Annotated in this window: 61 protein-coding genes and 1 riboswitch (1 of these 62 running past the window's edge); of the genes, 3 read left to right on the top strand and 58 right to left on the bottom strand. The window is 49.9% G+C overall.

What is annotated here, in order from left to right:
* From BLQ36_RS08455 to BLQ36_RS08260, 40 genes are all read right to left on the bottom strand, one after another.
* Nucleotides 1–307 carry the start of a DHH family phosphoesterase gene (locus tag BLQ36_RS08455; RefSeq protein WP_074515186.1) on the bottom strand. 644 nt of this gene lie to the left of the window's left edge, so only the first 307 of its 951 coding nucleotides appear in the window; the start codon lies at nt 305–307; the stop codon falls past the left edge of the window.
* A 6-nt stretch (nt 308–313) separates the two neighbouring features.
* Nucleotides 314–691, bottom strand: a complete 378-nt coding sequence (gene rbfA / locus BLQ36_RS08450) for a 30S ribosome-binding factor RbfA (protein WP_074515185.1) — start codon at nt 689–691, stop codon at nt 314–316.
* Nucleotides 692–725: 34 nt separating this feature from the next.
* Entirely contained in the window at nt 726–3110 is a 2385-nt protein-coding gene (infB, locus tag BLQ36_RS08445) for a translation initiation factor IF-2 (protein WP_074515184.1), read from the bottom strand.
* 19 nt (nt 3111–3129) lie between these two features.
* The gene (locus BLQ36_RS08440) at nt 3130–3450 is read right to left on the bottom strand and encodes a L7Ae/L30e/S12e/Gadd45 family ribosomal protein (RefSeq protein ID WP_033169243.1); all 321 of its coding nucleotides are present in this window, start codon (nt 3448–3450) and stop codon (nt 3130–3132) included.
* 2 nt (nt 3451–3452) lie between these two features.
* Entirely contained in the window at nt 3453–3746 is a 294-nt protein-coding gene (rnpM, locus tag BLQ36_RS08435) for an RNase P modulator RnpM (RefSeq protein ID WP_412582800.1), read from the bottom strand.
* Nucleotides 3743–4879, bottom strand: a complete 1137-nt coding sequence (gene nusA, locus BLQ36_RS08430; protein ID WP_074515183.1) for a transcription termination factor NusA — start codon at nt 4877–4879, stop codon at nt 3743–3745. The genes rnpM and nusA overlap by 4 nt, the downstream gene beginning before the upstream one ends.
* 41 nt (nt 4880–4920) lie before the next feature.
* Nucleotides 4921–5376, bottom strand: coding sequence for a ribosome maturation factor RimP (rimP, locus tag BLQ36_RS08425; RefSeq protein WP_033169241.1), 456 nt, complete (start codon nt 5374–5376; stop codon nt 4921–4923).
* A gap of 133 nt (nt 5377–5509) precedes the next feature.
* Entirely contained in the window at nt 5510–5890 is a 381-nt protein-coding gene (locus BLQ36_RS08420) for a hypothetical protein (protein WP_074515182.1), read from the bottom strand.
* A gap of 67 nt (nt 5891–5957) precedes the next feature.
* Nucleotides 5958–6410 (bottom strand): hypothetical protein, encoded by a 453-nt coding sequence (locus BLQ36_RS08415; protein ID WP_143558719.1) that lies wholly within the window; start codon nt 6408–6410, stop codon nt 5958–5960.
* A gap of 205 nt (nt 6411–6615) precedes the next feature.
* Entirely contained in the window at nt 6616–7629 is a 1014-nt protein-coding gene (locus BLQ36_RS08410) for a methyl-accepting chemotaxis protein (protein ID WP_074515180.1), read from the bottom strand.
* 10 nt (nt 7630–7639) lie between these two features.
* Complete coding sequence (locus BLQ36_RS08405; RefSeq protein WP_074515179.1) at nt 7640–8752, bottom strand: FIST signal transduction protein; 1113 nt, start codon at nt 8750–8752, stop codon at nt 7640–7642.
* A 155-nt stretch (nt 8753–8907) separates the two neighbouring features.
* On the bottom strand, nt 8908–11214 hold the full coding sequence (pcrA, locus tag BLQ36_RS08400) for a DNA helicase PcrA (RefSeq protein WP_074515178.1): 2307 nt from the start codon (nt 11212–11214) through the stop codon (nt 8908–8910).
* A gap of 86 nt (nt 11215–11300) precedes the next feature.
* A complete protein-coding gene (locus BLQ36_RS08395; RefSeq protein WP_074515177.1) occupies nt 11301–12947 on the bottom strand; it encodes a putative manganese-dependent inorganic diphosphatase in 1647 nt (548 codons plus the stop codon).
* A gap of 243 nt (nt 12948–13190) precedes the next feature.
* Nucleotides 13191–14066 carry an N-carbamoylputrescine amidase gene (aguB, locus tag BLQ36_RS08390; RefSeq protein WP_074515176.1) on the bottom strand — a complete coding sequence of 292 codons (876 nt, stop codon included), beginning with the start codon at nt 14064–14066 and terminating at the stop codon, nt 13191–13193.
* A gap of 19 nt (nt 14067–14085) precedes the next feature.
* Nucleotides 14086–15195, bottom strand: coding sequence for an agmatine deiminase (aguA, locus tag BLQ36_RS08385; protein ID WP_074515175.1), 1110 nt, complete (start codon nt 15193–15195; stop codon nt 14086–14088).
* A 1-nt stretch (nt 15196) separates the two neighbouring features.
* Nucleotides 15197–16372: a carboxynorspermidine decarboxylase gene (gene nspC / locus BLQ36_RS08380; protein ID WP_218970076.1), complete on the bottom strand. Its 1176-nt coding sequence runs from the start codon at nt 16370–16372 to the stop codon at nt 15197–15199.
* Nucleotides 16373–16386: 14 nt separating this feature from the next.
* Complete coding sequence (locus tag BLQ36_RS08375) at nt 16387–17646, bottom strand: saccharopine dehydrogenase family protein (protein ID WP_074515174.1); 1260 nt, start codon at nt 17644–17646, stop codon at nt 16387–16389.
* Nucleotides 17643–18503 (bottom strand): polyamine aminopropyltransferase, encoded by an 861-nt coding sequence (speE, locus tag BLQ36_RS08370; protein ID WP_074515173.1) that lies wholly within the window; start codon nt 18501–18503, stop codon nt 17643–17645. Before speE ends, BLQ36_RS08375 begins: the two co-directional genes overlap by 4 nt.
* A gap of 66 nt (nt 18504–18569) precedes the next feature.
* Entirely contained in the window at nt 18570–20024 is a 1455-nt protein-coding gene (locus tag BLQ36_RS08365) for an aminotransferase class I/II-fold pyridoxal phosphate-dependent enzyme (protein ID WP_143558717.1), read from the bottom strand.
* A 139-nt stretch (nt 20025–20163) separates the two neighbouring features.
* Nucleotides 20164–21420 (bottom strand): imidazolonepropionase, encoded by a 1257-nt coding sequence (hutI, locus tag BLQ36_RS08360; protein WP_074515172.1) that lies wholly within the window; start codon nt 21418–21420, stop codon nt 20164–20166.
* 5 nt (nt 21421–21425) lie between these two features.
* Nucleotides 21426–23447 (bottom strand): urocanate hydratase, encoded by a 2022-nt coding sequence (locus BLQ36_RS08355; RefSeq protein WP_074515171.1) that lies wholly within the window; start codon nt 23445–23447, stop codon nt 21426–21428.
* 13 nt (nt 23448–23460) lie between these two features.
* Nucleotides 23461–24786 carry an amidohydrolase family protein gene (locus tag BLQ36_RS08350; RefSeq protein WP_074515170.1) on the bottom strand — a complete coding sequence of 442 codons (1326 nt, stop codon included), beginning with the start codon at nt 24784–24786 and terminating at the stop codon, nt 23461–23463.
* Nucleotides 24776–26047 carry a hydantoinase/carbamoylase family amidase gene (locus BLQ36_RS08345; RefSeq protein ID WP_074515169.1) on the bottom strand — a complete coding sequence of 424 codons (1272 nt, stop codon included), beginning with the start codon at nt 26045–26047 and terminating at the stop codon, nt 24776–24778. The genes BLQ36_RS08350 and BLQ36_RS08345 overlap by 11 nt, the downstream gene beginning before the upstream one ends.
* A 22-nt stretch (nt 26048–26069) precedes the next feature.
* Nucleotides 26070–26834: an amino acid ABC transporter ATP-binding protein gene (locus BLQ36_RS08340; RefSeq protein ID WP_074515168.1), complete on the bottom strand. Its 765-nt coding sequence runs from the start codon at nt 26832–26834 to the stop codon at nt 26070–26072.
* Nucleotides 26835–26845: 11 nt separating this feature from the next.
* A complete protein-coding gene (locus BLQ36_RS08335) occupies nt 26846–27487 on the bottom strand; it encodes an amino acid ABC transporter permease (RefSeq protein WP_074515167.1) in 642 nt (213 codons plus the stop codon).
* 24 nt (nt 27488–27511) lie between these two features.
* A complete protein-coding gene (locus tag BLQ36_RS08330) occupies nt 27512–28321 on the bottom strand; it encodes an amino acid ABC transporter substrate-binding protein (protein ID WP_074515166.1) in 810 nt (269 codons plus the stop codon).
* A gap of 24 nt (nt 28322–28345) precedes the next feature.
* Complete coding sequence (hutH, locus tag BLQ36_RS08325; RefSeq protein WP_074515165.1) at nt 28346–29872, bottom strand: histidine ammonia-lyase; 1527 nt, start codon at nt 29870–29872, stop codon at nt 28346–28348.
* Between the two features lie 240 nt (nt 29873–30112).
* Nucleotides 30113–30982, bottom strand: a complete 870-nt coding sequence (locus BLQ36_RS08320) for a MurR/RpiR family transcriptional regulator (protein WP_074515164.1) — start codon at nt 30980–30982, stop codon at nt 30113–30115.
* Between the two features lie 42 nt (nt 30983–31024).
* On the bottom strand, nt 31025–31711 hold the full coding sequence (locus BLQ36_RS08315) for an energy-coupling factor ABC transporter ATP-binding protein (protein WP_074515163.1): 687 nt from the start codon (nt 31709–31711) through the stop codon (nt 31025–31027).
* A complete protein-coding gene (locus tag BLQ36_RS08310) occupies nt 31708–32508 on the bottom strand; it encodes an energy-coupling factor transporter transmembrane component T (RefSeq protein WP_074515162.1) in 801 nt (266 codons plus the stop codon). Before BLQ36_RS08310 ends, BLQ36_RS08315 begins: the two co-directional genes overlap by 4 nt.
* A 22-nt stretch (nt 32509–32530) precedes the next feature.
* Nucleotides 32531–33538: a cobalt transporter CbiM gene (gene cbiM / locus BLQ36_RS08305; RefSeq protein ID WP_074515161.1), complete on the bottom strand. Its 1008-nt coding sequence runs from the start codon at nt 33536–33538 to the stop codon at nt 32531–32533.
* Between the two features lie 223 nt (nt 33539–33761).
* Nucleotides 33762–34376, bottom strand: a complete 615-nt coding sequence (locus tag BLQ36_RS08300) for a flavin reductase (protein ID WP_074515160.1) — start codon at nt 34374–34376, stop codon at nt 33762–33764.
* A gap of 26 nt (nt 34377–34402) precedes the next feature.
* On the bottom strand, nt 34403–34975 hold the full coding sequence (locus BLQ36_RS08295) for a nitroreductase family protein (protein WP_074515159.1): 573 nt from the start codon (nt 34973–34975) through the stop codon (nt 34403–34405).
* 97 nt (nt 34976–35072) lie between these two features.
* Nucleotides 35073–36284: an OFA family MFS transporter gene (locus tag BLQ36_RS08290; RefSeq protein ID WP_074515158.1), complete on the bottom strand. Its 1212-nt coding sequence runs from the start codon at nt 36282–36284 to the stop codon at nt 35073–35075.
* A 75-nt stretch (nt 36285–36359) separates the two neighbouring features.
* A riboswitch (ZMP/ZTP riboswitch) is annotated at nt 36360–36441 on the bottom strand.
* 81 nt (nt 36442–36522) lie between these two features.
* The gene (gene queC, locus BLQ36_RS08285) at nt 36523–37206 is read right to left on the bottom strand and encodes a 7-cyano-7-deazaguanine synthase QueC (RefSeq protein ID WP_074515157.1); all 684 of its coding nucleotides are present in this window, start codon (nt 37204–37206) and stop codon (nt 36523–36525) included.
* 91 nt (nt 37207–37297) lie between these two features.
* Nucleotides 37298–37711: a peptide deformylase gene (locus BLQ36_RS08280; RefSeq protein ID WP_033169223.1), complete on the bottom strand. Its 414-nt coding sequence runs from the start codon at nt 37709–37711 to the stop codon at nt 37298–37300.
* An 18-nt stretch (nt 37712–37729) separates the two neighbouring features.
* Nucleotides 37730–39082, bottom strand: a complete 1353-nt coding sequence (locus tag BLQ36_RS08275) for an MATE family efflux transporter (RefSeq protein WP_074515156.1) — start codon at nt 39080–39082, stop codon at nt 37730–37732.
* Nucleotides 39083–39096: 14 nt separating this feature from the next.
* Nucleotides 39097–39747 (bottom strand): potassium channel family protein, encoded by a 651-nt coding sequence (locus tag BLQ36_RS08270; RefSeq protein WP_074515155.1) that lies wholly within the window; start codon nt 39745–39747, stop codon nt 39097–39099.
* A 15-nt stretch (nt 39748–39762) separates the two neighbouring features.
* On the bottom strand, nt 39763–41094 hold the full coding sequence (locus BLQ36_RS08265) for a TrkH family potassium uptake protein (protein WP_074515154.1): 1332 nt from the start codon (nt 41092–41094) through the stop codon (nt 39763–39765).
* A gap of 47 nt (nt 41095–41141) precedes the next feature.
* Nucleotides 41142–42359 carry an MFS transporter gene (locus BLQ36_RS08260; RefSeq protein ID WP_074515153.1) on the bottom strand — a complete coding sequence of 406 codons (1218 nt, stop codon included), beginning with the start codon at nt 42357–42359 and terminating at the stop codon, nt 41142–41144.
* An 87-nt stretch (nt 42360–42446) separates the two neighbouring features.
* On the opposite strand from BLQ36_RS08260, the gene BLQ36_RS08255 reads away from it, so the two are divergent.
* Nucleotides 42447–43262, top strand: a complete 816-nt coding sequence (locus BLQ36_RS08255; RefSeq protein WP_074515152.1) for a tRNA 2-thiocytidine biosynthesis TtcA family protein — start codon at nt 42447–42449, stop codon at nt 43260–43262.
* A 10-nt stretch (nt 43263–43272) separates the two neighbouring features.
* Here BLQ36_RS08255 and BLQ36_RS08250 read toward each other — a convergent pair whose 3' ends face one another.
* The 4 genes from BLQ36_RS08250 to BLQ36_RS13660 all read right to left on the bottom strand — a co-directional run bounded on the left by BLQ36_RS08250 (nt 43273) and on the right by BLQ36_RS13660 (nt 46666).
* Nucleotides 43273–44505, bottom strand: coding sequence for a type II secretion system F family protein (locus BLQ36_RS08250; protein WP_074515151.1), 1233 nt, complete (start codon nt 44503–44505; stop codon nt 43273–43275).
* A gap of 4 nt (nt 44506–44509) precedes the next feature.
* Nucleotides 44510–45553: a PilT/PilU family type 4a pilus ATPase gene (locus tag BLQ36_RS08245; protein ID WP_074515150.1), complete on the bottom strand. Its 1044-nt coding sequence runs from the start codon at nt 45551–45553 to the stop codon at nt 44510–44512.
* Nucleotides 45554–45555: 2 nt separating this feature from the next.
* Nucleotides 45556–46236, bottom strand: coding sequence for a GIY-YIG nuclease family protein (locus tag BLQ36_RS08240; protein WP_074515149.1), 681 nt, complete (start codon nt 46234–46236; stop codon nt 45556–45558).
* Nucleotides 46237–46393: 157 nt separating this feature from the next.
* On the bottom strand, nt 46394–46666 hold the full coding sequence (locus tag BLQ36_RS13660; protein WP_180364851.1) for an IS3 family transposase: 273 nt from the start codon (nt 46664–46666) through the stop codon (nt 46394–46396).
* Here BLQ36_RS13660 and BLQ36_RS13435 point away from each other — a divergent pair.
* Nucleotides 46643–46807, top strand: coding sequence for a hypothetical protein (locus BLQ36_RS13435; protein WP_180364849.1), 165 nt, complete (start codon nt 46643–46645; stop codon nt 46805–46807). The genes BLQ36_RS13660 and BLQ36_RS13435 overlap by 24 nt on opposite strands.
* 72 nt (nt 46808–46879) lie before the next feature.
* On the opposite strand, the gene BLQ36_RS08230 is transcribed toward BLQ36_RS13435, so the two are convergent.
* From BLQ36_RS08230 to BLQ36_RS08195, 9 genes are all read right to left on the bottom strand, one after another.
* Nucleotides 46880–47113 (bottom strand): transposase, encoded by a 234-nt coding sequence (locus tag BLQ36_RS08230; RefSeq protein WP_218970073.1) that lies wholly within the window; start codon nt 47111–47113, stop codon nt 46880–46882.
* Nucleotides 47114–47259: 146 nt separating this feature from the next.
* On the bottom strand, nt 47260–47631 hold the full coding sequence (locus BLQ36_RS08225; protein ID WP_074515147.1) for an HNH endonuclease signature motif containing protein: 372 nt from the start codon (nt 47629–47631) through the stop codon (nt 47260–47262).
* Complete coding sequence (locus BLQ36_RS08220) at nt 47621–48796, bottom strand: AIPR family protein (protein ID WP_074515146.1); 1176 nt, start codon at nt 48794–48796, stop codon at nt 47621–47623. Before BLQ36_RS08220 ends, BLQ36_RS08225 begins: the two co-directional genes overlap by 11 nt.
* A gap of 41 nt (nt 48797–48837) precedes the next feature.
* Nucleotides 48838–49455 carry a DNA methyltransferase gene (locus BLQ36_RS08215; protein ID WP_081342284.1) on the bottom strand — a complete coding sequence of 206 codons (618 nt, stop codon included), beginning with the start codon at nt 49453–49455 and terminating at the stop codon, nt 48838–48840.
* Nucleotides 49448–49810 (bottom strand): DpnD/PcfM family protein, encoded by a 363-nt coding sequence (locus BLQ36_RS08210; protein ID WP_074515145.1) that lies wholly within the window; start codon nt 49808–49810, stop codon nt 49448–49450. Before BLQ36_RS08210 ends, BLQ36_RS08215 begins: the two co-directional genes overlap by 8 nt.
* A gap of 28 nt (nt 49811–49838) precedes the next feature.
* Nucleotides 49839–50615, bottom strand: coding sequence for a DpnI domain-containing protein (locus BLQ36_RS08205; RefSeq protein WP_074515144.1), 777 nt, complete (start codon nt 50613–50615; stop codon nt 49839–49841).
* 19 nt (nt 50616–50634) lie between these two features.
* The gene (locus BLQ36_RS08200; protein WP_074515143.1) at nt 50635–51582 is read right to left on the bottom strand and encodes a DNA adenine methylase; all 948 of its coding nucleotides are present in this window, start codon (nt 51580–51582) and stop codon (nt 50635–50637) included.
* Nucleotides 51583–51724: 142 nt separating this feature from the next.
* On the bottom strand, nt 51725–51886 hold the full coding sequence (locus BLQ36_RS13430; RefSeq protein WP_180364850.1) for a hypothetical protein: 162 nt from the start codon (nt 51884–51886) through the stop codon (nt 51725–51727).
* Between the two features lie 274 nt (nt 51887–52160).
* The gene (locus tag BLQ36_RS08195) at nt 52161–52763 is read right to left on the bottom strand and encodes a hypothetical protein (protein WP_074515142.1); all 603 of its coding nucleotides are present in this window, start codon (nt 52761–52763) and stop codon (nt 52161–52163) included.
* Nucleotides 52764–52883: 120 nt separating this feature from the next.
* On the opposite strand from BLQ36_RS08195, the gene BLQ36_RS13425 reads away from it, so the two are divergent.
* On the top strand, nt 52884–53567 hold the full coding sequence (locus BLQ36_RS13425; RefSeq protein ID WP_074515141.1) for a hypothetical protein: 684 nt from the start codon (nt 52884–52886) through the stop codon (nt 53565–53567).
* Between the two features lie 62 nt (nt 53568–53629).
* Here BLQ36_RS13425 and BLQ36_RS08185 read toward each other — a convergent pair whose 3' ends face one another.
* From BLQ36_RS08185 to BLQ36_RS08165, 5 genes are all read right to left on the bottom strand, one after another.
* The gene (locus tag BLQ36_RS08185) at nt 53630–53911 is read right to left on the bottom strand and encodes a DUF1294 domain-containing protein (RefSeq protein WP_074515140.1); all 282 of its coding nucleotides are present in this window, start codon (nt 53909–53911) and stop codon (nt 53630–53632) included.
* 35 nt (nt 53912–53946) lie between these two features.
* Nucleotides 53947–55194 carry a GspE/PulE family protein gene (locus BLQ36_RS08180; protein ID WP_074515139.1) on the bottom strand — a complete coding sequence of 416 codons (1248 nt, stop codon included), beginning with the start codon at nt 55192–55194 and terminating at the stop codon, nt 53947–53949.
* Between the two features lie 256 nt (nt 55195–55450).
* On the bottom strand, nt 55451–55762 hold the full coding sequence (locus BLQ36_RS08175) for an RHS repeat domain-containing protein (RefSeq protein ID WP_074515138.1): 312 nt from the start codon (nt 55760–55762) through the stop codon (nt 55451–55453).
* Between the two features lie 71 nt (nt 55763–55833).
* Nucleotides 55834–56298: an SMI1/KNR4 family protein gene (locus tag BLQ36_RS08170; RefSeq protein ID WP_074515137.1), complete on the bottom strand. Its 465-nt coding sequence runs from the start codon at nt 56296–56298 to the stop codon at nt 55834–55836.
* 20 nt (nt 56299–56318) lie between these two features.
* Nucleotides 56319–57671: RHS repeat domain-containing protein (locus BLQ36_RS08165; RefSeq protein ID WP_318260956.1), on the bottom strand; the 1353-nt coding region annotated here is incomplete at its 5' end.

Below are 57671 nucleotides of genomic sequence, written 5' to 3'. Positions count from 1 at the left end.
GCGCCTTGACCACTTCGCTGACACTGCCAATGCGGTCAAGACTTACATCCAGCGCCACCAAAAGGTCGGCGGCGATAATCTTTCCTTCTTCCGGTTTCCCTATATGCTCATATCCCGGCAATACATCAAATATTGCCGGGATATCATCATCGATGAGAACCTGGGCCTCTTTGCCAAGCTCCTGCAGAAAATGCATCAGTCCCAGGGACGAGCCGATGGCGTCGCCATCAGGATTCGTATGAGCCGTGATGATAATCTTCTGCGCAGCTGACAACTTGGCCGCAGTTTCCCTCAATGAAATTTTCATATACTGTTATTGCTCCTCAGTCGGATTCGCTTTTTCTTCCTCTTCTGCCTTGATTTTAATCAGCAGTTCCTGGATATGAGCACTGTAATCCAGCGACTTATCCAAGGCGAAGGAAAGCTCCGGCGTGAAGCGCAGGCGGATGCGTTTGCCGATTTCCCGGCGAATGAACCCAAGACTGCTGGTAAGTCCAGCCCAACAATCCTTTACCTGCTGCTCGCTGCCCATGAGGCTCACGTAGATTTTTGCTTCCCGGAGATCCCCCGTACACTCGACGGAAGTAACCGTCACAAACCCAATGCGCGGGTCTTTTAACTCCTGCAGGATAATCTGGCTGATTTCCTGTTTCATGAGCTCCTGAACTTTTTCTACTCGAAGCTGACTCATCGGCACACGCCCCCTTTATTGTTACTCGTAATGATCAATCTTCCATCTCTTTCTGAGCTTCAGCCTGTGCCTTGCGTTTTTCAGCAGCTGCCTTGTTGGCCTCGGCGATAGACGTAGCAATTTCCTCCATCGTGTAAGCCTCGATGATGTCGCCTTCCTTGAAGTCACGGAAATCGACAATCGAGATACCGCACTCATAGCCCTCACGGACTTCCTTGACCTCATCCTTAAAGCGGCGCAGCGAATCGATTTCGCCATCGAAGACTTCGATGTTGTCGCGGATGATGCGGATCTTGGAGTTGTTGCAGATCTTGCCTTCGAGGACGTAGGAACCAGCAACGAGAGCCTTCGAGAACTTCATGACCTGACGGATTTCGACGCGGCCCTGGACGACCTCTTTGTACTTCGGCTTGAGCATGCCGCTCATAGCGTCCTTCACATCGTTGAGGGCATCGTAGATGACGCGGTAGGTGCGAATGTCCACATCCTCGTTGTCAGCCACCTTGCGGGCATTGGCATCCGGACGGACGTTGAAGGCAATGATGATGGCGTTAGCAGCCGAAGCCAGCATGACATCAGACTCGTTAACGGCACCGACACCGGAGTGAACGATGGAGACGCGAACCTCGTCGTTCTTGTTGAGCTTCAGGAGCGAACCGCAGAGGGCCTCGACGGAACCCTGAACGTCGGCCTTGACCACGATATTGAGGTCTTTGATTTCGCCTTCCTGAATCTGCTGGAACAGAGCATCCAGGGATACCTTCTTGCTCTTCATGAGCTGGTTGCGCTCGCGCTCAACCCGGGCCTCGGCAATGCTGCGGGCCTGTTTCTCCTCGAGAACGGCCAGGATATCGCCGGCAGCCGGAACATCGTTAAGACCAAGGATCTCAACTGGTACCGACGGGCCAGCTTTCTTGACGTTGTTGCCACGGTCATCAATCATGGCACGAACCTTACCATAAGTCGTGCCGCAAACGATGGAATCACCGATGCGCAGCGTACCGCTCTGAACCAGAACCGTTGCTACCGTACCACGGCCCTTATCGAGTTTTGCCTCGATGATGACGCCGCGAGCCTCACGGTTCGGGTTAGCCTTAAGCTCTTCCACTTCTGCTACCAGCAGGACGTTTTCCAGCAGGTCATCGATACCCATCTGTTTCTTGGCCGAAACCGGAACCATGATGGTATCCCCGCCGTATTCCTCCGGTACGAGGCCATGCTCCATGAGTTCCTGTTTGACGTGATCCGGATTAGCGCCCGGTTTATCAATCTTGTTGATGGCCACGATGATAGGAACCTCAGCAGATTTGGCATGGTTGATCGCCTCGATGGTCTGCGGCATAACACCGTCGTCTGCAGCGACTACGAGGATAGCGATATCCGTAATCTGCGCACCACGGGCACGCATAGCCGTGAAGGCCTCATGACCCGGCGTATCGAGGAAGACAATCTTCTTGCCCGAGCAGTTGACCTGATAAGCACCGATGTGCTGGGTAATACCGCCAGCCTCGTGGGTCTGCACGTGCGTATTGCGAATGCAGTCGAGGAGCGACGTCTTACCGTGGTCAACGTGACCCATAACCGTTACTACCGGCGGACGAAGTTTCAGGGATTTCGGATCGTCCTCAATCTCAGGGATTTCCGTCGGGTCTACATCTGGCGGCAATTCCTCACAGGTAACGCCAAACTCCGAAGCAACAAGAGCTGCCGTATCGAAGTCGATTTCCTGGTTGATGGTAGCCATTACGCCCATCATAAAGAGCTTCTTGACGACTTCAGCTGCCGTGTAGCTCATCTTCGATGCCAGGTCTTTTACCGCGATGCTTTCCGGCAGTTTAATGTGCTTCGGACGAGCAATCTCGACCTTCGGTGCCTGCTGCTGATTGCCTCCACGGCGATTGTTACGGCCATTGCGGCGGTTGTTGCGATCGTTGCGGTTGTTGCCGCCACGGTTATTGCGCTCATTGCGCTCATTGCGGTTGTTGCGTTCGTTGCGCTCACTGCGGTTATTGCCACCGCGATTATTGCGCTCGTTACGGTCGTTGCGGTCATTGCGGCCGCCATTGTGATTGCCACCATGATTCTGGCTGCTTTCCGTCCGGCGTTCCCCATTGTTATGGGCGCCATTGCCGCCATTATTATGGTTATGGTTGTGGCTGTTGTTATGGGAATTGTTCTGCTTTTCCCCATGATTTGCCTGCTTTGGCTGCTCTTTCTTTACTGGTGCAGCTTTCGGCTGGCTCTTGGCAGCTGGTGCCGCTTTCTTGTCGAAATGGGCTTTAATTGCATTACGTTCTTCGTCACCAACACTGCTAAGATGATTTGCCACTTTATAATTACCTTTCTTCAAGATATCCAGTACAACTTTGCTCTCCGTATGGAACTCTTTTGCCAATTCAAAAACTCTGTATTTGGACATCGATCCACCCCCGATTATATCATAGCGATTCCTCCATAAGCTGGTGCAGTTTCTTGGCAAAGCCCGCATCGGTCAGCGCAGCAGCTGCCCGGTATTCTTTCCCGAGGCAGGTGCCCAGCAACTCGCGGTTAAGCCCTTCTGCATAAGGAACCTCATATCTATTTGCTAAACCTATATAGGTCTTTTTCGATTCATCAGCTGCATCAGCGGCAATCAAAAGATAGACTGCCTGTTTTTTCTTCATCGCCTGCTCCACAGCAAAGGCTCCGGAAACAATCCGACGCGCCCGCTGGGCCATGCTCAAAAGATTGGTAATGCGCTGTTCTTTGGTAAATGCCATAGTTATTCCTCTGTCCGAACCGCTTGAAGAACCTCAAGCTGATGCTGGAGTTCTTCATAGACGGCAGGATCAATAGCATTCTTGAAGGAACGCTCGAGGCCATGATTTTTGCGTGCGGCCTCAAAGCATTCCTGCTTTGGACAGATATACGCACCGCGGCCGGCTTTCTTGCCCGTGGTATCCACGGAATACTCGCCTTCCGGGCTGCGTACAATACGAATAAGTTCCTTTTTCGGATGACTTTCCTGGCAGCCCAGGCACATCCGCTGCGGAATTTTCCTCGTTTTCAAAATCATTCACCCTCTGCCGTGAAAGACTCGTCGCTCTCGACCTCAACTTCATTCATGTTCGCATCGAGCTGTTCATCAGCAGCCTGCGACTCACTCTTGATATCGATTTTCCAACCGGTAAGTTTGGCAGCCAGACGAGCATTCTGACCTTCCTTGCCAATGGCAAGCGACAGCTGATAGTCCGGAACCACCACGCGGGAAACTTTTTCCTCTTCGTTGACAGCAACGGAAACGACCTTAGCTGGACTCAGGGCATTGGCGATGAACTTAGCCGGGTCTTCACTCCATTTGACGATATCGATTTTCTCGCTGCCGAGTTCATCCACGATGGCCTGAACGCGCATGCCGCGGTGGCCAACGCAGGAACCAACTGGATCCACATCTTCGTCCTTGGACCAAACCGCAATCTTCGAGCGATTGCCCGGTTCACGGGCCACCGACTTGATTTCTACGATGCCTTCCTGAATCTCCGGAACCTCCAGCTCAAAGAGGCGCTTTAACAGGCCTGGATGCGTACGGGATACGACAATCTGCGGGCCTTTGTTGGTCTTTTTGACTTCTACGATATAGGCCTTGATGCGGTCGCCATGTTCATAGCTTTCCGTCGGAATCTGCTCAGCCGGCGTAAGTACGGCTTCCGTCTTGCCCAGGTCAATGAAGACGTTGCGGTTTTCAATGCGCTGAACCAAGCCCGTCAGGATATCGCTCTCACGGCTCTGGAATTCCTCATAGATAATGCCGCGCTCAGCTTCACGAATGCGCTGAACCACTACCTGTTTTGCCGTCTGGGCAGCAATGCGGCCAAAGTTTGCCGGCGTTACCTCGATTTCGATAACGTCGCCTACTTCGTAATCCGGACGAATCGTACGAGCCTGGGCCAGCGAAATCTCCGTAATATCGTCTTCCGTGTCCTCCACAACCGTCTTGATAGCGTATACGTGATAATGACCCGTCTCGCGAGAAAGCGTTACACGGACATTCTGTGCCGAACTGAAATTGCGCTTGTACGCAGAAATCAAAGCTGCCTCGATAGCTTCAAACAGCACCTCTTCATCGATGCCCTTCTCTTTACCGAGCTCACGCAGAGTCTCCAGAAACTCCTGTCCATTATCCTTCGCTTTCGTTGTTTTTCTTGCCAAAATTTTATCCTCCCAATTATAAAAGGCCTTTGGTAACAGCCTTAAAAATCAATGTGCAGGCGAATCTGCGCCGCCTTCGAAAGTTCTACCACCGTAGAATCGTCCAGCGTAATGGCTTTGCCATCAAAGCCGGTCAGGACCCCAGTCAATTCCTTTTTGCCATCCATTGGCGCATAAAGGGAGACATCAACCTTCTTGCCCTGCTCGCGCTCATAGTCGCGCGGCTTACGCAGTACGCGGTCAATTCCCGGTGATGATACCTCCAGGATATAGCTGTCTGGAATCGTGTTCTTCTCATCCAGAACGGCTTCCAGCTTCTCGCTGAGTTCCTGACAATCCTCGATATCAATACCACCGTCTTTATCGATGTAGACGCGCAGATACCAATCCGTATGCTCTTTGACGTACTCCACATCTACGAGTTCCACCACATCCTGTCCGGCCAGGAGTTCAGCTGCCATAGCCTCTACTGCCTCTTCGATATTCTTTGCTGCCATACATCCACCTCCCCATATAATCTGTTTCCATACATACGATTAAAGAGTGGGTTTGCACCCACTCTTTAACATAAGATAACTTAAATTAACTTTTAATAGTATAACACGCACCGACCCTTGTGTAAAGGGCTTTTTATGCTTTGCGCGAAAGCTTTTCGCCACCATCAATGGAAATATGGGGTTCTACATAGGTATTGTTTTCCCAATAACCGCCTTCCCACTGAATGAACAGGTCATGCTCGCCATTGGCTTCGAGGATGACATAATGTCCCGAGCCCGGGTTCGTATTCGTAACACCGTAGGCCCGTACGATCCGGCAGCTGTTGATGACACCTGGCTGGATATTCACCACAAAATGACCATCTTTGTCATACCATTTCCCCGTGAAGGACTGTTCTGCCGTTGCCGCGCTGGCTGTAGAAACCAGACCCCAATCCGGTGCCACATTCGACACCGCACCAAAAGAAAGTACAGATACTGCCATTGCTGCCGCTACACAAAAACGTTTCATCATACTATATACCTCCTAATGTTGATATATATGATATTCGCGGGACTTAGGCAATATCCTTCTTTTTTCTTTAGCCCATTGCTACAACATAGCGGCTTTGAATCGCTTCCATCATCTTTTCGTAGCAGGCAAAGAGATTTTCGAGAACTGTCAGGCTCTCATCGTACTCGCGGCGGCCAAACATATTGCGGATTTCCTGCCGAGCGGCGATGTTGTCATCATCATAGATATCCAGCAGCAGTTTCATGCTGACACGATGACCAGAACTCCGGTCGCTGCTCAATTTGTTAAGCAACAAGGTATACAGGACTTTGAGCCGTTCGGTAAAATCATGAAGTCCCTTGGCCGGATAACGCTTGAAATGAATCGAAATGATTTGACCGGTCAATAACTTGAGTTCTTCCCACTTGTCATCATCGAATACCCAATCGTCACGCAGCCGCAGGTCTTTTTCGATAAATGCGTAAGCACGCATTCGCTCGGTCCAAGATGTCGACAACAGCCATCGATAAAACCTTTCCACAAAAACCCCTCACTTTCTTAGTGCTCCTCTGCAGAATCCTTATCGATTCCAGTTCCACCTGAATTGGTTGCTGTCTTCTAGTTCTCTAGACCTATTATACTGTATTTTTTTAATATTCGCAATATGGTCAGTGATGTATACACAGGACGCACAACGCCCCCTTTTCCGACGAAAAGAGGGCGCTGCTGCTATTATGCAATTGTCATCAGTGACGTTCCTTTACCAGGATTTTGACCTGTCGCAGGAAATCAATCATGTTGCAGGCAATGACGTTTTTCTCACTCATGAGCTCTTTAAGGCCATGGATATTCTGGCGCATGGAAGTGACCAGCCCGCCTACCGAGTTGGCGCCATCCGCCACGGAAGCCATCATGCCGCTGGTCTTATGGATACCAGCAGCAATGCGGCGGCTATAGTCGCCGACGCTTTCCGTGCTTTTGGTTACATCCTCAAAGTTGGCCTGTACCTGGCCCACAAAGGAGGCATTTTCTGCCGTCTTCTGGCGGGTCTGTTCAATGGCTTGATTCAGTTCTGCAATGGACTGATAGAGAGAATTGATATTCGTATCGATACCTTCTACCAGACCCTTCGTGGAGGCCGCCAACTCGCGAATGTTTTCCGCGACGACACTAAAGCCACGGCCGGCCTCACCAGCGCGGGCCGCCTCGATGGAAGCATTTAAGGACAAAAGGTTGGTACGGGTAGCAATCCCCTCAATGCCCTCGGACATCTTTTTAATGTTGGTGAATTTTTCCTCCAGCTGTTGGAATACCGTCGTAATATCATCCAACTTGCCTTCGATTTCCTCCATTTTGCCAGCCAGCGAGCCAACACTATTGCCCGCATCGCTGACGACGGACTGAGACTTCTCCATGATGGTAGAGATATTCTGGGCATAGTCCTCCAGCTTGTTAAAGTGATCATTAAGGGAAGCAAAATCCTCGTTTACCTGCCCGATGCCCGTATAGGTTTCGTTCATCTTGTGGACGTATTCTGCGATGCCAGCTTCGGCCTGGGTGAGTTCATTCATGCGCTCATCCAGGTAATCAATGCCATAAGCAATCTGCTCATCGACCCGTGCATTCCCAGCCGCTGCCGGCCCGGCATTTCTTGCCACAGTGGCTGCCACCTTAGGGGCTGTCACCGGCTGCGGTTTCTTTTCCACTGCTCGCTGATTGTACAGCGGCTCTTTGCTTTTTCCAAAATTAAAGAATCCCATGATATGCTCCTTACTCAAAAACCGCGGCAATCATCGTCTGATTGAAATGCTGCTCATAGATTTGCTCGCCATAGCCACCCCAGCCAACGTAATCGCCTAGAGCAGTGCCCATGCTGCGGAAGAATTCATCCGCATAGCCTTCACTTTCAAAAAGCAGGGTGCGGGCCAGGCAGTTAACCATAATCGACAGGGACGGACGTGGCACCTCCCGCTGGATTTTCTGTATGGTTTCCCGATTAACCTGACGATAGTCGTCAGGCTGCAACATGACAATTTGGTCGTTCTCATAGATTCGCGCATGGTATTTCATCGTCCGACGATCCGTATCCAAGTCATCGTTGGCGATGATATACATATCCTTGCCAATAATGCGCCCCACCGGATTGCTGTCTAGGAAGCTGCGATCCAGCTGGGATACCGACAGGTCATGCATCTTAGCCTCCATTTCCGACGCAGGACAGCCATCGTAGGCCATGACCTTGCGATGAAAGGCATCCACCGCCGTAGCCGTCAGCGGTTCACAGATTGGCTTGTAGATATTTTCGCGATAGAGATGGATACTGCCGCCAAGATTGCGGAGCAGCACGAATACGCTGGCCTTGTCATAGACTTTGCCGTTTAGCGATACCAGCGTCTTTTCCGCCAGCCCCCTATCCCCAGCAGTTCCGCCAAAGACTGGGATATTTTCCTTGCGCAGTACCGAATTTAGTACCGCCAGCACCGACTCCTCACAGGAAATCAAGCCATTGGTAGCCGTCAGACAGATCGTATCATCGGCGCGGTGCATACCAAGCCTCCGCACTGCCTCCTGCACCCGGCCCACGTATTTGAGGGGGCAGCGGTCCGCCTCCTCCAGTACGTTACCCACGCATTCAATGCCACTTTCAATGGAGAGCACTTCCAGCGTATCGTGGAAAATGCCCGCCTGGGAAAAGGCTGCTATCGACGTGGTTCCCATGACGATGCTCTGAGGGAACCGAGCCTGCATCTTGCTGGCAGTCTCGGTAAAAGCATCAACGGTTGTCGTAAACCAAACGAATTTTGCTTGCGTCATGCCCTGGCAAGCCCGATTGATGGCATCATCCACCGGCACGGCCTGACTGCGTCCAATTTTATACTCCATGTTGTTCTCCTTGTCTCTATTCAACTCTGCAAGGACTTTTGTCCACTTTAATCAACATTTAATTAAAGTATACTACGCCGCGTTTTTTTCTGTCAATTAAAATCCCCCTTGCCGCCATACCAGCAGCAAGGGGGAATCCACAATTCGATAAAGTTTTATGCCTTGGTTATCGGTGCATATTTTTGCATGAGGCCCTTAACGCCCTGACCGGGGAAGGCAATCTTGAGCTCCACTTCTTCGCCGCTGCCCTTAACCGACACGACGGTGCCGACGCCCCATTTGCCATGGCGCGCCTTGTCCCCCACCTTCCATTGGATGCTGGTATCGGGACGAATGACGCCGCCACTTGGCTGCACATTGACGTTTTTCTTTTGCAACGCCGCCATGGCCTCCAGAGCCGACTGGGGCTTGCCGTTGAAATGAACGCCATTTCCCATCTGGTTGGCACTGGGCCGAAAGCTCATAAAACCGCTTTGCTGCTGAGCACCGTAGTGGTTGGCGTTGGCAAAGCCATAGGCATTAGCCCGGGCCACCAGCCGCTCCACATATTCGTCGGGAATCTCCTGTAAGAAGCGGGAGGGCGGGAAGGCATTGGACTTGCCGTAAATCGTACGCTGACGGGCATTGGTCAAATAGAGCTTGCGCTCAGCCCGGGTAATGCCTACATAACAAGTGCGGCGTTCCTCTTCAATCTCATTGTCGTCCATGAGGGTTCGGGAATGTGGGAATAGCCCCTCCTCCATGCCAATCATGAACACAATGGGAAATTCCAACCCCTTGGCCGAATGAAGGGTCATCAGCGTGACCCGGTCTTCTTCCATATCGGCGTTGTCGATATCCGAAACCAGCGACAACTGGGACAGGAAGGTCTCCAGATTTGGATTGTCCTCGGTCTTTTCAAAGTCCTTGGCCACGCCGATGAACTCCCGCAAGTTTTCAATACGCGACTCGTTCTCCGGCTTATTTTCTGCCTTGAGTTCAGCCAGATAGCCAGATTCCTCCAACACCTTGTCAATGAGATCATCAAGATGCATGTTAGCCTGATAGCCCATAAACTGGAAAATAAAGGTAGAGAAAAGCTCCAGGGGCTTTTTGACCCGGGCCGTAATTCCCGGAATGGTATCCAAAAGTTCCGGGTTGGAAATGACATCGAACAGCGACAAACCGTTCTCATCGGCATAGGCCGTGAGTTTTGCCAGCGACGTGGCGCCAAGGCCCCGCTTGGGCACATTGATGATGCGCAAGAGGCTCACCGTATCGAGCGGGTTATAAATCACCCGCAGATAGGCAAGAATATCCTTGATTTCCTTGCGGTCGTAGAACTTAAGGCCCCCCACCATGGTATAGGGAATGCCCGAGCGCATGAACATTTCCTCGATGACACGGGACTGAGCGTTGGTGCGGTAGAGAATGGCCATATCGCCATAGGAAGCATTGAAGATGGTCTTTTGCTTGGAAATCGTGGTGGCGATAAACTGCGCCTCGTCGCGCTCATCACGGGCCTCATAGCTTGTAAGCTTCTCCCCCGTGGCGTTCTCCGTCCAAAGGTCCTTCTTCTTGCGGTTGATGTTATGCTCGATAACCGCATTGGCCGCCGCCAAAATATTTTTCGTAGAGCGGTAATTCTGCTCCAATTTAATGGTCCTTGCCTCGGGATAGTCCTGCTCAAAATCCATAATGTTGCGGATATCCGCCCCGCGCCAGCCGTAAATAGACTGATCGGCATCACCAACGACACAGAGATTATGATGCTGGGCCGCCAGGATTTTCGTCAGCTGATACTGAGCTCCATTGGTATCCTGATACTCGTCCACCAGGATGTATTTGAACCGGCGCTGGTATTTCGTGCGGATTTCCTCGTTTTCCTCCAGCAGGATAACCGAAACCATCAAGAGGTCATCGAAGTCTAAGGCATTGTTGGTGCGAAGTTTCTGGGCGTAGAGCTTATAAACTTCGGCCACCTTCTTCTGGTAGAAGTTATCGGCATCCCGTTCCATGGCCTTCGGGCCCATCAGCTGGTTTTTCGCATTGGAAATCGCGTTTTGGATGGCATTGGGCGCATATTGTTTTGGATCGAGATTAAGTTCCTTGAGGCAGTCTTTGATGACCACCTGGCTGTCACTGGAATCATAGATGACAAAGTTTTTCTTATAAAGGTCTGTCGCTTCAATCTCGCGGCGCAGGAACCGGGCACAAAAGGAATGGAAGGTGCTGAGCCAAACATCCTTTGCTCCTTCACCAATCATGCGGTCAACACGCTCACGCATCTCCGTGGCGGCCTTGTTGGTAAAGGTAATGGCCAAAATATTCCAGGGCTGCACCCCCTGCGCCAGCAAATTGGCAATCTTACAGGTCAGTACCTTCGTCTTACCTGAACCGGCACCGGCCATAATCAAAAGCGGGCCGTCCGTATGCTTTACTGCTTCTGTCTGCGCGGGATTCAAACCTTCAAAAATTTCCAAAATGTCCTCCTGTATCCTAAATCAACGGAATAATAAGCCTTCCCCATATGGGGAAGGCTTTAATTTCTATGGTATTACGCCCAATCTTAGTTGGCAATGCGTTTTACTGCCTCGGAAAGTGGCGGGATGATCTGCTTCTTGCGGCTCATGACGCCCGGCAGATAAACATGGGTGCCGCTGGCATCCTTCTTGAAGGCCTCGCCGATAAGCGTCTTCGGCGAACCAGCGTACAAGAGATACGTTGCCTCTTCGAGGATATCCGTAACCATGACCAGGCTCATGTCGAAGCCTTCTTTTTCGCAGATATTGGTCATAGCTTCGATCATCTGCGGCTCCAGGTCCATAACTTCTTTCGGGTCCATAACGGAAATCTGGCTGACGATAATGCGGTAATCGCCAATCTGGAACTCCTTGAGGTCGTTCTTGGCAATCTCCACCGGCGTCATGTCGCCGATACCGGAACCAGCTTTGAGCATGGCCATGCCGTACTCGTTGATGTCAACGCCAGCGATTTCCGCCAGGCGCTCAGCCGTCTTCTTATCATACTCCGTGCAAGTCGGGGACTTGAAGAGAACCGTATCGGAAAGAATAGCCGAAAGCAGCAGGCCAGCAACGGAGGCCGGGATTTCTACATCATTCTGCCAATGCATGTTGGCCACAATCGTTGCCGTGCAGCCCACTGGCTCAGCATGGGTGTAAATCGGTTCGCTGGTCTGGATGCCGCCTAAGCGATGATGGTCGATAATCTCGACAATCTTTGCTTCCTCAATACCCTCAACGGCCTGACCGCGCTCGTTGTGGTCAACGAGGATAACCTGCTCGCGCTCCGGCATAACCATGTTATCCCGGGAAATGATGCCGACGAGACGGCCGTTCTCGATAACCGGATAGTTGCGGTAATTGGTCTCTTCCATGGCGCCCTTGATATCCGACAGCATGTCCAGCGGCTTGAAGCAAACCGGATCCGCATGCATAATGCGGCGGATTGGTACACACTGGTTAATCAGGCGGGCAATCGTATAGGTGTCATACGGCGTCGACAGGACAAAGGTGTTCTGCTGTTCTGCCAGTTCCAGGACTTCTGCACATACGCGGCCATTGCCCGTGATAATCATGCAGGAAACGCCTTGTTTGACAATATCAATCATGGTCTCGTCATGACGGTCGCCAACGAGAACGATGTCTTTCTTATCGATGACTTTTTTGATGGTCTCAATGCTGCCAGCAGCAATGCGGACACTGCCTTCGATGAAAGCCCCTTCATCGCCAGCCACGAGAACCTCGCTGTCCGTAGCGGCAATGATGTCACGATAGCGAACACGCATCTCGGAAAGATTCTGCATCGAAAGCTCCTGGAAGTAGCGTTTTGCCAAATCCGAAACCGTAACGATACCAACCAGCAGGCCTTTGCTGTCCGTTACCGGAACCGATTTAAGGTCATGCTCACGCATGACTTCGCCCAAATGACGAAGTGTATCATGCTGCTTTACCACGATTTTGCAGTCCATGGTGATATCTTTTACCCGCGGGTAAAGATCCGTCAAGAGAAGCGGCTGCTCTACCTTGAAATACTCCAGCGCATATTTCGTCTCAGCATTGACTTTGCCTGCACGTGCTGGAACAACATTCTGGCCAAGAGCCTGCTTCAGATGCGCATAACCGATGGCCGAACAGATAGAGTCTGTATCCGGGTTGCGATGTCCGATTGTGTAGATTGGTTTCGTATTCTTCATGGTTTGGAAAAACCTCCTCAAAATATCTAAGCGTGACCTGCGTCACGATTTTTACATAGTCCGTTTTTTATTATACCGCTAGACCCCACGGTGCGTCTAGTTCTTTCTTTCGATTGGTAGTAACTTTTACTCCTATCCCTACCTAATGCAAAAAGCAGTGAATCCTTACAAAAATAAAAGCGGGCGGCTTGACTTGTCAATTTGACTTGTCAAACTGCCCACTTTGCGTTCTATATATTCCGTTTATTTGACGAGCTCACCATATAACTCCGGCCGGCGGTCGCGGAAAACGCCCCAGCTCAGGCGGTCTTCCTGGCACTGATCCAGGTCAAAGGATGCGGTGAGTATCGTTTCGTCACTGCGATTGGCCTCGGCAACAATGGCACCTGTGTTGTCGGCGATAAAGGATGAGCCATAGAAACTCAGGGCCGACGACTGGCCGCCGTTTTCTTCGCTGGGCTCGACCTCCTCGACGCCCACGCGGTTGGCCGCGACGACTGGCACGAGGTTGCAGCCGGCATGGCCCTGCATGCAGCGACGCCAATGGGGCATGCTGTCCGCACCTAAGATGGGCTCAGAGCCGATGGCCGTCGGATAGAGCAATAGCTCGGCACCTAACAGCGCCATGGCCCGAGCCGCCTCGGGGAACCACTGATCCCAGCAGATGCCGACACCAATCTTGCCGTAGCGGGTCGACCAGACCTTAAAGCCTGTATTGCCCGGCGTAAAGTAGAACTTTTCCTGATAGTAATGGTCGTCAGGAATATGAGTCTTGCGATAGATGCCGAGCACTTTGCCGTCGGCGTCTAACATGGCGATGCTGTTAAAGAGCCGCGTGCCATCCTTTTCGTAAAAACTGATGGGCAGAACGACCTCAAGCTCGCGGGCAACCTGCTTAAAATGCTGCACCGCCGGATTTTCCTCCGCCGTTGTGGCAAAGTCATAGAATTCATACTGCCGCTGCTGGCAAAAATAGGGCCGTTCGAAAAGCTCGGGCAGCAGAATGACATTTGCCCCCTGCTTGGCCGCTTGCCGTACCAGCGCATCGGCCTTTTGGATATTTTCCTGTACATCCGCCGTCATCTGCATCTGCACGGCAGCTACGGTCACATTTCGCATCGAATCACCTCGTTAAAAATCATACTGCGGGTATCTGCTGGGTCAGGCAGTGGAAATTGCCGCCGCCGACAATAACGGCCCGAGCAGGAAGCCCCACCACTTTGCGCTTGGGGAAACAATCCCCTAAAATGCGCAAAGCCTCTGCGTCCATCCGATCGCCGAACTGGGGCACGATGACCTTGCCGTTGCAGATATAGAAATTGACATAGCTAGCCGCCAGGCGCTCGCCAGGCTCGCGCCTATCTTCGCCATCCACAAAGGCAAAGCTAGCCGCCTCTTCGGCGGTAATGCAGACAGGCTGCGCAGGAATCGGCAGCTTATGCACCACAAACTTACGTCCCTTGGCATCCCTTTCCCCTTCGAGAACGGCAAGGTCAGCCTGACTTAACGCATGCTGCGGGTCTTTTTTGTCATCGGTCCAGGCCAGCACCACTTCGCCAGGCCGGACAAAGGCAAAGACGTTATCGACATGCTCATTGGTTTCATCGTTATAGATGCCCCGGGGCAGCCAGATGACTTTGGTGACGCCCAGATAGTCCTTCAATTTCTGCTCAATCTGCGCTTTACTAAGCTGCGGATTGCGGCCGGCACTCAACAGGCAGGCCTCGGTCACCACCGCTGTGCCTTCGCCATCCACATGAATGGAACCACCTTCAAGGACGAAATCACTAGCATCGTAGCATTCATCCCCTAATGCGTCAGCCATCAGCGGCGCCGCCGCATCATCCCGGGCGTAGTCAGGATACAGACCATCGACTTCGCCGCCCCAGGCATTGAATCGCCAATTGACGCCGCGCCGTCTGCCCTTGCCATTGACGACATAGGTCGGCCCCATATCGCGCGCCCAGGCATCGTCCGTGGGAATCGCAAGATAATGAATATGCTCTTGGGGCAAATGAGCAAGCATTGCCTCTGCTTGCCCGCGATGCTCAGCGTCCACGAGAAGATACAGTTCCTCCACCGCCGCGATTTCCTCGATAAGCCGCACGAATACCGGCTGTACCTCCTGGCCGCCATTGGTCCAAGAACCAGGCCGAACCGGCCAGATCAGGAACGTGCCCGCGTGGGGGGCAAATTCTGCGGGCATATGAAAGCCATCTGCTGCAGGCGTAGTTTTTTTTATCAACATATCACGACAGCCTTCCCTTGAAATCCTCATAACCGAACTTCTTCACCAGCGTGCAGGCACCGTCTTTATCCATGCGCCAGATAGCCGGCAGTGCCATGCCATTGAAGGTGTTATTCTTGACCATCGAGTAGATGGCCATGTCTTCAAAATAGAGCCGGTCGCCGATGGCGATTGACCGGTCAAAGGAGTAATCGCCAATGATATCGCCAGCTAGACACGTACAGGAAGACAGCCGGTAAGTATAGGCCTTCTCCCCTGCCTCCCCGGAATCTTTAAGCGGTGGCCGATATGGCATCTCCAAAACATCAGGCATATGGCAGGCCGCCGAGGCGTCGAGTATAAGCACCTTCGTGCCGTGATTTTCGACGGTATCCAGCACCTCGGTTACCAGATACCCCGCGTTGAGTGCCACAGCCTCACCAGGTTCAAGATAGACGTCCACGGCGTATTCCGCTTTGGCCTGCTTGACCAGTTCAACGAGCAGCCCGCGGTCGTAATCGTCACGGGTGATATGATGGCCGCCCCCCATATTGAGCCAGCAGATATTCTCACGCGCCAGCCAGCCACCAAACTTTTCGCGCACCGCATCAAGGGTCACGGCCAACGCCTGACTATCCTGCTCGCAAAGGGTATGGAAATGCAGGCCACCGAGCAAATCAAAGAGCTCGGAATTTGCGTCCACAGCCTCAGCAAAGACGTCCGCCGTAACCCCCAGACGCGAGCCCGGTGCACAAGGGTCATAGATGGCATGGTCCTGAGTCGAGCACTCGGGATTGATGCGCAGACCGATGCCGTGTTTTACCCCACGCTTTTCCTGAATGCGCTTTACGAGCGGACCAAAGCGGCGCAGCTGATTGAAGGAGTTGAAGATAACATGGTCGCAGATAGCCGCAATCTTCTCGATTTCCTCAGGACGGTAAGCTGGCGAAAACACATGGTTCTCGCCAGCCATCTCCTCATGGCCGAGTCTTGCCTCATAGAGTCCGCTGGCCGTGGCGCCGTCAAGATAGCGGCCAATCAGCGGATATTCGGCAAACATCGAAAAGCATTTCTGGGCCAAGAGAATCTTGCAGCCCGCCTGCTCCTTGACATCTTTTAGTATTTGTAAGTTCTTTTCCAGTGCCCCTTCGTCGACCACGTAGGCCGGCGTTGGCACCTGCTTGATCGTTATGGACATGCTTTCGTTCCCTATCAGTCAACCAGCACCGGATTCTCTACGACCTTCCAGGGCAGGCCCCATTTGTTGAGGGCTTCCATATACGGATCCGGGTCGAACTCATCGGTGGTAAAGACGCCCGGTTTCTTCCACTGGCCAGTCACCACAAGCATTGCACCGATCATTGCCGGTACGCCCGTGGTATAGGAAATGGCCTGGGAGCCAACTTCCTTAAAGCATTCCTGATGGTCGCAGACATTATAGATGTAAATCGAGCGCTCCTTGCCATCCTTCTTGCCCGTGAAGATGCAGCCGATATTCGTCTTACCCTTCGTGCGCGGGCCAAGGGATGCCGGGTCCGGCAGCAGTGCCTTGAGGAACTGGATCGGCACGATTTCCTGGCCGTTGTAGTTAATCGGCGTCGTGGAGAGCATACCGACGTTTTCGAGACAGCGCATATGGTCAAGATAGCTCTGGCCAAAGGTCATGAAGAAACGGATGCGCTTTACCTCAGGCATATTGCGGCCCAGGGCCTCAATCTCCTCATGATGCAAGAGGTACATATCCTTCTTGCCCACGCCCTCGAAGTCGTATTCCCGCTTGATGCTCATAGCGGGGATCTCGATCCACTTGCCGTTTTCCATATAGGAGCCCGGTGCCGAGACCTCCCGCAGGTTGATCTCGGGATTGAAGTTCGTGGCAAAGGCATAGCCATGGTCGCCGCCATTGCAGTCGAGGATATCGATGGTATCAATCGTATCGAAGTAATGTTTCTTGGCATAGGCCGCAAAGACCGACGTGACGCCCGGGTCAAAGCCCGTGCCCAAAAGGGCCGTAAGGCCAGCCTGTTTGAACTTATCCTCATAAGCCCACTGCCAGGAGTAATCGAAATAAGCCGAGAAGCCCAGCTCCTTGCAGCGCTTGTCGTAAATCTTGCGCCACTCGGGGTCTTCGGTGTCCTCGGGCTCGAAGTTTGCCGTATCGATATAGTCAACGCCAGCAGCCAGGCAAGCATCCATGATCGTAAGATCTTGATACGGCAGCGCCACGTTCAGCACGGCATCGGGCTGATATTCCTTGATAAGTTTGGTTAAAGCCTCGACATCATCGGCATCAATCTGCGCCGTGGTGATTTTCGTCTTCGTCTGGCCCTGCAGTTTCTCCTTCAAGGCATCGCACTTGGAAACCGTGCGGCTGGCAATTAAGAGTTCATCAAAAACGCCGTCATTCTGGCAGACTTTATGGATGGCAACACTTGCCACACCGCCACAGCCGATAATCATCAATTTGCTCATTTTCTCGTCTCCTCCTCGGACAGAATATCTTCAACATACTTGGGCAGCATAAAGGCACCCTTATGCAAATGGGTGGTATAATACCAGGTCTTTAACTCGCGCTTATTCCAGCGCTTGGCATCAAAATCCTTAAGCGGATGATATTTCTTCGATGCAAAGCCAAACATCCAAATGCCTGCGGGACAGGTTGGGATGCTGGCTTGATAAACGCGGCTTACGGGAAAACTCTGATAAGCCTTGCGGTGCATGGCGCGGAAGGCCGCCTCATCCTCATCATAGAAGGGACTGCCATGCTGATAGACCATGATGCCATCATCATGAAGGGCCCGGTAGCAGTTGCCATAGAATTCCCGCGTGAACAGCCCCTCGGTATGGCCGAAGGGATCGGTAGAATCGTTGATGATGAGGTCGTATTTGTCACGGCAGCGGCGCAAGAAACGCAGGCCGTCCATATTCGTGATCTTGACCCGTTCATCGTCAAAGCCCTTGGCCGTCTCGGGGAAAAACTCCCGGGATACCTCGATGAACATCTCATCGGGCTCAACAACATCAATCGACTCAATCTCGGGGTACTGCGTGAGTACTTTTGCCACGCCGCCGTCGCCACCGCCGATGATCAGTACGTTCTTGACTTCGGGATGTACGGCCATGGGCACATGCACGACCATTTCGTTGTAGATGAATTCGTCAGCCTCTGAAAAGATGATTTCGCCGTCCAGCACAATCATGCGGCCAAACTCATTCGACTCAAAGACATCAATCCGCTGATACTCGCTCTGCTTGGAGAACAGCTGTCTATCCACGCGCACGGAAGTCTTGACGTTTTCCGTATCCATCTGTGAAAACCATATTTCCATTGCTTCGGTTCCTCCCCTGTTGACAAGTCAAAGTGACCGGTCAACTTGACATGTCAGGCTGACTTGTCAAGTTTCCGTCAAAATGCGCAGTTCCCGGCACTCCGAGTCCTGCGTTCCCTGCAGGGAACAGCCTTTTTCCCGCGCGTACTCAATATAGGTAAGTATCTCTTCGGTGATGCGCTCGCCAGGCGTCAGTATGGGGATGCCCGGCGGATAGCACATGAGCATCTCCCCCGAGATGCGGCCCACGGTATCCTTCAGCGGCAGGCGCTCGCCCTTGGCGTAGAAAGCCTCCTTGGGGCTCATGACGAGCTCGGGGGCGATAAACTCGCCGCAGTAGAGCTCGCGCTTGTCCTTGGCGAAGCGGCCCGCGATATCCTCGAGCGCCCCCACCAGCCGCTCAATGTCGCGGATGCGGTCGCCAATGGAGATATAAGCCAGGATGTTGCCGATATCGCCAAACTCAATCTGGATGTCGTACTCATCCCGCAGCATGTCGTAGACCTCGATGCCCGTCATGCCGATGCCCTGCGTGAAAACCGAAAGCTTCGTCACATCGAAATCGTAGACGCTGTCACCGTCGATAAGCTCGCGGCCATAGGCATAAAAGCCGCCAATCTCATTGATTTCTGACCGGGCATACTCGGACATGGAGCTGACCTTCTCGAAGGCTTCGCAGCCATGGAGCGCCAGGTTGCGGCGAGAAAGGTCAAGACTTGAAATCAGAAGATACGAGGCACTGGTCGTCTGGGTGAGGTTAATGATCTGTTGCACGTACTCGGCATCGACGCCCTGGCCGCAGAGCAGGATGGAACTCTGGGTCAGACTGCCGCCGGACTTATGCATCGAAACGGCTGCCAGATCGCCGCCAGCTGCCATGCCTGAAATCGGCAGATTCTTGCCGAAGTAGAGATGGGTGCCATGGGCCTCATCGACCAGCACCTTCATGCCAGCTGCATGGGCTATGCGCACGATGCCCTTGATGTCCGAGGCGATGCCGTAATAGGTCGGATTGTTAACAAAGATGGCCTTGGCCCGCGGATGCTGGCGAATCGCCTTTTCCACATCGCTTAGGGCCATCCCCGTGGCAATGCCAATCTGATGATTGACGCGTACCGGCACATAGACCGGAATACCTCCGCAGAGCACCAATGCATTGATGACGCTCTTATGGACATTGCGCGGCAGCAAGATCTCATCGCCAGCGCGCACTGTGGCCAGCACCATCGCCTGGACAGCTGAGGTGGTGCCATTGACCATAAAGAATGCATGCTGCGCACCAAAAGCATCCGCGGTAAGCTCCTCGGCCTCGCGGATGACAGATATCGGGTGACTGAGGTTGTCGAGCATCTTCATCGAGTTGACATCGACACCTACACATTTCTCACCCAGGAAATCGAGTAGCTCCGGATTGCCGCGCCCACGCTTATGCCCGGGCACATCAAAAGGAACCATGCGGCGCTTTCTAAGCTCCAGCATGGCTTCATAGACCGGTGCTGTATGTTGATTGATTCGATCCAATTTCGTTCCTCCGGGTAAAAATAATCTGACGATTATCACTTTTTATTTTTCTTATTAGATTTTATCATTTTTGATTGAACCAGTCAATTTTTTTACTTTACACAGAAACAACTTTCCCAAAAATCGAGTCAAATGCCATCTATTGCGGCAAATTCCATACGAGCTTGCCGTCCTTTATCACTTGCTGAACCAAATTCATTCCTGTCTGATACGCCAAATAACGATAGTCTGGCGCAGCCAGCAATATGATATCTGCCTTCTTTCCTGCTTCAAGGCTGCCAATCTCGGCGGCTTTATCTAGTGCAGCGGCGCCGTTCAGCGTCATGGCAGTCAAAGTCTCGGCTGATGTCAAACGCATCTGGATGACTGCCAAGGCAAAAATCAATGCCGTCGAATAAGTAAAACAACTTCCCGGATTGAAATCGCTGGCCAAAGCCACCGCCACATCATGCGCAATCAATTCCCTGGCCGGCGCGTAAGGACAGCGCATGCAAAAAGCCGTGGCTGGCAGCAGGACTGCTTTTGTATTTCCCGCCGACAGCCGCAGGATATCTTCCTTGCTGATTGACAGCAAATGATCTGCCGATACTGCCCCCAATTCATGGGCCAGCCCGGCACCGCCTAGAGAGCTCATTTCATCAGCATGGAGTTTCAAGGCAAAGCCCAGCGCTTTTGCCCGGGTTAAGATCCGCCGGCTTTGCGCGAGCGAGAACACTCCCTGCTCACAGAATACATCAACAAAATCAGCTAATCCCTCGTCCTTTACCAGCGGTAACATCTTTTCCGTCATGAACTCGACATAGCCATCACCATCGCCCTGATATTCCGGTGGAACCGCATGGCTTCCAAGATACGTACTCACGATATCAATAGGTTGTTCCTGATTGAGCCGCCGCATCACACGCAGCTGCTTGAGCTCATCCTCCCGGTTGAGTCCATAGCCGCTTTTCCCTTCCACGGTGGTAATGCCAAAACGCAGCATGTCTCGAAGGACTTTCTTCCCCGTGGAAAGCAGCTCTTCTTCCGATGCTTCCCGGACAGCCTGCATCGTACGGCAGATACCGCCGCCGCGGGCTAACAACTCGAGATAGGGAACCCCCGCCAGCCGATCATCAAATTCTTCAGCCCGGCTCCCGGCAAACAGGAAATGGGTATGAGCATCCACAAAACCAGGAATCGCACATTTCCCGCGGCAATCCTCCCACAGGATATCGTCTGTTTCCCCCAGAGCTGCCATTACCTCATGATCAGCCCCCACCATGCGTATCCGATCTTCCTCGATCCAAATGGCACCATCTTCAATCAGGTGCAGCTGATTCATTTCCGTTCCCTTGCGCTCTGTTTTTCCTTCTGGCGTCGCAATCTGCTGAATATGGCGCAAAACGATCTGTCCCATATCCCTCACCTCGCTTCGAGGAAATATTTCGCTACAGCTGTTGCGATAACCGCTTCGTCGGCAAGGCATGGTTCTGTGATATGGCTCTCCCTGGCATAATCTTCATTGTACTTGCGCACGGTTTCCAGCGAATGCTCATTGCGGGCCCAGCTGCGGCGAGCCACGCCCCCCATAACATCCCAAAGCATGGCACTGCGGATGATTTCATCTATACGCTGACTGCCATCCAGCACCAAGCCAAAGCCACCATTTATGGACTTGCCGATGCCCACGCCGCCACCGTTATGCAAAGCACAAAGGCTCATACCCCGGGCAGCATTTCCGGCAAAGCACTGGACTGCCATATCGGCCATGACATTGCTGCCATCCTTGATATTGGCAGTTTCGCGGAACGGCGAGTCCGTGCCGCTGACATCATGATGGTCGCGGCCAATCATGACCGGACCAATCTTGCCCTCCCGGACCAGTTCATTGAATTTCAGTGCAATCCGCATGCGTCCTTCCGCATCCTGGTATAAGATGCGCGCCTGCGTCCCTACCACCAGCTGATTCTTTTCTGCATCGCGAATCCAATTATAATTATCCCGGTCCTGATAGCGGCGCGCCGGATTGATGCAGGCCATCGCCGCCTTGTCGGTGGCAATCAAATCCGCCTGCTTGCCGCTGAGGCAAACCCAGCGGAAGGGACCATAGCCATAGTCAAAGAGCTGCGGCCCCATGATATCTTCTACATAAGACGGCAAGATAAAGCCGTCTTTATCGTCGATACCATTTTTCGACAGTTCTTTTACCCCCGCATCGTAAACCGCCTTCAAAAAAGCATTCCCATAATCAAAGAAATACGTGCCATCGGCTACGCAGACCTTGATGAGCTCATAATGATGGCGCAGGCTTTCCTTGACTTTGGCCACGAAACCTTCACGGTCAGCGGCCAGCATCGCCGTGCGCTGTGCAAAGCTCAAGCCCTGAGGACAATAACCGCCATCATAGGCCGCATGGCAGGAGGTCTGATCGCTCAGCAAGTCCACATGGATGTGATGCGCCACCACATACTCAAGCAAATCGACCACATTGCCATGATAGGCAATCGACACCGCTGTACCTGCCTGCTGATGTCGCTTGACCGAGTCGAAAACAGCCGCGAGACTGTCATAGCTTTCTTTTACCCAGCCCTGTTTCCGGCGGGTCTCAATGCGGGATGCATCCACCTCGGCGATGACACCGATGCCATTTGCAATCTCAACAGCTTTTGGCTGGGCGCCGCTCATTCCGCCCAGGCCAGAACTTATAAAGAGCTTACCACGCAAATCCCCATCATGAGCAATCCCCAAATGCATGCGCCCGGCATTGAGCAAAGTATTATAAGTGCCATGGACAATCCCCTGGGGACCGATATACATCCAGCCGCCAGCTGTCATCTGCCCATAATTGGCCACCCCCATCTCCTCAGCGATTTCCCAATCCTTCTGATTATCAAACATGCCGACCATCAACGCATTGGTGATGATAACCCGCGGTGCGCCCGGGTGCGACTTGAAGAGCCCTAACGGATGACCAGATTCTACAACCAGCGTCTGCCTATCGGTCATGACCTGCAGATATTTCTTGATAAGTCGATACTGCAGCCAGTTCTGGCAGACACTTCCGGTCTCGCCATAAGTTACCAGTTCATAGGGATAAAGGGCCACTTCAAAATCCAGATTATTGTCCATCATGACCTGAAAGGCCTTGCCTTCGATGCAGTTTCCCGGATATTCATCAATCGGCTTACCAAAGATACGCCCCTGGGGCCGGAACCGGTAGGCATAGATGCGCCCATAGGTTGTCAGCTCTTCGAGGAATTCCGGGATCAATGTTTCATGGAGACTCGGATCTACATACCGCAACGCATTCTTCAGGGCAATCTCCGTCTGGGCCTTCGTCAAATGAAAGCCCCGTGACGGAGCCCGGCGGATTCCAGGCTCAAAGCCCGGCTTTTCCGGCAATTCTTTTTCAGGCTCTATCGCAAAAATTCTTTCTTCACTCATGATTTCCAGCTCCTCATGCTTCCAAATACTTCATTGTTTTCTGCACTTGCTCAACGATACATGTTTCCGTCATCTTTTGCAGCTTACCCTCGCGTACGGTCTCTATGCCATCCACCATGACCCGGTCAATAGCAGTGGGCTGCAGGGAGTAGACGAGATTGGGCAGGAACTGCCCGGCCGAGCTCAATGGCTGCAGCGAAAAATCGGTCAAGCACACGCCCACGAAATCGGCTTTTTTGCCAACGGCAATCTCACCGATTGGCAAATCCAGGACATTCGCACCATTCTTCGTACCCATGGCCATAGCGTCATGATAATTGACACAGAGCGCATCCAGTGTCTTTGCCTTTTGCAACAGCGATACCATCCGCATTTCTTCGAACACGCTGATGCGGTTATTCCCACAGGCGCCGTCACTGCCCAAGGCAATGGTGATCTGCTGTTCCAGCAATGCCGGGATATCGGTGATGCCATCGGCCAGGAACATATTGCTCGACGGGCAATAGATCAGCTTGCAACCCCGTTTCCCCATGATTGCGATTTCTTCCGGCTCGAGCCATACACCATGGATCATGCACATCCGTTCATCGGCCACGCCCAGCTGGTCGAGATAGCGCAAAGGTGTCGTGCCATATTCCTTGCGCACCATCTCCACTTCAAAGGGTTCCTCTGATACATGGATATGAAATGGTGTATGATGCTTTTCCGCCAACGTCCAGCCAGCCTTTATCATGTCGGGACTTGCCGCATGCAGGCTGTGGGGTGCCGGAATAACCTTCGTCATTCCCCCTTGATAGCTCTTCATGAGCTGTTCCGTATTATCGTAGGCCTGATGCACCGTTTCCACATAACCAGCAGGCGCCCCCTGCCAATCATACATGGTGCGGGCTAGTACCAGTCTTATGCCGATATCCTGGGCCGCCCGGATGACAGCTTCATCCCCGGCGATTCCATCGTTGTGCAGATAAAAGAAATCACAAACCGTAGTGACACCGCATTTCATCATCTCGGCAAAGGCAAACAAGGCACCGGTATAGATATCCTCAGCCCGCATCTTCGGCGAATATTTATAGAGGGATTCATCGCGCCACTCTAAAAAGGGACGGTCAGCCGCGATGCCCCGCAGCAAGCTTTGAAAGCTGTGATTGTGGGCATTGACGGTTCCCGGAACCAGTGCCAAATGCTTCCACTGGAGCACTTCATAGTCAGGATATTCTTTTTCCATGTCCTTGGACGTCCCGATAGCGGCAATCGTTCCCTCCAGCACAGCGATGCCTAGATCTTTCTGAAGACTGCCTTTATAAAAGCAAAAGGACGGCTCGATAATCTTACCTGTCATACGCATCCAATCTCCTATCCAGTATACGAACAGCTGCCAGCATGGTATTGGCGGCAATCTCGATTGCATCTGCTGCCGCTTCTTCTTGCGGGCAATGGCTATAGCCGTTAACAGTCTGTACGAACAGCATGCCAGCTTTTGTCACCCGCGCCATATTGGCCGCATCATGACCTGCCATACTCACCAAGACTTCCGGCTCCTGTCCATTTTCTGTGGCAGCCTCCTCAAAAGCCTCGATGACCATATCATCCATCCTGCGCTCAGGCTGATCGAGATTTACCTTCCGCTCTATGTTTACCGAGCGGCGACTGCTGATTTCTCGCAACTTCTCCTGCCATATCGCCAAGGCTTGCTGGCGAATCTTTGCATCAGCAGTCCGCAAATCAAAAGTCATGACGACTTTTCCCGGGATGATGTTTGACGCATTGGGCGTCAGCGTCAGCCTGCCTATCGTAACAGCCACGCCAGCAAATTCCGGCACTTTCATGATGGCTTCAGCCGCCAGTACGACCTCTGCCGCTGCCACTAACGCATCACGCCGGTCCTTGAGCTTCGTCGTGCCGGCATGATTGGCCTCGCCGGAAATCGTGATGACTTCCCGATATATGCCCGTTATGCAGGAAACGGCGGCCACAGCATGCTGCTCATCGTATAGCACACGCCCCTGTTCGATATGACACTCCAAGAACGCCGCCAATTCATTCATTGCCAAGCGCGCCCCATCCACCTGCTGGATATCGCCGCCCAAGCGTTGCAAGGCATCGGGCAGTGCCTCGCCGGTCTTACGATGCTTCATCTTCTTGACATCCGCTGCCGTCAGCCGTCCTGCGAGGACTTTGGAACCTAAGGTAGATACCGAAAAGTCATTGGGCTCCTCGCCAGTAAAGGAAATGAGCCACAGGGGGTGCTTAAGTTCCACCTGATTTTCCTGCAGGGTTTGCAGGACTTCTGTGCCCAGCAGCACCCCCAGAGCGCCATCATATTTACCGCCATTGGGAACGGTATCGTGATGCGACCCAAGGACAATCGGGCGATTGCCGCTTTTTGCAGCCTGCTGGCCCCAGAGGTTGGCAATCCCATCCGTCTTGACCGTCAGTCCCAGCTCATGCTGCCAGCATCTTGTCAGCCAGGCCCGGGCCTCCTCATCAGGAATACTCCCCAACTGGCGGTCAATGCCCTGGGCAGCATTTTTGCCTATCTTGCTAAGCTCGTCAAGCCGCGTCATCAGCCGCTGCCGGTTTATCTTTATAGCCTCTGCCATGCTTTCATCACCTTTCCGCCTGTCACAGCATATTCCGCAAGAAATCCTGGGTGCGCTGCCGCTGTGGATGGTCAAAGATCTCTTCCGGCGTCCCGGACTCCACCACATTTCCGTCTGCCATAAACAAAACCTTATTGGCAACTTCGCGGGCAAAATTCATCTCATGGGTCACTACCACCATTGTCATATGTTCCTCGGCTAATTCCCGCATCGTATGCAGCACCTCACCGGTAAGTTCCGGGTCCAGTGCCGACGTTGGTTCATCGAACAGCATGATGTCCGGCTGCATCGCCAGCGCCCTGGCAATCGCCACGCGCTGCTGCTGGCCGCCCGAGAGCTGGCTTGGATATGCATCCTTCTTATCGGCGAGGCCCACGCGTTCCAATAGATCTTCCGCCAGCGGGAGGATTTCTTCTTTTTTCTGTTTCTTTACATGGATTGGTGCTTCCAGCAGATTTCCCATGACCGTCATATGGGGGAATAGATTGAACTGCTGGAATACCATCCCCATACGCCCCTGGATTTCTTTTGACTTTTCCTTGGAGGCATATACAATCTCACCAATATCATTTTCCTGAACAAACATATCCCCTTCAATCTGGATCCAGCCTCCATCGACTTCCTCCAAGCGATTGAGGCAGCGAAGAAGAGTGGATTTCCCCGAACCGCTGGGGCCGATGATGGCCAGTACATCACCCTGCTCAACTTCCACATCGATACCCGTCAAAACCTTTTGTCCATGGAACTGCTTGCAGATACCATGAGCATTTATCATCTTCTTTTTCATGGGATTCCCTCCTATTCATACTGGCTGAAATATGCTTCCAGCCGCTTGAACATCCAAGTCAGGATAAATGTCATCAACAGGTAAAAGCCCGCCGCCACGACAAAGGGCGTCATATCGAACTCCCGCTGAACGATGGTGCGGGCAGCACGCAACAGGTCGTTCATGGCCAAGATGTAGATCAACGAAGTATCCTTTACCAGATTGATGGTTTCATTGCTCATTGGCGGCAGCACCCTGCGTACCATCTGCGGAACAATAATGCGCCACATGGTCTGGGAATAGCTCATACCCAACATCTTTGCGGCCTCATATTGCCCCTTGCCAATCGACTGGATGCCCGCCCGGAATATCTCGGCAAAATAGGCCGTATAGTTAAGGGTGAAGGACAACAATGCTGCGACCATATCTGGCAATTTTATTCCTGCCAGCGGCAAAGCAAAATAGACAAATAGCAGCTGCAGCATAAGCGGTGTACCGCGCATTACCCATATATATAGTTCCAACAGCCACTGCAGCGGGCGGCACTTCGCTGTCCTTCCTAAGGCTGCGAGCAACCCCAGTGGCAATACCATGACAAAGGTGAGCAGGAAAATCTCCATTGTGACCTCGGATCCTTCTAACATAGGCTGTAAATACTGCAGAATCTTGTCCATATATCTATGCCCCCTACCAGCGAATCATTTCTTCATGATATCCTTGCCAAACCACTTTTCTGAAATCTTGGCCAGCGTACCATCGGCCTTCATATCATCCATGACTTTCTGTACCTCCGCCCGAAGTTCCGTATCTTCCTTGCGGAAACCGATGCCAAAATCACTGACCGAACCCACCACGATCTCCAAAGCGGCTAATTTTTCCGGATGCTTGCTCATGTAATAACGTCCCGTGATCTCATCGGCTACGATTGCATCGAGACGGCCATTCTCGAGATCCATGAACGCCGAAATATAGTCCGTATATTTCTTGACATCTTTCATGCCCTGTTTGAAGTCTTCATGTTCGTCGATGTATTCCTCAGCCGTTCCACCGCTCTGGGTACCTACCACTTTCCCTTTCAAGTCATCGACGGACTTGATGCTGTCCACCTTATCGTTGCGCACAAAGACAATCTGACGGTTTTCCATATAGGGTTCCGAGAAGGCCATATTCTCTTTGCGCTTTTCCGTGATATCAAGACCATTCCAAAGAACATCGACGCGTTTGCTCTTCAGTTCCGCTTCTTTGCTGTCCCAGTCGATGGCCTTGAATTCTACTTCCCGGCCCAGACGTTTCGCTGCCTCTTTGGCGACATCCACATCAAAGCCTGTTATTTCATTATTCTCATCCTTGAAGCCCATTGGCGGATAATTATCATCCAGGCCGACGACGATTTTTCCCAAACCACTGCTGGAAGACGCGCCAGTTTCTGCCGTCTGCTTGCCACCACATCCTGCTAAGGCAGCCAAACAAAATACCACCATCATTGCAAAAGCGAATAATCTTTTCATTTTCTTTTCCTCCTAACCGTAAGCTCAAACCTTTAGCGAGCCAGTTTCGGCTTCAACAATCTCGACCAGCTGGCCACTGACGATGAAATCATGGATTGCCTTGATTTCTGGTGACAAAAACCGGTCTTTTTCCAAATGTGGCAATATCGCCCGCACCGCTTTATGGGCCGCAACTGTGCCCTTGCCTGGCAGCAATGGTTTCAGGAAATCGATTCCCTGTGCAGCTGCCATGATTTCAATAGCCAGGACATTTACCACGTTGTCCAGGATTTCCCGCACCTGCCGTGCCGCGATAGTTCCCATGCTGACATGGTCTTCCTGATTGGCAGACGTAGGAATGGAATCCGCACTGGCCGGATGAACCAGCACCTTGTTTTCCGATACCAGGGATGCAGCTACATACTGCGTAATCATCAAACCGGAATCCACGCCCGGAAAGGCGGTAAGGAAAGCCGGCAGATTGCTGAGATGCATGTCCAGCAGCCGATTGGTTCTCCGTTCGGAGATGTTTCCGATCTCCGCGATAGCCAGTTTCAGATAATCCATGACCAGGGCAATAGGCTGACCGTGGAAATTGCCACCGGAGATGGCCTCTCCAGTATCGGGCATGATCAACGGATTATCGGTAACTGCATTAATCTCGATATTCAGCGTCCGCGTCGCCTGCGCCAGCGCCTCTTTCGAGGCTCCATGAACCTGTGGGACACAACGGAGGGAATACGCATCCTGAACTTTGTGGCAATACTTATGGGAGGCAATGATGGCGCTGTCCTCTGTAAGCTTCAAGATGTTCTCCGTCGTCGCCAGCTGGCCAGGATATGGCCGCACTAGACTGATCCTGCGGTCAAAGGCGGCGCGAGTTCCCTTCAGTCCCTCCAGGCTCAGGGCGGCAGCTATATCGGCGGCCTTCATCAGGTTCACGGCTTCCTTCCAGGCGATGCAGCCCACCGCTGTCATGATCTGCGTGCCATTGATCAATGCCAAGCCTTCCTTGCCGCTCAATACGACTGGGGATAACCCTTTGGCTGCCAGTGCCTCTTTCCCCGGTATCCGCTTACCGTCCACAAAGGCCTCGCCTTCGCCGAGCATCACCAGTACCATATGGGAAAGCGGTGCCAAGTCGCCGCTGGCTCCGACTGAACCCTTGCAGGGAATGACTGGCGTGATTTTCTGATTCAAGAGCTCCAGCAAAAGATTTACCGTTGCCAGCCGGATTCCGGAATACCCCTTGGCCAGGGAATTGGCCCGCAACACCATAGCAGCCCGCACCACTTCCTGGTCTAAGGGCGTTCCCACGCCCGTTGCGTGACTCAGAATCAAATTCCGTTGCAATTTGGACCGTTCTTCCTTCTTGATGAAGACCTTGCTGAAATCGCCAAATCCTGTCGACACACCATAAACAGGTTTCTCCTCCTCCAGGATGCCGTCGACGATCTTGCGGCTGGCAAGGATCTGCTCTTTTCCCTCAGGACTTAACTCCACCGCTTCGCCCTCACAGGCAACGCGTATGACTTCTTCTAACGTTAAGGAATTGCCATCTAAATAAATCATATTTCCTCACTTTCTCACCGCAACCGGCCATCATTGATGAAACATTTCATATTTCCTTTACTTGATGAAATCATTTATTTCAAGCTAAATAAAAAAGCGCCGAGACAAAAAGACTGCCTCGAACGCCATTGTTCACGCAAAGGAAATAAAAAAGGCAAAGCGACTGATATGTCCATATCAGACCACTTTGTCCTTTGCATGTGTATAAGTTAACACATATATCAACCCATGTCAATACATCTATACTCTTTTTGTAAAGTATACATGATACCGCTCTTCCATCTCCTCCAAGGCTTCCAAGCGCTGCTGGAGTCCTGGCATCCCTGCAGCTGTCTCGCGCAGCAGCAGATTGAAGTAAGTAAGTGGCGCACTATAAGAGTCAAACAGCGACGAGGTTACCACATTAATAAACACCGCTTCGTCCGCATAACGATTCAGCGGCGACAACCGGCTATCCGTCACGAGATGTAGCAAGAATCCACGCTGCGAGAGCTCCTTGCATTTCCGTATGAGCTCATTGGCATAACGGGGAAAAGACACGACGAGAATGTTGATGTCCGCCGGCTGGCATAGCTCCAGCTGCTCCCAATCCGTTGTCCCCGGCGTAGCCACAAAGACATTTTCGCGCATCTTTTTCAGGATATAGGCGATATACGGCAGGATTGTCGCTGACATCCGGGCAGAAACGAGATATAGCGGTGCTGGCGATTGCAGGATCTCAATCAGCTTTTTGCTGGCCTGCTCCTGCAGGATATCCTCCAAAGCCAAGATATTCTGGATTTCCTTATCCAAAATACCATTCCATTGCGGTCGTCCGCCCTCACGGCTATAGGCCAAGCGCCTTGGAGCCGTCAACTGCTCAGATACCACCTGTTGCAGATTGCGCAGGAAATCATTATAGCCATGATACCCCAGGGTCATGAAGAAACGCGACACGCTCCCCTGGCTTACCCCCATCTGTTCAGCCAATTCACTTGCTGTCAAAAAAACGACTTTCAGATAATTCTTTTCGATGTATAGAGCAATCCGCTGAAACGTTGGCGATTCTCTCGCAATGCGTTCCAACAGGTGCAGTAACTCATCCGTATTTTCAAACTCTTTCTTAACCATAGATAACTTACCACTTTCTCTCGTAGCCAAAAATCTTTAACTTCAAGACACCTGTCTTATTCCAATAACTTTAACTTGATGCAACTCATCAATGCGTATTGCCCTATCCGCAAAATACTCAACCAACTCCACCTCATGGGTCGAAAAAATCAATGTTTTGCCAGCCTCTTTCAACGCGGCTAAAAATTCCATCAGCCATTGACGAGATTTTCCATCCAGCGAATTTAGGGGTTCATCCAACGTCCAGACTGATGGATTCATGGTGAGAACCGAGGCGATTGCCACTTTTTTCTTCTCCCCGCCCGACAGGGTGAAGGGCGCCCGCCTCCGCAGGGATTCAATTCCCAGCAGTTCCAGAGCATCTTCTACGCGGGCATTGATTTCCGTTGGTGAAAGTCCCATCTGTGCAGGACCAAAAGCCAACTCTTCTTCGACACTACCACAAAATAGCTGACTATCCGGATTCTGCCAGATATAGCCCACCTGCTGATGGAACCATTTTGAATAGCGATGGTCCCGCATCTTGGCTGCGGTAATTTCCTCCCCCTCATAGCAGTAACGGCCAAGTTCTGGATAGATGAGTCCATTTATCATCTTCAGCAGTGTCGATTTCCCCGCACCATTTGGTCCAGTTATCGCCACTGCCTCGCCCTTTTCCAACCGAAAATCCACATGACGCAGTATCGGTACACCATCATAAGCATAACAAACATCTTCAAACCGAATCATAACCGAACCTCCAACGACAGGAACAAATAGCAATAACCGAGAAATACCATGAGCAGGAAAACATCCGCCCGATGGAAGCGTTTGCCTAGCGATGGATAATACTCACCGGTAAAGCCGCGGCAAACCATTGCTTCATATAAGATTTCTGACATTTCCTGCGAACGCAGAAACAAGACGCCGAGTACGCCGCCAATGGCGTGATACTTCTTCCCATTGTGACCAACCGAACGCAGTTTTAAAGCCGTAAGCAAATCTTCGGCCATCTCCCCCAGCAAAATCACATAGTGAAGGGTCGTATCCAGCAAAAAGATAACCGGTTGCGGTATATGGAAAAAGCGAAGCGCCCCCGTAAGCTGATTCCATGGCAAACATTCCTGTAAGATTCCCAAGGCCGTTACCGTCAAAAAAGTCTTAAAAGGAATGAGAAGCATCAACACCCCATTTCCCCACCAAAAAGCCGGCAATACCAATAGCAGCGAAAACACGCCAGCAAGACTCGCACTTTGCAAGATCCGCCTAGAGGCCCGGCCGGTAAAAAAACAAAGAACCACTACTTCCAATGCCAGCTGACAAACGAGAAACGCGGTCGTATGGGATGCCACACATAAAAGCAACCAGCCCAATAAAAAACACAGTGCCCCTACCGCTGGAACATCTTTTTCCAAGGCCGTATGCGCTTGGCGGCGTATCGCCGCCAACACAGCCATGACACGCAAAAGAGACCGGGAAATAAAATAATCCCGGTCTCGATTGGGTCGATATACTTCTTCCTGTTTTACCCACTCGGGAAGATTCAACTCTATCGCCTCACCAACGCAATCAATTTCCCTGAACCGACGTATCATAATCGGTATGGTGACGGAAAAAAGTTGCCAAAATCTTAAATGCTACAATCAAAAGCGCCGTGCCAATGACAGCCGACAGGATATAACCAAAGGACTCCGGCATCCCGGCAATGGTGTAATCCGGGAATAAAGCCTCAAAGGAAAATCCATCTTCCATGCCCGCTGGTGTATAACCAAGTTCCGTTCCGAGGAAATCCTGCTCCGCCAGTTCTTCTGGGTCCCATTCGCCCCAGGCAGTACCTGCCGCTAAAAGGCCCAACGGCGTACCGACAATCAACAGCGCCAGCAGACCGTAAACCGTCGAACCCGCATAGGAGTTCTGCGCCTCCAGCATGGAAGGTGCTGCCTTTTTCAGATACCCAAGTATCGCTGCCGTAAACACAGCCTCCGCCAAACCAAACAAGGTCAAATGGCCAGCCATCATAGCCGGAATGGAAATGGACAGCGGATACGGGCAGTAGAGGGCCTGTCCTGCAGCGTCGGTAAACAAGAGGGGCTGAACGCCAAACTCAATAGCCGCCACCAAAGCAGCCATATTGATGCCCACGTAGCCGCTGAGGCCAGCGGCCAATAGTTCATGCTGCGGCATCATAGCCCGAAGCTTGCGGAACAATCCCCAGCCCACAAAGGGCATCACAAATGCCATATTGAAACAGTTCGCCCCAAAGGCCAGAATTCCTCCATCCCCGAAGAAAAGCGCCTGAACGAACAGGGCCACGCTGACAGCCAGACAAGCTGACCATGGGCCAAACATGATAGCCAGCAGCGTAGCCCCTACAGCATGTCCCGTAGTTCCTCCTGGCAGCGGGATATTGAACATCATGCCCAAAAACGAAAAGGCAGCGCCAATTCCCAACAGTGGCATTTTTTCCTTCGGCAGTTCTTTTTTCACCTTCTGAACGGCCATGAACCAAACCGGCAGCATCGCCGCCGTCATAACAGCACAAGTCGACGGACTGAGATAATTCTCTGGAATATGCATCTTCCTCAACTCCTTTTATCAAGAAAAAGAATAAATGAATACCCTTTTATTCTAATACCTGATAAAAGGTGTCGTAAGCCCCCTAGGGGGATAAACTTCCTATTTATTCAATTTACGTTCCGTAAGATTATCGAAACACCCAGGGCTTTGATGCGCCGAATCATCTCGTCCATTGCTTCCATTACTTCAGGATGAAAAATATAGGAGGCCCAATACCTGATGGTTAGCTGACGACCTTCTCAAAATCCGCCGCCCCGTGTTTGCAGAGGGGGCAAACAAAGTCTTCCGGCAGTTCCTCGCCCTCGTATATATAGCCGCATACCGTACAGCGCCAGACGGCCTTCCCCTTGGTACTCGGTGCCGGCGTGCGGGGTTTGATGTGTTCCTGATAGTAGCTGTAGGTGGCAGATTTTACGTCCGTTAACGTCTTAAGCTCTACCACGTCTGCTAGAAATACCGTGTGGGTTCCCACATCCCAAGTCTTGGTAACCCGTCCGGCAATATACGCGTTGGTGCCCTTTGTCACCGCCAGGGTACCATTCGACGTGCACTCTATGGCAGGGAAATCTGCAAACTTATCCACGTCGCGGCCAGAGCGGAAGCCAAAATGCTTGAACAGTTCAAAATCCGCCGCTTCACTTATCACGGACACGGTAAAGGCCTTCGTGTCCAGGATAATATCGTGGGTGTAGTTTCCCTTGTTTACCGCAATAGTTATCTGATTGGGGTCTGAGGTAACTTGGGTCACCGTGTTGATGATGCAGCCGTTGTCCTTCTGCCCGTCATTAGCCGTCAACACGTATAACCCATAAGAAATATTAAACATGGGATTGCTCATTTTTATTCCCTCTTCCTTGCTGGCTATTAGGCCTGTACTTTGACACGAACCGCGATATCTTCTTTCTCTTTGGCCTCCGGCTCAGCCACGATGCCGCCAAAGGGCATCTGGGCAATGAGTTTCCAGGATGCGGGCAGGTCAAACAAATCCTGCACCGTCTTATCGATGACTGGATTGTAGTGCTGGATATTGGCTCCCACATCCAAGTCGCGCAGAGCCGTCCAAATGGCAAACTGCAGCATGCCATTTGCCTGCTGGGCCCAAATCGGGAAGTTTTCCGCATACATGGGAAACTGGCTCTGCAGGCTCTTGATAACTTCCTCGTCATAAAAATAGAGTACGGTGCCTGCGCCGGCCTTGAATCCGTCAATTTTCTCCCGTGCCACCTTGCCACCAAATGCATCGTAGACGGCATCCCAAAGCGCATCCTGCTTCGCCCCCAGCACCAATACGACGCGGGCCGACTTCATGTTGAAGGCATCGGGAGTAAGCTCCGTTGACTGCTCCACCACTTCGCGGATCTTCTCTGCTGCCACCGGCAACTCCTTATTGATCTGATAATAGGTGCGGCGCTTGCCGATGGACTCCAAGATTCCCATAGAAAAACCTCCCTTGTCATGCATAATTCTCCTCACTATACGCTAGTATTCGCGTATAAACGGAAAAGTCCTGCCAAGGGAGGCTGACGATATTCGGTTAAGTATTTGCCGTCTTGACGAGGCTGGACCGGCGGCTGCCATGCAGCTTGAGCACCGTTGCAATCAGGAAATTAAGCACGAAGCAGCCCGCAAAGAAGGTCAGCGTCGTCGTATAGCTATGGGTGTGCTCCCAAAACCACGAGACGATGGTCGGCCCGACGACACCAGCAACGCCCCAGGCCGTCAGCACGCGGCCATGAATCGCACTGAGTTCCCGAGTGCCGAAGATGTCGGAAAGATAAGCCGGCATGCACGAAAAGCCGCCGCCATAGCAGCTGATGATCAAAAACACCAGTAGCTGGAACAGCATGGCATCCTTAGTACCAGCCAGCAGATAAAACGCGCCGACTTCGAGGGCGAAAAATACCATGTAGGTAAGCCCACGGCCCAGATAATCCGACAGCGTCGACCAAAGGATGCGGCCACCGCCATTTAAGAGGCCGATGATACCGACCATCGATGCGGCCTGCGCGGCATCCATGCCAACGACGTGCTGGGCCATGGGCGAAGCCACCGCCAACAGGCCGATACCACAGGTGATATTGACAAAGAACACCCACCAAAGCGCACCAAACTGCCAGGTCTTGATGGCCTCAGCCGCTGTAACACCATGCTGACACCGGGTAACTGCCACCGTGTCATCTTTTTGCATCGGCGGTTTCAGATAAAGGGCCGATGCCCCCATTACCACCATATAGACTGCCCCCAAAATCAGGAAATTATTGACAAGACCAACGCGAGCCGTCAAAAACTGCATGACAGGCCCGGCTACCAGCGCGGCAAAGCCAAAGCCCATGATGGCAAGACCTGTCGCAAAGCCGCGATGATTTGGGAAATACTTTACCAGCGTCGATACCGGCGTGATGTAGCCGACGCCAAGGCCAATACCGCCAATGCCCCCGTAGAAAAGGTATAATAGCGCCAAATTATGCAGGTGCAAGGCCAGCGCTGTACCAAACATGCCCGTGCAAAATAACAGCATGGATATCAGTCCGCTTTTTTTCGGGCCATACTTTTCCACGAATCGCCCCAAGAGCCCTGCCGACATTCCCAGGAACAGAATCGCCAGGGAAAAGGTCCAGGTCGTTTCCGAAAGGGTAAATCCCATCGCCTCAATAATAGGACGAGTAAGAACACTCCAGGCATAGACACTGCCGATGGAAATATGAATACCAACGGCTGCTAACGCAATGAGCCAACGATTTCGCATGAGAACCATCCTTTCTGCTGCCAGGCAGCAATCCAAAGGAGATTATGCTCAACCGACAGAAAACCGCCTGAGCATAATCTCTGCCCAGACGGTCGGCGTTAAAAGCCCTGCAGTACATGTGGTCAATTCCACGAATCCGTCAGTCCTGCACGGCTATATTTACTTGTTACGCTCAGTTTAGCAGGTAGCTAATTGACCTGTCAAGACTTTTTCCTGTTTGACATGTCAAACTGTGCCCTCAGCAATTAGCTGGATCTTCGACGCCGTTGGCGTGGAATGCGGCGGCGCGGTCGATGCAGGTGCCGCATTTGCCGCAGGGCTTTTCGCCGCCCTCGTAGCAGGACCAGGTCAGCTCATAGGGAACGCCGAGTTCCAGGCCGATTTTTACCACTTCGGCCTTGTTGATGTTCACAAAGGGCGCTTCGATTTTCAGCTGATGGCCCGAGCCTTCCCAGATTGCCTGATTCATGGCATCGTTAAATACCGGCGAACAATCAGGATATGCAAAACCAGCTGCATCATCAGCATGGGCACCATAATAAATGATGCTGCAGCCCTTGCTAAGGGCAATGCTGGCCGCCGTTGACAGGAACAGGCCGTTGCGGAAAGGCACATAAGTGCTGACCGGTGTCTCCCCCTTTGTCTCCTTGATTTGTTCGGCGTAGCTCTCTTCCGGGATTTCTTCATCCGACTGCTTTAAGAGCGAGCAATTGCTATACTGGAAAATCTTGCTGAGGTCCAAAAAGAGCTGCTCAATGCCATAATGCGCCGCCACGGCTTTAGCGGCTTCGATTTCCTTCTCGTGCTTCTGCCCATAGGACAGGGACAAAGCTATCACATTTTCCCGGCCATATTTTTTTATTGCCAGCCCCAAGGCCGTCGTGGAATCCACGCCACCACTGCTAAGTACCATTGCTTTCATATGTCTACTTCCCTTCTTTTATCGATGCTGCCGTCTTTATCCGAAGCTTCTACTCCCACTTAGCTATTTTTGCTAGAGTTGCCCCTGCCGGTTAAATCAAAATCCCCTGGCAATGGTCGATTTCATGCTGGATAATCTGGGCCGTAAAGCCGCTAAATTTTGCTTTCTGCTTGGCAAAGTTCATATCCCGGTATTTAACTTCAATCGTCTCAAACCGCTCCGTTTCCCGCTCCCCAGTTAACGACAAACAGCCCTCTGTCGTCTTGTAGGACTTAGCCGAATGCTTCACAATCTCGGGATTTAACAACGCAACGTCCCTATCGCCCAGGTTTACGGCAATAATGCATTTGGCTTCGCCAATCATATTGGCCGCTAAGCCGACACAGCCTTCGCGATGTGCGGCTAATGTATCCAGGAGGTCTTGGGCCACGGCAATATCTGCTTTTGTTGCCTTAACCGATTTTTGCTGTAAGAAAAACACGTCTTTTACAATTTCTCTAACCATTTCTATCCCCTATATCTATTATTTTAATGACGAAAACGCATGACGCTTGGTTCCCCAGCCCTTTAGCCGCCAGAAGAAAAACAGGCAGATGACCACCGATACCACCGAACCGGCACAAGTGGCCAGCCCCATGGGGAAAAGGGTATCGGGATACCAGTTGGAAGCCAGCCAAACCAAAGGTATCCGGGCGGTAACGATGGCAATGAGATTATGCAGGAAGGAAAACTCTGACCGTCCCAGAGCGCAGAAAAAACCACTAAAGGAAAAATGTATCCCGGCAAAGATACAGTCAAAGATATACCCTTGCAAATACAAAGCTCCAGCCACAATAACAGCAGGCTCCTGGGTAAAAATGCCAACGATTCTATCCGCTGTGAACTGGGTCAAGAGGGAAACCACTACCCCAAAGATAAGGCAACTGTCCAGGGCATACCAAAGGGTCTTGCGGGCACGAACCATCTTGCCTGCTCCGATATTCTGCGCCCCCAGCGCTGAAACCGTGGCCAGCATGGAGGACGGCACCAGAAAGACAAAGCTGATGAATTTTTCCACAATGCCAACCGCTGCGGCATCGGTGAGCCCACGCATATTCGCAATGATGGTAATGACCAGAAAGGCAATCTGGATGAACCCATCCTGCAGGGAAATGGGAACGCCGATGCGCAGGAGCCGCCCCATGACTTTTTGCCGGGGGCGCAAATCAGACCAGGCAATCGCCATGGCTTTTTTCTGCGCGATATAACCTAAGGCCAGCACCACACTGACACCTTGGGCAATCAAGGTGCCATAGGCTGCCCCCACCGGCCCCAGCCGCCAAAATCCCATAAAGAGATAATCCAGCAGGATGTTTCCCACACAGGCCACTGCCACAAAATACATAGGGGATTTGGCATCTCCCAGACCGCGAAATATGGCACTGATGATATTATACACCGTAATCAAAGGAATTCCCAAAAAGCAAACAAATAGATACTGGCAAGTTCCCGGCACTGCCTCCGCTGGCGTCGACATCCAGCGGGCGATGGACTCCGTGCCTAAGACCAATACCACGGCCAGCACCACCGCCACCAGCAAAAACAGGGTAATGGTGTTGCCAATCGACGCCCTGACGCTGGCCTTATTCCGCGCGCCAACGGCCTGGGCAATCATTACCGTTGTGCCCATGGCCAGCCCCACCAGCATCACCGTAATCATGTGCATGACCTGACTGCCCACCGAAACCGCCGTTATACTGGCCGCTCCTTCAAATTGACCGATAATGAAGAGGTCTGCCATCCCGTAGAGGGTCTGCAAAAAATACGAGAAGAAAAACGGCAGGGCAAAGACAAAAATATTGCGAACTACACTGCCGGTTGTAAGATTCTTTTCCATCTGCCACCATCTCATTAAATATGGAAATATTTTTCCAAATCATTACGCTTGCCGATTACCAATACTGTATCTTCTTGGTTCATTGTGGTCTCAGCCGTTATCTCTACATCGAGAATACCGGCTTTCTTGATTCCCAGAACGTTGACATGATAATGTTTGCGAACCTGAAGCGCCCCCAAGGTTTTGCCATTCCACTCCTCCGGAATCGGCAGTTCGTAAACGGCATAGCGGTCGCTTAACCGGAAATAGTCGAGAATATGGTCATAACCAAAGCGAATAGCTGTCCACTTTGCCAACTGCTTTTCCGGGTAAACCGCCTCATCAGCACCATTGCGCAAGAGGAATTTTTCATGAATGCCTCGGGAAGCACGGGCGACTACATATTTCGCTCCCAATTCCTTGAGTAAGGAGGTTGTCTCCAACGAACTCTGGAAATCATCGCCAATTGCCACGATGCATAAATCAAAATCCCGGATTCCCAGGGATTCCAAAAAACTTTTATTCGTACTGTCAGCCATCAAAGCATTCGTCACATAGGGCAAAACCATATTGACGCGCTCCTCATCCTTATCCACAGCCAGGATATCGTGCTTCATTTGATAAAGTTCCTGGGCCACATGCCGCCCATAACGGCCTAGACCAATCAGTAATACAGACTTCTTCATGAGAACCTCCTGCCGTCAGCCGACGGTAATTTTCTCCTGGGGCAGACGCCCCGTAACGGGAATACTTCGCTTGTTCAGCGCATAAATCATCGTAAGCGCACCTACGCGCCCAAAATACATCAGTAGAATCAAAATCAGCTGGGATAATGCCGATAGTTTTTCCGTCAAACCGATGGACAGCCCAACAGTGCCAAGGGCCGAAGCTGTCTCCACCATACAATCCACCATCGAAAAACCATCCAACACGCTGATGAGCCAACTGCTCCCCACGAAGAGCAGCAAATACATCAAAAAAATCGTCAAGGCCTGCTGATTCGTCTCTTCCGCAATGCGGCGGGAAAAAAACGTCACATCCCGCTTGCGCCGCAAGGAAGCAAAAGCCGAGGTCAGCAACACAAATGCGGTCGTAGCCTTGATACCACCCGCCGTCGACCCAGGAGCACCACCGATGAGCATCAGCACCACCAGCATGAGCCGTCCCGATTCACTGAGCAGATTGATATCCACCGTGTTAAACCCAGCCGTTCTGGCGGTTACCGACTGAAACAATGCCTGAAATAGACGAATTTCTTCTTGGAAATCCTGAAACTCCAAAAGGAAAAACAGCATCGCTGGAATAAAAATAAGACCAGCTGTCATCAGCAGAATAATCTTCGTCTGCAGGCGATAACGGGAAAAGCGCAGTCCATTCCAATGAAGATCCGCCCAAGTTATGAACCCCAGGCCCCCCGCTATGATGAGCCCCATTATCGTCATATTGACCCAGGGGTCTCCGGCATAGCCCATCAGCGAACCGCCGCCACGCTCTCCCATGAGGTCAAAGCCCGCATTACAAAAAGCCGAAACAGAATGAAAAAACGCCATCCACAGACCATCTGCCCATCCATAATCCCGGGCAAAAACCGGGAGAAGGATCGCTGCTCCCAATCCCTCGACAAAAACCGTAAACTTCAAAATAAAGCGCAAAATACGGACAATACCGCCCAACTGCGGCGCCGCGATGGCTTCCTGCATCGTACTGCGCTGCATCAAATCAATGCGGCGGCCTGACGCCATGACAATCGCCACAGCCATTGTCACGACCCCAAGGCCGCCAATCTGAATGAGCAGCAGGATAATGAACTGACCAACCCCCGACCAATACAGGGCCGTGTTTTCCAAGGTCAGCCCGGTCACACAAGCCGCCGAAACGGTGGTGAAAAGCGCCGTCAAAAACGGAGCCGGCTGGCCGCTCTTTGTTGCCATCGGCAGCATCAGTGCAAAGGTTCCCAATGCAATCAACAACAGGAAGCTCAGCATGATAATCTGAAATGGCGATAACTGGTATCCCCAGCGAAATAAGCGCATATATATCCCCTTTCCACAAAGACCACTTTAGGATACTACGCAACTACTCACCTGTAAAGTCCTTTTGACGATTTCCCACGCAACAGGGACGGAATGACACCAGCAAAGCAAAGTACCGAAAAGAAAACAAAGGAAATCACGATATTGCGAGTAAGCAGTTCCCCAGGCGAAAGCTCCGGCCAATTGAGGGAGAGAATCACCGTCACCAGCGCCATACTCAACACCTGCCCACTCATGCGCATGGTACTGAGCAGCGAAGAAGCCATATTGTAATACTCCCGAGGCAGCGAACTCATAATGGCATTATTATTGGGCGCAGCGAAAAAGGCAAAGCCGACACCAATGCCCATAATGCTGGGGATGACCGGCCACAAAGCCTGCTTTCCCACCAGCACGGCCAGCATAAGCAACCCTAAAGTGATGATGCCCATGCCAATCGAGCATAAAAGCGAGGCTGGCTTATGGTCGGACAAAGCCCCCGTCAGCGGGGACAGCACCATCATGATAACTGGCTGCGTCAGCAGAATAAAGCCCGTCATTTTCGCACTGATGCCTAGCACACTCTGCAAATAAAGGGAAAGCAGGAAACTAATGGCAAAGGTAGCACTGTAGTTCAGCATCGCCGTAAGACAGGACAGGGAAAACTCCCGATTCTCGGTAAACAGCCGCAGGGAAATCTTCGGCATCGCCCCTTGCGGCGGTCTTGGCTGATGCCCTTTAGGCCCTAACCCCCGAAGGGCCACCAGCAAAACCAGCCCCGCATAAAAGGCCATAAACCAGAACAAACTCCGCCAGCCAAGGCCATCATTCATAAAACCGCCAATCACCGGCCCAAAGGACAGTCCGGCATAAACCACCGAAACCATCCAGCCCATAGCCTTGCCGCGATTCTTCCCAGGATACGCATCGGCCAGGATAGAGGTGCTGGTAGCAAAAATCATGGAGGAACCCAGCCCCTGCAGCCCGCGAGCCAACAATAGCAGGGCAAAGGAATCAAACAGCACCGGCAAAAAGGAGAACAACATAAACAGGAAATTTCCCAGCTCAAATACCAGCACCTTGCCCCAACGGTCGGCGGCGCGTCCCATGGGAAGCAAAAAGGCTAGCGAGGTAATCAGATATATCTCAATCACCCAGCTTAAAGTTTCCGCCCCCACTTGAAACTCCCGCCCCATCCCAGGCAGCGAAAGAATCAACGCACTGCCGGAAAAAGGAGTAAGAAACGAAGCCATCATGACAACAGCTAATATGTGACGATTGCTCATACGACGATAAGTTCCTCCTTTTAATCAAAACCCTTTTCCGTTATAATAAACCTATTGTCCAATTTTAGCAAAGAAAAAGAGGTAGCTATGAAAATCAATCTTCCCCAATCCTATTTCAGCAAACTGTTACGCGCCGTTGTTGAATTTGATATGATTCAGGACGGCGACCACATCCTGCTGGGAATTTCAGGCGGCAAGGACAGCATTTTTCTCGCCTATGCCATGAAAATCCTCCAGCAGCGTTTACATAAAAAATTCCAACTGTCCGCTTTGACCATCAATCCGATGTTTAAAGACGAAAAGGGGCAACCTGCTTTTTTTGATATCGACCGAGCCCGTAAATTCATGCAGGAAATCGAGATTCCCTACGAGGTCATCGATGTGGATATCGAAGGAGCCATGGCCGAAACCAGCTACAAAAGCCCCTGCTTTACCTGCGCTTTTTTCCGCCGCGGCGCCATGAACCGCTACGCCAACGAACACGGCATCAAAAAAATCGCCTATGCCCATCATAACGACGACGCTGTGGAAACCTTCTTTATGGGGCTCCTATACTCTGGGCAGCTTCATACCTTCACGCCGGTGACCTATTTAGACCGCACCGATATCACCGTCATCCGGCCCCTCGTTTATTTCCGCGAACAGGAAATCATCGACGCCCAGGCATTCCACGGCTTTGACCCGGTCAAGAATCCCTGCCCCCACGATGGCAACACCAGCCGTCAAACGGTAAAAGAACTCATCGCAAAACTTAACCAGTCCATTCCCGACTGCTATGACCACCTCGCCGCCGGCATGCGCCAAGGTGCCTTAGGCCAGCTCTGGCCCGCAGCCCAAAGCCGGAAAGAAATGCGCGAAACCTATTACCGCTATATGGGCAACCACATCAAGGGAAAAAAATAAAAGCTCCATCTTATGATAGAGCTTCCATCATCCCCAGCAGTGGCAATAGCACCGACAGGGCAAAAAAGAAAACCAATCCTCCCACGATAAAAATCGCTGCCGGCTCTGCCAGCGATTGCAGCCGGGCCGATTCGTTTTCCGCAATCACCCCACAAAGCCCAGCACCTTTTTCCAACATGCCTTCCAACTCACCAGACTTTTCCCCGGCCCTGACCATTTCCCCCAACACCTCGGGAAAGGCCTCACACCGGTGCCAGGCATCCCATAGCGACGTTCCGCGCTCCACCGCCGAACACGCCGACGAGACAACCGCCCGCAAATAGTGATTGTTCGTTGCTTCTGGCAACAGCTTCAACGCCTCATGCAGACATATTCCATTTGCCAGCAGCACCGAAAGCGTTCCCAGCAGCATCTGCCACTCCGCATAACAAAGGAGCCGCCCATACAGCGGAATCCTAAGCCGCCAAGCATCAAGAACACAGCGGATGACGGGCTGATGCCAGGCCGCCACCGACGCTAGTACCAACAGCCCCATACATAGTAAAACCACCATGCCATCCTGCTGGATTAGCGCCGAAAAATCCAATAAGAGCTTCGTCGGCAGTGGCAGCTCCGCTCGAAAATCCGATAGCATCGCAGCAAAGGTCGGCAAAATAAAAACGGTTATGCCCAGCAGCGCCAGCAAAGTTGTCACCCCCAAAATAAGAGGATATAACAGCACCGACTTTAGCTTTTCCCGAGCCGCAAAGGATTTCTCCAGAAAATCTGCCAGCCGCAGGAACATGACATCCAGCGAACCAGCAGCTTCTCCTGCCTTGACCATACTGACGATACGAGTGGAAAACACCTTAGGGACCCCCTGTAGCGCCTCGTGTAGCGACTTTCCCTGTATGACATCTGTTAACAGCCTGCTGAGCATCTGCTGATAAGCTCCGCTGCCATCCGGCTGACACAACGCCTTCAAGGCCTCATGAACCGGCAAACCAGCCGAAAGCATCACCGCCAGCTGCCGGCAAAAAAGCACCACCTCCAGCCGAGACGGCTGAGACGAGATGGTCAAAAACGAACTTTTGGAACTTGCTTCAGCGGGTGGCAAGCTTGCTGGCTCTAGCTCCCGCAAATTTGCCACCCATAATCCTTTTGCCCGAATCTGATGAGCCGCCTCTCTTAACGAGGCGGCTTTTATTTTACCTGTAAATCGTTCACCGCTTCGATTCCGCGCTTCATACGCATAAGATGCCATGCTGTCAGCCTCCTATCCGGCCCAGCCGGAAATCCGCTCCAAAATCCCGCGCGATAAGGCCCGCCCGGCAAAGCTGCTCACAGGCTGCCTTTTCCGTCTGCATACCCTGCTCTTGATGACTCATCATCACCGACTCCAACTGGCTGTATTTGCCCTGACGAATCAGGCTCTGCACCGCTGGATTCGTCAGCAGTACCTCCGCCCTGCACACCCGGCCCCCACGGATACAGGGCAACAACCGCTGAGCAAAGACGCCCACCAGCACCTCTGCCACCTGCGCGCGAATCGAATCCTGCTGGTCCAGCGGAAACATGCCCTCAATGCGCATGACCGCCTCCATTGCCGACAGCGTATGCAACGTCCCCAACACCAACGCCCCCGACGCCGCAGCCATCAGCGCCGTCTTCATGGTCTCCTGGTCGCGAATCTCCCCAACCAGAATGACATCTGGCATCTCCCGTAAAGTACTGCGAAGTGCCTGGGAAAAAGAAAAAAAATCACGGCCCAATTCCCGCTGACTGATAAAACACCGCTTCGGCTCATAAAGAAACTCCACCGGGTCTTCCAACGTGATGATATGATACGATTTCTCTTGATTAAGCTCCTCGATAAAGGCCGCCAGCGTCGTGGTCTTGCCGGAGCCCGTCCGGCCCGTCACCAGGATAAGCCCCTGGTCCAGTTTCTTCATCTTCTGCCAGGCTTTTGGCGCCCCAATCTCCGCAAGACTCGGAATCCTCTCCGGCAGCAGGCGGATGGCCAGCGCAGGAAAGCCCTGCTGATAATACGCATTGACACGAAACCGCCGTCCCGCAAAGCTCCATGACAAGTCAATATCCTTTGCCCTTACTAGCCGCGCCCTCTGTTCCTCACTCATAATGACCGAACAGAACTCTGACATAAACTGCTCCGTCAACGGGCGGTCATCCATAGGCACCAAGACACTATCACAGCGCAAATGCGGCCGCTGGCCTACGGTCAAATGAATATCCGACGCCTCTTTTTCGATTGCTTTATTGATGAAAACCTGCCAACTTATATCCTCGCCCATATTCATACCCCCAGCCGAGTCCTAACGTCCATCAGCCATTCCCCGTTATACTTAAAATATCTTGGGCCTGCTACTGACCATTTGCTATTAGTAAACATAGTCGCTAAAGCTGACAAGGAATACTTCTTGCCATCATAAGTTACATGCTTTTCATCCGTCACCATACACAGCTCGCCATTATGCGCATCCTCAGACGAATACGGATTGCAATATTCCACAGACTCACCAACGAGAATTTGACACAATGTGAACGAAAAAGGCGTCAACCGTTCCCGCCGTACCTCTTCCACCTCATTGGCTGTTTCTTCCTCTGCCTGCTGCTCCACAGTCATTTTCCACTTGCAAAGACGGTCTGTTGTACCAAATATGCCAGCTATTGACTCCAATATATTATAGGCTTCCTCTGCCGACATGGCATAGAATTCTCTCGTGCGAATATGGCCGTTGACATTTTCGATAGACCGCAAACTCGGATTCAACTGGTCAATCAGCCGATGCAGCGTCAAATCTTGCAACCGTTCCCTCACAGCATAGGTTGCATAAACACGAAAAGCAAACGGCGTACATTCGCTTTGATTGAGCTGCGCGAGTCTCCTGCCAACATCATCGGCATAACCGATTTTAACATACGTTGGAAAAGATGGATTCGTCATGATGTAGATATACCCCTGCGGATCATCCATATACAACATCCTCCCTTACCCCAAGCTCCCCTGACTCCTGGCTATCACTTAGACTATTTAAGATATTGTACATTCTTCTACATACACAACCAAATACCTGCATGAAAAAAGCACCTCCAACCGGAAGTGCTTTTCTTATACCTTAACCTCACTGCCATCAACTATTATTGACAACTTCAGTTATGTCGCTGGACCAGACCTGATTGGGAAAGTTCATCTTATAATTACACAACAGATATGGCACAACAGCCTCTTTGAAATTTTGCTTGAACAAATTGATTTTGGGATATATGGCTGTAAAGCCCATTTCATACATGAGTCGCCGGACTTTCTTGCGGCCTATGGCATAGCCTTCCTTTCGCACTTTGTCGAGGATTTTGCGAGAGCCTAAATAAGGGCATTTTATATGCCAGTAATCGATGCATTTCATAAGCTCATCTTCCAGCATTCGACAGGCTTTATCGGGCTTTGTGAATTCGTAGTAGACGCTGGAACGGTTGAGGCCAAGAAGTTCACATTATTGGCGAACAGACAGCCCATTATCTCTTTGGAGCAAAGTCCGGCAGTTTAGGCAGGACTTCTCCAGCTTGGCGAAAGCAAACCTGAAGAAAATCACGTTCCAATGTTAGCTGGCCAATTGTTTTCAGCATCTGGTCGTTTTCTTCTTCAGGTCATCCTCCTTTCTCTGAGCATTTTTGCGCTCAGCAGTGGCATCAAAGGCAAGATGGGCATTCTGCAGAAAATCCTGCTTCCATTTTCTGACCATGCTGGGGTTAAGATTATGCTCGGCACATATCTTGTTAAACTCTTTGTCCCCTTGTAGTATATATAGGATGACCTTCGTCTTGAATTCAGCAGTGTACTTTTTTCTTAGCATGATTATGACCTCCATTTTGTTCGGTTATTATATCATGCGCGCTAAAAATATCAAACACTGATCTAAATCCACGGGTCCATTATATTCGACTTTAACTGATTCGTTATATACTATCTCAATAAAATCCCATGGATTTTCCTACCATATTATCCCCGTTGTGAAGCCTTCCGCATTTCTTCTATCTTTGATTTTTTATAAATAAGATATCTTTTATCTACATATTTTATCCTGCTAGATATATTTTCATAATTATATTCATCATCATCATAAAAATATACAATTCTAGTATCTGGATCTATGTAAAAATTACCTGCATCAAATTCTCTATGATGGTTAGGGCACAATGCAATTATATTTTTATAATCATCTATTTCTGGAGCGTCAGAATAATCTCTTATATGTGCTCCTTCCACCAAACTATTCCCTTTGTAATCCATCTTATGCCAACCGCAAATCACACAACTATTATTACACAATTTCAATGACTTATCAGTTGTATCTTTTCTCCTATAATTCATATATTTTATCCCTCTTACTTTTATCTATATGGTCTCTTAATGTTACATATAAATTTTCCCAAATAGCTGGATCTTTTGATAACCTATTAACTTGATTACCATTCGCCTTAAATGATGCCCGCAACTTTTGACACAATTCTTTATTATACTTATTAAAAACATCCTCGTTATTTTCACACCATCCAATTTTCTTTGTTCCAGGTTCATACCAAATATTAGCACGATATGCAGCTAATATTGGAAATAACATTTGCTTTGGTATCCCATAGGTACATTCCCCATTGGAAAAAACCAACGGTTTGGGAGCTGTCTCCTTTATGATAGTCAATGATGTCATATTACTACCTTCATGAAATCTCCTTAAAATAAGTTCATATAAATCCAATATATCATTAATCAACGGATATAATATATCAAAGTGTTCCGGCGTATTACTTTGCTCTATAGTTTCCCATCTCTTAAATGTAGCACTTGGCGAGGTTGCACTTTTTGTTGGTTGCCCCGTTTGCTCAGAATACGGACTAGTATACAGCATAATATTAAACACATTAAGAATTGCAATTAGTTCCTGTGGATTCATACCTCTATCACCGGACACTTTGCATCCTTCGTACCATATTATATGCTTCCTCTTATCATCATCCATATATTTCTTTATTTTGGCAAATAACCCCAGCTTTTCTGCTAATGAATACTCTTTAACTCCAGTACAACTATTTTGAGCCGTAGCTATTTCGGCAATCCTCCTAGACGAATACTCTTTTACTTTTACCATAAGTTTAATTGTTGCAGATGAAATATCATGTTCCTGTTGCGCATCTAGTATTGCCTGCTGCGTATGACCACCATTCAAAATCCCCGTTCCACTATTGAACGTTAATAATAATTTATTCTTTGATTGCTCTTTTACATCATTCGCTATAATTGATATGCCAAGGTTATTTTCAAAAAAATTTTCCGGTTTATTAGACAATGTTTCTATCATATCTTTATATGGTTTTGATTTTTTTACATCTGGCTCACGTACATTCGCATCTAGTGGAAGCCTCTTATATTGATTACCTTTTATAAAAATTGTATACTCGTGACAATCGTCAATTGTTTCTTCGAGTTTTTTATAATATTTAATTGTTACATCTTTTGGAGTTTCATATGTATTTGGCATATAACATTCCTCCTCATTATAGTTTATATTTATAAGAATAGCTATTTACTTATTTTCTTAAACACAAACAAATACTCATGAGCAATAAGCAAAAAATTATACTTCACACTATTATTCTTCCAATATCCTGTCGCTCGACAGTTATGCTGCTCTTTAATAATGAGCTCCTTCAACGTAAAGCCAGCATCTTCAAAAATCTTCATCACATCAAAGGACAAAGGCACCATGCACCCTTTTTTTCGAGTATCTCCCATTAAGATAGCGCAGAACTTATCTTTTTTGAGTACCCGATAGCATTCACTGGCTACCTTTTTCATTTCTTCCAGAAAATCAGCAATCTTCAATCGGGACAGGTCTTCTTCGATATCTTCACTATACTTGATAATATCAGCATAGGGAGGATGCGTGCAGATAAGATCTACATGATCGTTTTTGATAAACGATAAATTCCGAGCATCGCCTTTTTTCAGATAAACCTTGCCATTAGCGCCTTCATGCTCAAAGTCAATTTTTTCCCGGCAGCGTTCCAGTGCCACATCATTGACGTCCACGCCAATAATATTACGGTTTAGTAATTTGGCCTCCACCAGCGTGGTACCGCCCCCGGCGAACTGGTCAAGGACACAATCGCCATCCTTAGAGTAGTGGGACTTATCTATTGTTTACCACAATCGCTAAACTTTTGTCTAATTTTTCCTTGCTAAATCCTTTTGTTCCTTTGTTTTGACTCATTATATATAGTGACTGACGCATTTCATTTTCTGTTAAATTCATTTCAGACCAGTGAATATTGTTATTAACGTATTTTTCCACATCTTCAATCGTCCACTTATCAAAAATTTGATATGGCCAACCTTCAACATCTATATTACATTCCCTTAAATCATCATTTGTTGTTATAAGTTCACCTCTATCATTACTTTTTATTGTGTTCATTAAAGCTTCCTGCCAACTTTCAGCTTCTACTGTTACCTTTTTCTCATATATTTCTTGAATTGTTAAGTTAAATTTCACCTTTCAGCACCTCTAAGTAAAAATATGTTCAGCTATTATTCTTTAACCGATATTCACCTCTGCCTAAAAATTCTACAAAACCTTTATCCCGTAAAAATTGCAACTGCTGGCGAATTTTAGGCTGAACATTGTGATTTTCTCGATGGCGTTTCTGCAAATAATCCGTAAAACGATATACATCGCGAAGCGTGAAATATTCTTTCCCCATTTGTTCCAGACAATAAAGTACATCCATCAGCCAGCCGCGAGTCTGGATTTTTGCCGTGGATAATGTCGTTGTAGCAAACACCTTTTCACGCACGAATTTTGGATCTATAATTTCCTGTTGGTAAATGATTGGAATTTTACCCTGTACAGGGATATTCTTCCACGCAATATTACATCCTGTCCATCCCGCACGGCGAGCTGTTGGTGGCAATGGCTTACGCTTGATGATGATTTCTGTAGTAAAGAAATAACTAGGGATAATCCAAAGATTATCCACCATATATGTAGGCCGATTATATTCCATAACTAACAGATGCGGATTATTATTATCTAGCAGTCTAGACATCATAGTTTCATAGGCTCCATCGGCTATCATCGAACCATAATGACCATTATGACTCTTTAACTCAAACGTATTTTGGCAGTTGGGGCAAATTAAATCAGCTACCGGCTTATTATTTTGCAAATGCTCTAAGTGCGGTTCGCCACACATGACACAATACATATTTTCAGCTGCCCATGATTCTGTTATGACTCGTGCTTGCTGCTGAGGGCTATGGTAGTTTAATCCTAATTCTGCATTCATATGTATGTCCATGCAGATACCTCCGGCATTTTTATCCAATATACATATAACTGTTATCTTTCCTCACGACGACTTTGGCACCCTTGGCCGCCATTTCGTCAACGAATTTGGCCAGGGTAATCTGATCATCATCATTAAAGCAGTCCGCTGTGTAGGAAGTAAAGCTGGCCGTAGCAGTAAGCGGGCGGTATGGCGGATCGAAATATACAAATGTATGCTCGTCAATAAAATCTCGTACCTGTTGGTAATCCCCGCAGACAATCTCCACATTTTGGAGGTTTACGGCAATGCCACGCAAATTGTCCTCATCACAAATCAATGGCCGCTTATAGGCACCCATTGGCACGTTGTAAGCCCCTTTCTTGTTAACCCGGTACAGACCGTTGAAACATGTTTTGTTGAGGAAAATCATAATGGCAGCACGTTCCACCTGATCTTCTTCCCGGCCAGCCAGCTTCAATTCATTAAAACGGGCACGCATTTCCATATAGTAGGCTTTGCGTTCATCCGTGCCTTTGGGCAAAAAATCATCCTGATACACTTTCAACAGAGCCACCAGCTCGTCTACATGATCCCGGATGGACTTGTAGGCTCCAATCAGTTCCTGGTTCACGTCACTGATGTAAACAGCCTCCAAATCAAACTGATTGAGTACATCGAACAGCACGGCACCGCCACCCACAAAAGGCTCCGCATACTTGGTATACTGCCCCTCTGTAAAGGGGTAGTAGGCAGAAATCTCCTGCAAGAGCTGACCTTTGCCGCCAGCCCATTTCAAAAAGGGCCTTACCCCCAGCTGGGGATGCTCCACATACCGCAGGCTCCGCGCGTCCTCGGGCTTCTGTGCGTCCGCAGGAATGATCCACACATTACCCACCCGTTCCGCATTGTGTATCCGCTTTTCAGCACATAAGGTAGAAACTCGCCGCTGGGAGATCCCCCATTTAATAGCAGCTTCCTTGGCAGATATAAAGCTCATAATGTCCTCCTTCTTGACTAGCTTTCTATATGATTATATTCCCATACTGGAACAATAGCAATATCATTTGATAAAACGGTGTATGTCAAGAAGTTCTCAGTAAATTTTACCCATATACAAATGTATGCTAGATATATACTTTTTATACTATAGCTTTAGCCATTTTTCCTATCGGGCTGCTACTCGGCGCATGTTCAAAGTATTCTTCTCTTGCAATCAATGTATACCGCAGGTCGTCATTTTTTACCAAAATAAGCCCCTGCTCAAGCGCCAACATCTTCTGCCAATCTCCTTCATCCCCCATATCTTCACCTCGCATTCTCTATCGACATAGTACATCTTCTACATACACAACCAAATACCTGCATGAAAAAAGCACCTCCAACCGGAAGTGCTTTTCTTTATGCCCTGCCCTCTTACGAGGTTGTTTTGTTAATCCTTACTGCCGGTTAATCATCGGGCTGCAGCATGACAATCTGGTCGTTCTCATAAATGCGCGCATGATACTTCATGGTCTTCCGGTCACTATCGAGGTCATTCTACCGTCAATTTTTTTCCAATGTATTTTTTAATGTTTTCTAATTATTTTTCCCAACTCTTGCCTGAATAAAATTCAACACAAAATCAAAATTATCCGCATCGACATAAACCTGATTGTAATTCAACGGTTCGTTTAACTTTATGAGATTTCGCTTCCGCAAGATTTCCATGCTTTTCACCTTGGCAAACTCAGAGTACAAATAAGTATGCGAAGCCGCAAGCAGACCGGAGCCCATTGTAGTGAGATTTCCTGCGGCCGCACCTGTCATAACGGCCAACACGCCAATGACCTGCGCTTTTTTCACCTGATGCGGCAACTGGGTATGTTTCACGCCTCGCTCATCCATCTCAAACAACACACAATATTTCCCGCCCATGATAAAAGCATAAACCAAATAGCCCACAGCAACCAAAACCAATATTCCCACAAGCCCTGCGGCAAGCATGACAATACTATCAAGCAATTGGTCCAATTGGAAACCATCCTCTATCATTACCAACACTTGGATAAAGAAGAAGAGCCCTAGACCAATACCTAAGAATATTTTGCTGACCAAAAAGAAAATGGTTGGATTCGTATATAAATTCAATTCATAGACCCAACGATAGATTCCATCCTTCCCCTGCTGTATCGCCTGCATCCTTATCCCTCCTGCTCTGCTAGCGTATATTCCCAAACCAATCTTTTAATTCGATTCTCTTTCCATTTTTATCAAGACCTAAGAATGAACTGCTAGGCTATCTTCGGAGGTGTTGATAAAATGAATGAGGAAGAAAACTTTATGACTTCAGCCCGCTATCTAATATACATCGGGCTGGTATTGCTGGCATTATTTGTCGTAGATGAACAGCACAAAATAGAGGTATTTGTATTTGCCGGGGCTGTGGGATTTTATCTAGAGTCCCGGAAAGAGGGCTGGCAGAGTCCCCTGATTGAATGGCCGGAAGAACTGTCCTTCCTTGCCACTTGCTATTATGCCTCACTAAAATTCATCAAATTCGGTATTATCCTTGAGGCTGTCGTACTTATCTATCTATTCCATAATGGCCTGATGCAAAGCCCCTATTTATTTCATATTTTTGGTACCATCTACATCGTTTCGCTTATATGGCTGACGGCCACGGCCAGCGTGCTTTCCATCTGTTGGTCCATCCATGACCAATGGGCAAAACGGACTGGCAGCACCACCATAGCATCATTGAAACCGCCCTTCACCCAAGGAACTCGAGGCTTCAAAACATCGAGCTGGCTGCTCTTTGATGGCATCGTAGTCGTAATATTAACCCTCATGTGGTGGGACTACCTATCCATGCAAATTTTCAATATATTTGAACTGACGGCCGTTGCCACCGTCTATTTCATTTTGATGCTGCCTTTGCAATTGTGGATGTATTTCCACTACAAAGGACTGCTTCCCAAAGAAAGCACCAGCATCGAACCATAAATACCAGTACACATACAGCCATGCAGGTAATCACGAGTCTGCATGGCTGTTTTTTATGCGCATCAATTTTGCCAAAAGAGATACATCAGCCCGGCCACCTGTAAGATGAGTATCAACGGCACACCATATTTAAATTTCCAATGCAGCGTCTTATGATGAAACACCTGAATCGCTATCATTGCCCCGATGCTCCCCCCTGCCAGTGCAAAAAGCAAAAGAGTCAATTCTGGCACACGCCACCATTGGCGCATCGCACATACCTTATCCCAGCCATAAATGAGGATAGCCACTACATTCAAAATGACTAAATACCAAGTTGTTACATTATGTCCATAGATTTCCATTGTTATCCTCCTAGTCCTATTCAAAAGAAATTTACTCAACTGCCATAAAGTACCCTGCGAACCTCCGCCAAAGTAGTAACGCCCGCTTTTACTTTCTGCAAACCATCCTGCCAAAGGGATTCCATCCCCTGCGCGGCAGCAATACGTGAAAATTCCTGACGCTCGCATTGATGAAGCAACGCCTGACGCAGACAATCATCCATAACTAACACCTCATGAAGGGCCATCCGTCCAGAATAACCGGTTCCGCCACAATGTTTGCATCCCTTACCATGCCATAGCACCAATCCTGGTTCATAACAATCCCCCAACAAAGCTGCTTCACAGGATCCTTCCTCCACCACATACGAACAGCGACACTCCGGACAAAGGCAGCGCACCAGCCGCTGGGCCACAATTCCCGACAAGGTTGCTGCCAACAGATACGGCTTAACCCCCATCTCCAACAGCCGGAAAATTACCGCCGTCGCATCCTCGGTGTGCAAAGTCGTCATAAGCAAATGCCCCGTCAACGCAATGCGAACAGCCAACTCCGCAGTTTGGCTGTCACGAATTTCCCCCAACAGTACCTTTTCCACATCCTGCCGGAGAACAGCCCGAAGGCCTGTCACATAATCAAGACCAGCTTTCGGATTCATCTGCACTTGATTGACTCCTGGCAATTCCCGCTCTACGGGGTCTTCCAACGTAATCAAACTGCAATCCGACCCATTCAGGGCATTCATCGCCGCATATAGCGTAGTTGTTTTCCCCGAGTTCATCGGCCCGCAGATTACCAACAATCCTGCTGGCGCATGGATAAGCATCTCAAACTTTTGCTGATTCGTCTCCGAGAATCCCAGCTCTGCTACCTTCAACATCTCATCCTCAAGATTCATAAAGCGCAGAACCATCATCTCACCACAAGTTACCGGCATAGATGCCACGCGAATGTCCAGCGTTTTTTGTCCATCCTGCTCATAGCGTATGTGGCCATCCTGTGGCCGCTGACGTTGTGCGATATCCATCCCGGCCATCACCTTGATGCGCGAAACAACAGCCGTCTCTATATTTTTCGGCAGCTTACGCGCATCCTCCTGCAGGATTCCATCCCGCCGGTACCTTACCCGCATCCCGCCTTCCATAGGTTCAAGATGCAGGTCACTGACCATCCAATGAATGGACTGGTCAATAAGTCCGTTCACCAACCGCACCACCGCCGACTCCACACCACTACTACCGCGTTGTACCTCCCGCATCGCCTGACCAATCCAACGATACCATGCACACACCTCATCTTGCATAAAATCACTATCCTTACCCAACAGACTTTTTCGCTTTCGTCTCCATTTCGATAAAAAAGTGACATTCTCCTGCTAACCCCGTAGCAACTTCTCCTAACAATATATCAGCTCTTTCCTAGAATCTTTGCCGTAGGTGATATCCTGCCACATGCCGTTGGCATGGGTTATCTTTTGGATGGCGCCATCGACATCGCGGATAAATTTGACAATTGATCGGTCAATTTCGTTACATATATCCGCTAAGCGATTTGACTTGTCAAATTTGTAGTTGACTTTTTCGGCCCGTGATGTCTGTCTGACTGGTCTTGCGCCCAAGTTCGTCATAGGTATAGGCCAATAGCGTCCTGCCGCTGGCTTTCTTGGTGAGCAGCAGGCCGTCTTTGTCGTAGGTGTAGCGGTAGTCCATACCGCCTGCGATGGACGCTATAAGCTGGCCGTTCGGCGCATATTCATAGCTGTTACGCAAGTCGCCTGCCTTGCGCTCAACGAGACTTCCGCAGACATTCCACTGGTACTCATTCGTTATACCATTGCGGTCTTGGAATTTGATTAGTTTGCCATAACACACTCAAAAAGAGCCATGACCCCCATCATTTCATGGCCCTTGAATATATTCAGCATTTTTTATTTTTCAAATGCTTATTGTTGATGAATATAATAATTATGGTGTCTTAACATTTTTTCTATAAAATCCGGTATAGATTTTGCAATTTTCTCATCGAAATAATAAACGCCATCGCCATCTAATTTGAGCGTTAAAAAAACAGTTTCAGAGACCTCATAAAAAATAATATTATTTTCATCAAATGGATAATATTCACGTCTTTCATCATTTTCATATTCATTATTGCCTTTATAAAAATCGTATATCTCAATTGGTGATATAAACCTATTAAAATAATAATCATTATATTTTGATATAAATCCATATCCTAATTCGTTATATAATTTTTTTAACTCTAATGGTAAATTAAAATTCAATTCTTGTTCTACATACTTAATTTCATTTTCGACATTACGAATTTCAAAAAAAACTAGCCCCTCCCCCCAATCTTTTTTTATTATATCATTCTTATGTACACAATTTAAATATTTTTCATACATGCAAACCAACTCCTTAAAAACTATTTTCTTCTACCGAACATTTTCTGCCAAGCCCCTCCCGATCTATGTATTCCACCTTGATGCTCATTGGGCCACTTAGCGGGATGTATATTGTACCATTCTATCGGTCCGCCAAATGAATTCGGTATAATTTCATGTGCATCATATTTACTTCCTGCTTTTCTCCCTCTTCTACCTGTAGAACCAAAAACGTCTTCTTTATATACAGGCCACTTTTGCCCCGTATTCATCTCCCATTCTTTTATCAATTTTTCTTTATTTTCGTTAAACAGTTTTCTATGTTCTTGTTTCTCTCCACCTTCCAATTTAGAGAACTCTTTTTCTTTTAATATCCTTTTTAATTCTTCTCGTTGATTTTGTGGTATTTTTCTCCCAGTCTGTTCCTCTATATCTCTTATTACTTGCTTATATTGTAACTTTTGATTAGCATACCCACTCGGATCATAATAATCCACCGGGTTATTCGCACAGTAGGCATATAAGTTCAGCCCATCGCCGTGATACTCGTCTTCCTGTGTGAATCTAGCGATTGCTGGATTATAGTATCTGGCACGCAGGTAGTATTGCTGGGTTATTGGGTCTAGCTGCTGACCTGTGTATTGATAGCGATTGGGAATCTGTTCTTCCGATTCTATTGTATTGCCAAACGCATCGTAGGTATAGCGGTTCTTTACGTCAGCTTGTTCATCTGTTATGAAGATACTACTTCCCTGTTCGTCGCTGGCGTAGTGGTACCAGGTTTTCTCGGGGTTGGCTTCCATCGCCCAGAGGTCGCTGGTGCGGATTAACCTTGTGATGTTACCATCTGTTTCTTCTGTTACCACTTCCTTGTTTTCGTTGAAGATAAACTGTACGAGCTTGCCGTTTTCTTCCATTTCATGACGCAGGCCTTCGGCATCGTAGCGGTTTATTTGCGTCAGGCCAGTCTTGGTGGTCACTTTGCTGGTTCTGCGGAAATCATCGTATTCGTAGGTGTTGTTTTCATCTTGGAGCAGATTGCCTGCGTTATCGTAGCGGTAGGTTTCCACTTGACCGTTGACGGTTTGCTTTGTCAGCCGGTTGTTGACATCGTAGATATACTGTTCTTCGATGTCCTTGACCGTCCGGGTCAGGCGGTTGCCGGCGTTATCGTAGGTGAATCGCTCTGTATACTTCGGGTATTCGGCCTGCTGCAAACGGTTCAAGCTGTCATAGGTGTAGAGCGTCTTGCCTGCAAGTTCCTCTTTCTCGATTCTTTGGCCATTGCCGTCATAGCGATAGGTATTCTGGGCCAGGATTTTATCCGGTGTTGCTACGGTAAGGCTCGTTATGTTTTTATCCGCATCGTAGGCGATGTCCTGCCACATGCCGTT

The organism is Selenomonas sp. WCT3 (assembly GCA_900100835.1).
Lineage (GTDB): Bacteria > Bacillota > Negativicutes > Selenomonadales > Selenomonadaceae > Selenomonas_A > Selenomonas_A ruminantium_E.
The sequence above is the reverse complement of the archived record's forward strand: the minus strand, read 5'-3'. Positions and strand labels throughout refer to the sequence as shown.

Excerpts from the sequence above, each read along its gene's own strand:
- rbfA (WP_074515185.1), bottom strand. The coding sequence starts at position 691 with ATGAGTCAGCTTCGAGTAGAAAAAGTTCAGGAGCTCATGAAACAGGAA.
- infB (WP_074515184.1), bottom strand. The coding sequence starts at position 3,110 with ATGTCCAAATACAGAGTTTTTGAATTGGCAAAAGAGTTCCATACGGAG.
- BLQ36_RS08440 (WP_033169243.1), bottom strand. The coding sequence starts at position 3,450 with ATGGCATTTACCAAAGAACAGCGCATTACCAATCTTTTGAGCATGGCC.
- rnpM (WP_412582800.1), bottom strand. The coding sequence starts at position 3,746 with ATGATTTTGAAAACGAGGAAAATTCCGCAGCGGATGTGCCTGGGCTGC.
- rimP (WP_033169241.1), bottom strand. The coding sequence starts at position 5,376 with ATGGCAGCAAAGAATATCGAAGAGGCAGTAGAGGCTATGGCAGCTGAA.
- BLQ36_RS08420 (WP_074515182.1), bottom strand. The coding sequence starts at position 5,890 with ATGATGAAACGTTTTTGTGTAGCGGCAGCAATGGCAGTATCTGTACTT.
- BLQ36_RS08410 (WP_074515180.1), bottom strand. The coding sequence starts at position 7,629 with ATGGGATTCTTTAATTTTGGAAAAAGCAAAGAGCCGCTGTACAATCAG.
- BLQ36_RS08405 (WP_074515179.1), bottom strand. The coding sequence starts at position 8,752 with ATGGAGTATAAAATTGGACGCAGTCAGGCCGTGCCGGTGGATGATGCC.
- BLQ36_RS08395 (WP_074515177.1), bottom strand. The coding sequence starts at position 12,947 with ATGAAGAATACGAAACCAATCTACACAATCGGACATCGCAACCCGGAT.
- aguB (WP_074515176.1), bottom strand. The coding sequence starts at position 14,066 with ATGCGAAATGTGACCGTAGCTGCCGTGCAGATGCAGATGACGGCGGAT.
- aguA (WP_074515175.1), bottom strand. The coding sequence starts at position 15,195 with ATGTTGATAAAAAAAACTACGCCTGCAGCAGATGGCTTTCATATGCCC.
- nspC (WP_218970076.1), bottom strand. The coding sequence starts at position 16,372 with ATGTCCATAACGATCAAGCAGGTGCCAACGCCGGCCTACGTGGTCGAC.
- BLQ36_RS08375 (WP_074515174.1), bottom strand. The coding sequence starts at position 17,646 with ATGAGCAAATTGATGATTATCGGCTGTGGCGGTGTGGCAAGTGTTGCC.
- speE (WP_074515173.1), bottom strand. The coding sequence starts at position 18,503 with ATGGAAATATGGTTTTCACAGATGGATACGGAAAACGTCAAGACTTCC.
- hutI (WP_074515172.1), bottom strand. The coding sequence starts at position 21,420 with ATGGGACAGATCGTTTTGCGCCATATTCAGCAGATTGCGACGCCAGAA.
- BLQ36_RS08355 (WP_074515171.1), bottom strand. The coding sequence starts at position 23,447 with ATGAGTGAAGAAAGAATTTTTGCGATAGAGCCTGAAAAAGAATTGCCG.
- BLQ36_RS08350 (WP_074515170.1), bottom strand. The coding sequence starts at position 24,786 with ATGACAGGTAAGATTATCGAGCCGTCCTTTTGCTTTTATAAAGGCAGT.
- BLQ36_RS08345 (WP_074515169.1), bottom strand. The coding sequence starts at position 26,047 with ATGGCAGAGGCTATAAAGATAAACCGGCAGCGGCTGATGACGCGGCTT.
- BLQ36_RS08340 (WP_074515168.1), bottom strand. The coding sequence starts at position 26,834 with ATGAAAAAGAAGATGATAAATGCTCATGGTATCTGCAAGCAGTTCCAT.
- BLQ36_RS08335 (WP_074515167.1), bottom strand. The coding sequence starts at position 27,487 with ATGGACAAGATTCTGCAGTATTTACAGCCTATGTTAGAAGGATCCGAG.
- BLQ36_RS08330 (WP_074515166.1), bottom strand. The coding sequence starts at position 28,321 with ATGAAAAGATTATTCGCTTTTGCAATGATGGTGGTATTTTGTTTGGCT.
- hutH (WP_074515165.1), bottom strand. The coding sequence starts at position 29,872 with ATGATTTATTTAGATGGCAATTCCTTAACGTTAGAAGAAGTCATACGC.
- BLQ36_RS08320 (WP_074515164.1), bottom strand. The coding sequence starts at position 30,982 with ATGGTTAAGAAAGAGTTTGAAAATACGGATGAGTTACTGCACCTGTTG.
- BLQ36_RS08315 (WP_074515163.1), bottom strand. The coding sequence starts at position 31,711 with ATGATTCGGTTTGAAGATGTTTGTTATGCTTATGATGGTGTACCGATA.
- cbiM (WP_074515161.1), bottom strand. The coding sequence starts at position 33,538 with ATGCATATTCCAGAGAATTATCTCAGTCCGTCGACTTGTGCTGTTATG.
- BLQ36_RS08300 (WP_074515160.1), bottom strand. The coding sequence starts at position 34,376 with ATGAGCAATCCCATGTTTAATATTTCTTATGGGTTATACGTGTTGACG.
- BLQ36_RS08295 (WP_074515159.1), bottom strand. The coding sequence starts at position 34,975 with ATGGGAATCTTGGAGTCCATCGGCAAGCGCCGCACCTATTATCAGATC.
- BLQ36_RS08290 (WP_074515158.1), bottom strand. The coding sequence starts at position 36,284 with ATGCGAAATCGTTGGCTCATTGCGTTAGCAGCCGTTGGTATTCATATT.
- queC (WP_074515157.1), bottom strand. The coding sequence starts at position 37,206 with ATGAAAGCAATGGTACTTAGCAGTGGTGGCGTGGATTCCACGACGGCC.
- BLQ36_RS08280 (WP_033169223.1), bottom strand. The coding sequence starts at position 37,711 with ATGGTTAGAGAAATTGTAAAAGACGTGTTTTTCTTACAGCAAAAATCG.
- BLQ36_RS08275 (WP_074515156.1), bottom strand. The coding sequence starts at position 39,082 with ATGGAAAAGAATCTTACAACCGGCAGTGTAGTTCGCAATATTTTTGTC.
- BLQ36_RS08270 (WP_074515155.1), bottom strand. The coding sequence starts at position 39,747 with ATGAAGAAGTCTGTATTACTGATTGGTCTAGGCCGTTATGGGCGGCAT.
- BLQ36_RS08265 (WP_074515154.1), bottom strand. The coding sequence starts at position 41,094 with ATGCGCTTATTTCGCTGGGGATACCAGTTATCGCCATTTCAGATTATC.
- BLQ36_RS08260 (WP_074515153.1), bottom strand. The coding sequence starts at position 42,359 with ATGAGCAATCGTCACATATTAGCTGTTGTCATGATGGCTTCGTTTCTT.
- BLQ36_RS08255 (WP_074515152.1), top strand. The coding sequence starts at position 42,447 with ATGAAAATCAATCTTCCCCAATCCTATTTCAGCAAACTGTTACGCGCC.
- BLQ36_RS08250 (WP_074515151.1), bottom strand. The coding sequence starts at position 44,505 with ATGGCATCTTATGCGTATGAAGCGCGGAATCGAAGCGGTGAACGATTT.
- BLQ36_RS08245 (WP_074515150.1), bottom strand. The coding sequence starts at position 45,553 with ATGGGCGAGGATATAAGTTGGCAGGTTTTCATCAATAAAGCAATCGAA.
- BLQ36_RS08240 (WP_074515149.1), bottom strand. The coding sequence starts at position 46,236 with ATGGATGATCCGCAGGGGTATATCTACATCATGACGAATCCATCTTTT.
- BLQ36_RS13435 (WP_180364849.1), top strand. The coding sequence starts at position 46,643 with ATGCCAGTAATCGATGCATTTCATAAGCTCATCTTCCAGCATTCGACA.
- BLQ36_RS13660 (WP_180364851.1), bottom strand. The coding sequence starts at position 46,666 with ATGAAATGCATCGATTACTGGCATATAAAATGCCCTTATTTAGGCTCT.
- BLQ36_RS08230 (WP_218970073.1), bottom strand. The coding sequence starts at position 47,113 with ATGCTAAGAAAAAAGTACACTGCTGAATTCAAGACGAAGGTCATCCTA.
- BLQ36_RS08225 (WP_074515147.1), bottom strand. The coding sequence starts at position 47,631 with ATGAATTATAGGAGAAAAGATACAACTGATAAGTCATTGAAATTGTGT.
- BLQ36_RS08220 (WP_074515146.1), bottom strand. The coding sequence starts at position 48,796 with ATGCCAAATACATATGAAACTCCAAAAGATGTAACAATTAAATATTAT.
- BLQ36_RS08205 (WP_074515144.1), bottom strand. The coding sequence starts at position 50,615 with ATGGACATACATATGAATGCAGAATTAGGATTAAACTACCATAGCCCT.
- BLQ36_RS08200 (WP_074515143.1), bottom strand. The coding sequence starts at position 51,582 with ATGAGCTTTATATCTGCCAAGGAAGCTGCTATTAAATGGGGGATCTCC.
- BLQ36_RS13430 (WP_180364850.1), bottom strand. The coding sequence starts at position 51,886 with ATGGGGGATGAAGGAGATTGGCAGAAGATGTTGGCGCTTGAGCAGGGG.
- BLQ36_RS08195 (WP_074515142.1), bottom strand. The coding sequence starts at position 52,763 with ATGCAGGCGATACAGCAGGGGAAGGATGGAATCTATCGTTGGGTCTAT.
- BLQ36_RS13425 (WP_074515141.1), top strand. The coding sequence starts at position 52,884 with ATGAATGAGGAAGAAAACTTTATGACTTCAGCCCGCTATCTAATATAC.
- BLQ36_RS08185 (WP_074515140.1), bottom strand. The coding sequence starts at position 53,911 with ATGGAAATCTATGGACATAATGTAACAACTTGGTATTTAGTCATTTTG.
- BLQ36_RS08180 (WP_074515139.1), bottom strand. The coding sequence starts at position 55,194 with ATGCAAGATGAGGTGTGTGCATGGTATCGTTGGATTGGTCAGGCGATG.
- BLQ36_RS08170 (WP_074515137.1), bottom strand. The coding sequence starts at position 56,298 with ATGTATGAAAAATATTTAAATTGTGTACATAAGAATGATATAATAAAA.